Source organism: Streptomyces sp. NPDC051183, from assembly GCF_040682455.1.
Lineage (GTDB): Bacteria > Actinomycetota > Actinomycetes > Streptomycetales > Streptomycetaceae > Streptomyces.
Window position 1 is genome coordinate 168,910 of sequence record NZ_JBFBBA010000005.1, and the last position, 57,671, is coordinate 226,580.

Consider the following 57,671-nt stretch of genomic DNA (forward strand, 5'->3'; position numbering starts at 1 on the left):
AGTCCGACCCGCAGGACGTGGACACGTCCGTGGAGTCGGTCGGTCTGCACACCCGTGACGAGATCGGCCAGGTGGCCGCGGCCTTCGACGACGTGCACCGCGAGGCCGTCCGCCTCGCCGCCGAGCAGGCCCTCCTCCGGGGCAACGTCAACGCGATGTTCACCAACCTCTCGCGCCGCTCCCAGGGCCTCATCCAGCGTCAGCTCTCGCTCATCTCCGAGCTGGAGTCGCGCGAGGCCGACCCGGACCAGCTGTCCTCGCTCTTCAAGCTCGACCACCTCGCGACCCGCATGCGCCGTAACGGCGAAAACCTCCTCGTCCTCGCGGGCGAGGAGCCGGGCCGCCGTTGGACCCGCCCCGTGCCGCTCGTCGACGTGCTCCGCGCCGCCGCGTCCGAGGTGGAGCAGTACGAGCGCATCGAACTCGCGTCGGTGCCCGGCACCGACGTCGCCGGCCGCGTCGTCAACGACCTCGTGCACCTGCTCGCAGAGCTGCTGGAGAACGCCACGTCGTTCTCCTCCCCGCAGACCAAGGTCAAGGTCACCGGTCACGCGCTGCCCGACGGCCGCGTGCTCGTCGAGATCCACGACACCGGCATCGGCCTCTCCCCCGAGGACCTCGCCGCGATCAACGAGCGGCTCGCCTCGCCGCCCACCGTGGACGTCTCCGTCTCCCGCCGCATGGGCCTGTTCGTGGTCGGCCGCCTGTCCCTGCGACACGGCATCCGCATCCAGCTGCGCCCCTCCGACTCGGGCGGCACCACGGCCCTCGTCATGCTGCCGGTCGACGTCGCCCAGGGCGGCAAGAAGCCGGGTGCCCCCGGCGGTGCGCCGGGTGGCCCCGGTGCCGCGCAGGGCGGCCCCTCGGCGCAGGGTTCCGTGCCGGGTGGCGGCGCACGTCCCCCCGTGGGCGCGGCGCCGCAGCGCGGCCAGGTCTCCGCGGGCGGCCAGCGCGCCGCCCTCCCGGGGCGCGACGGTGCTCCCGGCCCGCAGCGTCCCGCCGGCCCGCAGGGCCAGCCGGGCGGCCGGCCCCCGCAGCAGGGCGGTCCCGGTGCTCCCGGCCCGCGCCCGCAGCAGGGTGCTCCCGCCGGGCAGGGCCAGAGCGCGTTCGGCGCGGGCGCCCCGCTGCCGGGCCGCGGTCCGGCCGGTGCTCCCGGTGGCCCGCAGGCGCGTCCGGTGCCCGCTCCCTCGGCGGCCGGTCCTACCGGCTTCGCCCAGGGCAGCGGCTTCGAGCGCCCCCAGGCTCCGCAGCCGCCGCAGCCCGGCGCCCCCTCGGGTCCCGCCGGTCCCGCGGCCTACCCGGGCCAGGCTCCGGCCGCCCCGGCAGGACGCGGCCAGCGGCCCCAGCTGCCGCCGCGCGGTGGCGCTCCCCGTCCGGAACTCCCGGGCGCGGGCGGCTCCCCGGCCGGGGTCCCGCAGACCACCAGCTGGGGCGCGGACCAGCGCGGGCACGACGTCCCGCGCGGGCACGACGAGCTGTCGGGCCCCGGCTCGACCTCGGAGTTCGCCCGCCCGGACTTCAACGCCCCGTACCCGCAGCAGGCGGGCGGCGCCGGCAACGGCAACCCGGGCAACAGCACCACCGGGCAGTTCGAGCGCCCGGAGCTGCGCGGCCCCGCCGGCTACGCCGACCCGTCCTCCACGGGCCAGTTCGCCCGCCCGGACTTCCAGGCCCAGCGGCCCGGCGGCCCCGGTGTCGGCGGCTACGCGCCCGTACCCCCGGCCCGTGCGGAAGCTCCGCGACTGCCTCAGGGGCACCAGCCGGAGGCGCTGCCGCCGGCCGCCCCGAGCACGGATCCGGGCCGCAGCCCGATCTTCGACACGCTGGAGTCGAACTGGTTCCGCCAGGAGGGCGAGCAGCCCCCCGCGCAGGGACAGTCCGTACCCCAGCAGCCGCAGCAGCACCAGCAGTCCGCCCCGGCGGCGCCGGCACCGGCTCCCCAGCAGCGCCCGCAGCCCCAGCTGCCGCAGCGCGGCCAGGAGCAGGCGGCCGAGCCCGCCCAGGCGGCGACCGGCGCCACGCCGACCGTCAGCTGGCGCTCCTCCCCCAACGACGAGCTGATGCGGCAGGCCGAACGCGTGCGCCAGCCCGCCGCCGGCGGCATCACCACCTCGGGGCTGCCCCGCCGGGTACCGCGGGCGAACCTCGTGGCCGGCACCGCGCAGCAGCAGGCCGAGGCGCAGGCCGGTCCGCAGGTCTCGCGTTCCCCGGACGACGTCCGCGGGCGTCTGACCAACCTCCGACGCGGTATCCAGCAGGGACGTCAGGCTGGCAACAACGGCCCGGCAACCGGCAGTTACCACGTCGACCCCACTTACCAGCAGGAGCGATAGTTGAGTTCGATGAGCCAGGCGGCACAGAACCTGAACTGGTTGATCACCAACTTCGTGGACAACACCCCAGGGGTGTCCCACACCGTGGTGGTCTCCGCCGACGGACTCCTTCTGGCCATGTCCGAGGGGTTCCCGCGCGACCGCGCCGATCAGCTGGCGGCGGTGGCCTCCGGGCTGACGTCGCTGACCGCCGGTGCCTCCCGCATCTTCGAGGGCGGCGCCGTCAACCAGACGGTGGTCGAGATGGACCGGGGGTTCCTCTTCCTCATGTCCGTCTCCGACGGCTCCTCGCTGGCCGTACTCGCGCACCCCGAGTGCGACATCGGCCTCGTGGGCTACGAGATGGCCCTCCTCGTGGACCGCGCCGGCAGCGTCCTCACCCCGGACCTGCGCGCGGAGCTCCAGGGAAGCCTGCTCATCTGACTCCCACTCTCCCGGCCGGACGGTACTTCCGGCCGGGAGACCGGGGCCCCCGCCCCGGAACCCAGTACCACCGCCAGGCCGTCATACCGTCCCCCCCACCGGCCGCCCCGTCAGACGGCACGCTGACCACTGCTGTCCAGCCCGGAGGATCAATGACCCCGCCCCCCGCCTACTCCGATTCGTACGGCGATTCGTCGTATTCGGAAGGCGACCAGCCGCTGGTGCGTCCTTACGCGATGACCGGCGGCCGGACCCGGCCGCGCTACCAGCTCGCCATCGAGGCGCTGGTCAGCACCACGGCCGATCCGATGCACCTGTCCGGCCTGCTGCCGGAGCACCAGCGGATCTGCACCCTCTGCCGCGAGGTCAAGTCGGTCGCCGAGGTCTCCGCACTGCTGTCGATGCCGCTCGGTGTCGCCCGGATCCTCGTGGCCGACCTGGCCGAGGCCGGAATGGTGGCCATCCACCAGCCGGGCAATGGAGAGGCCGGCGGCACGCCGGACGTAACGCTGCTCGAGAGGGTGCTCAGTGGACTTCGCAAGCTCTAACGGCGGAGCGGCTCCTCGCTCCACCACCTCCGCGAAGATCGTGGTGGCGGGCGGCTTCGGCGTGGGCAAGACCACGTTCGTCGGCGCGGTCTCCGAGATCAACCCGCTGCGCACCGAGGCCGTGATGACCTCCGCGAGCGCGGGCATCGACGATCTGACGCACACCGGGGACAAGACGACCACCACGGTCGCCATGGACTTCGGCCGCATCACCCTGGACCAGGACCTGATCCTGTACCTGTTCGGTACGCCGGGTCAGGACCGCTTCTGGTTCATGTGGGACGACCTGGTCCGCGGTGCCATCGGCGCCGTCGTCCTCGTCGACACCCGCCGTCTCGCCGACTGCTTCCCCGCCGTCGACTACTTCGAGAACAGCGGCCTGCCCTTCGTGGTGGCGCTCAACGGCTTCGAGGGGCACCAGCCGTACACCCCCGAAGAGGTCCGCGAGGCCCTGCAGATCGGCCCGGACGCCCCCATCATCACCACCGACGCCCGCCACCGCGCGGACGCCAAGAGCGCGCTCATCACGCTCGTCGAGCACGCCCTCATGGCGCGGCTCAAGTAGGCGGTCACGAAAGCGGATCGCGAAACGGGGGCGGGCTGTGTCGTACGACACGGCCCGCCCTTCTGGTTCATAACGTTTCGACAGAGAATTGCCCGTAGCCGGACACACGGTGCGTTCGGCTGGTTTCGCTGCGCTCACAACTGGCCTCTTTTTTGCCGCAGGACGCTCTTTATGTCCGATTTATGTGGGGCATAAGGCTCTATGAATGGCTGGTTCCAACTGTTTGGAACACGGCCGTTAACCGTGCTGGAATTCAACGAACTAGCTAGTAGCACCGCCGAGAGGTTGTTGGTCGAGTGAGGCGAAGCAACTCGAGCCCCGCGGATGAACCCGCGCGCGGCAACTTCACCCCGCCGCCGCGCGCGGCCATGTCACCCGTCGACGTACCCGTGGACCCCCCGGCGAGCGGTGGCAGCACCAGCAGGTTCTCGCCCCGCAACTGGCGTGTGCCGACCCGTCTGAACGCCATCCTGCTCGTGCCCGTCCTCGTCGGACTGGTCATGGGCGGCTTCCAGGTGAAGGGCTCCATCGACACCTGGAACGAGGCCAAGGACGCCGAGAAGACGGCCCGCATCGTCCAGGCCGCCGCCGAGTACGGCCAGGCCCTGCTCAACGAGCGCGACCTGACGGCCGAGCCGCTCCTCAAGGGCGAGAAGAACAGCGAGGCCGTCGCGAAGGCGTACGCGGCCACGGACTCGGCCCAGGCCAAGTTCGCCGAGGCCTCGAAGGACCTGCCGCAGAAGCAGGGCCTGGAGCGCCGCCTCGAACTCTTCCACCGCGAGGAGCCGAAGCTGGAGCAGGTCCGCAAGACGGCCTACATAGCTCCGGAGTCGGCGAAGAAGAACCTTCCCACCACGGCGGGCCCCATCCCGACCGAAGAGGGCTATGTGCTGGTCCAGCACTACCTCATGCAGTTCTCGAACGAACTGGGCCTCGGCACCGGCAACGTGACCTCCTACGGCCGCATGGTCTACGCCCTGGAGCTGGCCAAGGCCGCGAACTCGCTCCAGCGTTCCGTGGGTACGCACCTGCTGGTCCGCCCGAACGAGAACGAGGACATCCGCAAGGCCCAGCTGGTCGCCTTCTCCTCGTACGCCTACCTCGAAGAGATCGCCATCGGCGAGTACGTCGCCGCCGGCACCGAGGAGGACACCAACCGCCTCCGCGAGATCATGGCCGCGAAGTCCCAGGACGGCGCCGCCAAGCTCACCGCCGCCAAGACGGCGGCCGAGCAGGCCGGCACGGTCTTCAAGGCTCCCCCGGTGGTCAACGGCTCCGCGCTCACCGGCATGACCGAGGCGATAGCCAGCGGCGAGAAGAACACCAAGCTGGCCCAGAACGGCACCACCGCGCCGGCCTGGCAGGCGGCCGCCACCGCGAAGTTCGACGGCTACGCCGAGATCGAGAAGGAATTCCTCGACAAGGCCCTCGCCGAGAGCATCGCGATCTCCGACAGCGCCCGCAACGACGCCATCATCAACGGCGCCATCGTGGTCGTGGCCCTCCTCGCCGCCTTCATCCTGGCCGGCATGATGGCCCGCCAGATGAGCCGCTCGATGAGCCGCCTGCGCACCGCCGCCTTCGACGTCGCCGAGCAGCGCCTGCCGATGCTCGTCGACCAGCTCTCGCGCACCGACCCGGGCAAGGTCGACACCCGCGTCACGCCGATCCCGATCGACTCCCAGGACGAGATCGGCGAGGTCGCCCGCGCCTTCGACCAGGTCCACCGGGAAGCGGTCCGGCTCGCCGCCGAGCAGGCGCTCCTGCGAGGGAACGTCAACGCGATCTTCACGAACCTCTCCATGCGCAACCAGTCGCTGATCGAGGGCCAGCTGAGCCTCATCACCGACCTGGAGAACAACGAGGCCGACCCGGACCAGCTGGAGAACCTCTTCCGCCTGGACCACCTGGCCACCCGTATGCGCCGCAACGGCGAGAACCTCCTCATCCTCGCGGGTGAGGAACCGGGCCGCCGCTGGGACCAGCCCGTGCCCCTCGTCGACGTCCTGCGCGCCGCCTCCTCCGAGGTGGAGCAGTACGAGCGCATCGAGCTCTCGGGCGTCTCCGAGGCCGAGATCCACGGCCAGGCCGTGACCGACCTCGTGCACCTGCTCGCCGAGCTGCTGGAGAACGCCACCACGTTCTCCTCCCCGCAGACCAAGGTCCGCGTCAACGCCACGCGTCTGCCCGACGGCCGCGTGATGGTCGAGATCCACGACAAGGGCATCGGCCTCACCGCCGAGGACTTCGCGGACATCAACCACAAGCTGGCGAACCCGCCGACCGTGGACGCCGCGATCTCGCAGCGCATGGGTCTGTTCGTGGTCGGCCGGCTGGCGGACCGCCACGGCGTCCGCGTCCAGCTGCGCCCCTCGGGCGAGGCGGCCGGCACCACGTCGCTGGTCATGCTCCCCGACGCCATCACCCACGGTGGCGGTGGCGAGGGCATGCCCGAGGACGACTTCACGGTCTCCTCGATGATCCCGCAGCAGCAGGCGCAGCAGGCCGCGCCGCTGCGTACGGCGGCCGAGCTCGGCTTCGACGACTCCCGCTACGAGGTCCACCGGGCCGACCAGCCGGGCCCCGACGCCCGCGACCTCGACCCCGTGGGCCGGTCCCTCGGGCGCGAGGAGCGCCGGGCCGCGCTGGAGGCCCAGGTGGGCTATCCGCAGGAGCAGGCCCCGTACGCCGACCACTCCGCCCAGGAGTATCCGGAACCGCAGCCCGAACACGGCTACCAGTCGTACCAGGGCTACGACCAGCAGCCCGAGCAGGGCTACGAGGGCGCGTACGACTCCCCGCAGGCTCAGCAGCCCCAGCAGGGCTACGACGCCTACCCCCAGCAGGGGTACACGTATCCGGAAGCCGAGTACGCGGATCAGCAGCGGGATCTCCCGGCCTACGACAACGGGTACGAAGCCCAGTCGCAGCAGGCTGAGTGGCCCGAGCAGAACTCCTACTCCGGGGCCTACCAGCAGGATTACGGGACCGAATCGGAATCCCCGGCCGCTCCCGAACCGGCCCGGGAACGCGTAGGCTTCGACCGTCCGGGCGCCGCTGCCGACACCGGTCACACGATGACCGGAGCGGGCCTGCCGCGTCGCGGCAGCCAGCAGCAGTGGCAGCCGGCACAGCAGGAAGCGGAGTCCAAGGGATCCCTCTTCGAGCAGCGGCCGCAGCGTCAGCAGCAGGCCGCCGCCCCGGAGCAGGCCCCGGAAGAGACGGAAGGCTCTGCGGCTTGGCGCTCGCGCAACGACGAGCGCTGGCAGCAGGCCGGCAAACTCCGTGAGCCGAAGGCGGGCGGGGTCACCCCGTCCGGTCTCCCTCGGCGTGTGCCCAAGGCCAACCTGGTCGAGGGTGCTGCGGAGACGACCCCGCAGGGCGGCCCACAGGTCTCCCGCGCACCGGAGGACGTCCGCGGCAGGTTGAGCAACCTGCGGCGGGGTGTCCAGCAGGGGCGCAGTGCGGGTTCCGAGCAGTCAAGTAACAGCTATGACCAGGAGCGTTAGTGTGAGCCCGATGAGCCAGGCGGCACAGAACCTGAACTGGTTGATCACCAACTTCGTGGACAACACCCCAGGGGTGTCCCACACCGTGGTGGTCTCCGCCGACGGCCTTCTTCTGGCGATGTCCGACGGATTCCCGCGCGACCGCGCCGACCAGCTGGCGGCCGTGGCCTCCGGACTGACGTCGCTGACCGCAGGAGCCTCCCGCATCTTCGAGGGTGGGGCCGTCAACCAGACCGTGGTCGAGATGGACCGGGGATTCCTCTTCCTCATGTCCGTCTCCGACGGATCGTCCCTCGCGGTGCTCGCGCACCCCGAGTGCGACATCGGCCTCGTGGGCTACGAGATGGCCCTTCTGGTGGATCGTGCGGGCACCGTACTGACGCCGGACCTGCGTGCGGAGCTGCAGGGAAGTCTTCTCAACTAGCAGACAGGCAGTGCGTTTCGCGCCATCGCACCATAGGGTGCGGTGGCGCGGTTCCACAGGGAGTACTGCGTTCTTGGAGTCGGAGGAGGAAACGTGACAACACCCGGAGGACATCCTTATGGCGGCGCGCAGCAGCCGCAGGGTGGGCACGACCAGAACCGCTTCAACTTCCCCTCCTCGCCGAGCAACCGGCCCGTGCCGGAGCACAACCCCTACCAGCAGCAGCCGTACGGCCAGCCCCAGCAGCAGCCCGGGCGTCCGTCGCAGCAGCCCTACCGGACCTCGCAGCCGCAGGCCCCGAAGGCTCACAACCCGCTGGTGCGCCCGTACGCGATGACCGGCGGCCGGACCCGGCCGCGCTACCAGCTCGCCATCGAGGCGCTGGTCAGTACCACGGCCGATCCCGCCAGGCTGCAAGGGCAGTTGCCCGAGCACCAGCGCATCTGCCGCCTGTGCCAGGAGATCAAATCCGTCGCGGAGATCTCGGCACTTCTCTCCATTCCTCTTGGTGTCGCCCGGATCCTCGTCGCCGACTTGGCGGAGGCGGGCCTCGTCGCTATTCACCAGCCCGGCGGCGATGAGTCTGCCGGCGGCCAGCCAGATGTGACACTGCTCGAAAGGGTGCTCAGTGGACTTCGCAAGCTCTAACGGCGGAGCGGCTCCTCGCTCCACCACCTCCGCGAAGATCGTGGTGGCGGGCGGCTTCGGCGTGGGCAAGACCACGTTCGTCGGCGCGGTCTCCGAGATCAACCCGCTGCGCACCGAAGCCGTGATGACGAGCGCCTCCGCCGGCATCGACGACCTCACCCACACCGGGGACAAGACGACCACCACGGTCGCCATGGACTTCGGCCGCATCACCCTGGACCAGGACCTGATCCTGTACCTCTTCGGTACGCCCGGTCAGGACCGCTTCTGGTTCATGTGGGACGACCTGGTCCGCGGCGCCATCGGCGCCGTCGTCCTCGTCGACACCCGCCGTCTCGCCGACTGCTTCCCCGCCGTCGACTACTTCGAGAACAGCGGCCTGCCCTTCGTCATCGCCCTGAACGGCTTCGACGGACACCAGCCGTACACCCCCGAAGAGGTCCGCGAGGCCCTGCAGATCGGCCCGGACGCCCCCATCATCACCACCGACGCCCGCCACCGCGCGGACGCCAAGAGCGCGCTCATCACGCTCGTCGAGCACGCCCTCATGGCCCGCCTGCGGTAGCGTCCGCCAGGTACTCGCGAAGGCCCCCGTGTCACACGACACGGGGGCCTTCGGCTCGGGCGGGGCTTCCCGCCCCGGGTACGCAGAAGGCCCCGCACCCTGATGGGGTACGGGGCCTTGCGTCGCGCTCCGGCTCAGCCCTGCCAGCTGTGCGGGGCGCGGAAGCCCGGGGTGCGCTCCAGGCGGCGCCAGCCGGCCTGGGAGCGGGGGTTGGTGCTGACGTCCTCGGGGGTGGCCGCGGCGCGGGCGAGGAGGATCGCGGTGATCGCGGCGAGCTCCTCGGGGGCGGCGTTGCCCTTTTCGACGCGCAGCAGGGTGTCGGTGGTGGTGACGCTCATGGGTGGCAGGTCTCCTTCGCTCGGTTACTGCGGCGGGTTGCCGTGCTTGCGGGACGGCAGATCGGCGTGCTTGTTGCGGAGCATCGCGAGGGCGCTGACGAGCACCTCGCGGGTCTCGGCGGGGTCGATGACGTCGTCGACGAGGCCGCGCTCGGCCGCGTAGTACGGGTGCATCAGCTCGGCCTTGTACTCCTTGACCATGCGGGCGCGCATGGCCTCGGGGTCCTCGGCGTCCGCGATCTGCTTGCGGAAGATGACGTTGGCGGCGCCCTCGGCGCCCATCACGGCGATCTCGTTGGTGGGCCAGGCGTAGGTGATGTCCGCGCCGATGGACTGGGAGTCCATGACGATGTAGGCACCGCCGTAGGCCTTGCGCAGGATCAGCGAGATCCGCGGCACCGTCGCGTTGCAGTACGCGTACAGGAGCTTGGCGCCGTGGCGGATGATGCCGCCGTGCTCCTGGTCGACGCCCGGCAGGAAGCCAGGGACGTCCAGCAGCGTGATGATCGGGATGTTGAAGGCGTCGCAGAGCTGCACGAACCGCGCGGCCTTCTCGGACGCGTGGATGTCCAGGACACCGGCGAGGTGGCCGGGCTGGTTGGCGACGATGCCGACGACCTGGCCGTCCAGCCGCGCCAGGGCGCAGATGATGTTGCGGGCCCAGCGCTCGTGGATCTCCAGGACGTCGCCCTCGTCGACGAGCTCCTCGATGACCTTGAGCATGTCGTAGGGGCGGTTGCCGTCGGCGGGGACCAGGTCCAGCAGGACGTCCGAGCGCCGGTTGGCGGGGTCGTCGGTCTGGTGGACCGGCGGGTTCTCGCGGTTGTTGGAGGGGAGCATCGAGATGAGGTAGCGGACCTCGGAGATGCAGGTCTCCTCGTCGTCGTACGCGAAGTGCGCGACGCCCGAGGTCTCGGCGTGCACGTCGGCGCCGCCGAGGCCGTTCTGGGAGATCTCCTCGCCGGTCACCGCGCGGACCACGTCCGGGCCGGTGATGAACATCTGTGAGGTGTCGCGGACCATGAAGACGAAGTCCGTGAGCGCCGGGGAGTAGGCCGCGCCGCCGGCGCAGGGGCCGAGCATGACCGAGATCTGCGGGATGACGCCCGAGGCCTTGGTGTTGCGCTGGAAGATGCCGCCGTAGCCCGCGAGGGCGGAGACGCCCTCCTGGATGCGGGCGCCCGCGCCGTCGTTGAGGGAGACCAGCGGGGCACCGGCCGCGATGGCCATGTCCATGATCTTGTGGATCTTCGTGGCGTGGGCCTCGCCCAAGGCACCGCCGAAGATCCGGAAGTCGTGCGCGTAGACGAAGACCGTGCGGCCCTCGACCGTGCCCCAGCCGGTGATGACACCGTCGGTGTAGGGCTTCTTGCCCTCCAGGCCGAAGCCGGTCGCACGGTGGCGGCGGAGCTGTTCGACCTCCTTGAAGGAACCTTCGTCGAGCAGCAGCGCGATGCGCTCACGGGCGGTCAGCTTGCCCTTGGCGTGCTGGGTCTCGGTCGCCCGGTCGCTGGGGCCGCGCCGCGCCTGCTCACGCAGGTCGTGCAGCTCGGCCACGCGGCCGCGGGCGTCCGTCGGCTCGCTCGGAGTCTGGTCCACAACGGTCATGTACCGACCTTACGAAGAGCGCCATGAAAATCCTCCGTTGAATCCACACAGTCTCGGGTGTGTTCCGCTGTGCGGGCCGGACAGAACTGCCGGGCGATGAGCCGACACCACCAGCGGGGACCTTCGTCCTTTGTGGGCATCCGACAAAACCGCGCGACACGATGCCAGGAAGTTGAAATTTGAACGGAATGGGTCTAACGTCGTTGCTGTTGAAAGTTCAACCAGAATCGATCAGCACACTACCGAGGAGGAAGCCATGGGTCTCTTCACCCGCCGCAGCCAGACCGCGCACATCCAGGAGGGCACCGCCGCCGTCGCCACGCTCGAAGTGGACCCGACCCTGGCCGCGCTCACCGGTGACTACGTCATCGACCCCAGCCACAGCAGCATCGGATTCACCGTCCGCCACGCCATGGTCACCAACGTCCGCGGCAGCTTCGCCGACCACGAGGGCACCCTGCACCTCGACGGCAGCGACCCGTCCCGGTCCACGGCCTCCATCGACGTCAAGATCGCCTCGGTCAGCACCGGCATCGCCGACCGCGACGGCCACCTCCTCAGCGGGGACTTCTTCGACGCCGAGGCCTTCCCCCTGATGAGCTTCCGCTCCACCGAGGCGGCCCAGCTCGGCGGCGACGCGTACCGCATCACCGGCGAGCTGACGATCAAGGACGTCACGCGCCCGCTCTCCATCGACCTGGAGTTCGCCGGCTCCGCCACCGACGTCTACGGCAACGAGCGCGTCGGCTTCGAGGGCTCCGCCGAGATCCTGCGCTCCGACTGGGGCCTGACCTGGAACGCCGCCCTGGAGGCCGGCGGTGTGATGGTCAGCGACAAGGTGAAGCTGACCTTCGACATCTCCGCCATCAAGCAGGCCTGACCGGGGCCGACCGGCCCCGCAGGGGGCGGCTAGTCGAAGCCGCCCCCGCCGTCGAAGCCGCCACCGCCCCCGAAGTCCCCGCCCCCGAAGCCGCCGAAGTCGGACGGGTTGAAGTCGGCTCCGGAGACGTCTCCGCCCTCGAAGCCGTCGCCCGTGCCGCCGCCGAAGTCCGAGGCGTAGGCGGGGGTGGACATCATCGATCCGAGCATCGTGCCCATGAGCAGACCGGGCAGGATGCCGCCGCCGAAGTAGCCGCCGGCCCAGGGACCGTACGCCGGGCCGGCGTCGTAGTACGGGCGCGGTCCGTGCTCGGTGTCGACCGTGCGGACCGCCGGGTCCAGACCGTCGCGCAGCCGTACGGCGTCCGCCGCGCAGACCGGCACGGTACGGGCGGCCCCGCCCGCCGGGGCCCAGGACGCGTCCTCGGTGCTCGGCCCGTGCCGCGGGTCGAAGAAGCACGGCGAACGGCGCTCGGGCAGCGGCCTGCCCTGTCGGCGCGCGTCCAGGCACGCCAGGGCGTAGCGGCCGTCCTCCAGGGCCTGGGTGACCCCCTTGACCTCCTCGGGGTGCTGGACCGAGGCCATGATCTGCTTGGCCTTCTCGTAGGAGTCCAGCCCCTGCTCGTAGTCCTTGCGCATGGCGTCGTCGGCGCCGGGTTCACCGGGGTGGAAGTCCAGCCGGTCGAGCTCCTCGCCGAAGGCCGTGATGTCCTCGTCGACGACCACGCCGAGGCGCTCGATGGCCTCGCGCCGAGCCTCTTCCTTCTTCTTGCGGTTGCGCTTGACCAGGGCGTACGCCCCGCCGCCGCCCACGGCCGCCACCGCGCCGAGCGCGATCAGGCCGCCGACCGGGGTCCCGCTGTCACTGCCGGTGGAGCCCCAGGAGGCCGGGGCCTTGCCCTTGGCCTGGGAGAGGGCCTGGTCCACGAAGTTGTTGAGCTCGGTCGCCGCGTCCACCGGGCCGCCCGCCTTCACCGCGTCGGTGAGGTTGCGTACGGCGTTCGTCGGCATGACCGACTTGTCGGCGCCGGCGTTGAAGCCGTCGCCGAGCCGGACCGCGTAGAGGCCGGTGATGCCGGTCTCGGTGCGGATCGTGCGCAGCACGCTGTCCGCGGGGAATTCGGCGGCCGCCGGCAGCACGGCGACGAACACCGGCTTCCCGGCGTCCTTGATCTTCTCCGCGAGCGCGTCGGCCTGCGCCTTCGGCAGTTGCGCCTCGGCGCGGGGGTCGACGTAGACCGGGCCCTTCTTGAGGGCCTCCGCCACGGCAGCGGGTCCGGTGGCGGCCGATGCCTGCGGGGCGGCCACGAGAGCGGTCGCCGACAGGGCCAGCAGCAGTCCGGAGAAAACGGATATAAGCCTGGTCCTCATGGCTATGACGCTACCCGAACCAGATGTTTCCTGTGTTAACCGGACATAAGCGCGTACTTCACCGCGGCCGACCTCGCCGGGCCGGAGCCGGGCGAGGTCTGCCGCGCCGACCGGGGGCTACTCGGCCGGTTCGATGCCCGCGTGCAGGAGGCCGTAGGTGAAGGCGTCCTCCAGGGCCTGCCAGGACGCGGCGATGACGTTCGGGGCCACGCCGACCGTGTTCCACTCGCGGACCCCGTCCGTCGTGGCGATCAGCACGCGGGTCGTGGACTCCGTGCCGTGCGTGCCCTCCAGGATGCGGACCTTGTAGTCGACCAGCTCGAACTTGGCCAGTTGCGGGTAGAAGCGCTCCAGCGCCACCCGCAGCGCGCGGTCGAGCGCGTTGACCGGGCCGTTGCCCTCGGCCGTCGCGACGATCCGCTCGCCCTTGGCCCGCAGCTTCACCGTGGCCTCGTTGGCGTGGGTGCCGTCCGGGCGGTCCTCGACGATCGCCCGCCAGGACTCGATGCGGAAGTACTTGCGGGCCCGCCCCTCGGCCTCGGCGCGCAGCAGCAGTTCGAAGGAGGCGTCGGCGGCCTCGTACGTGTAGCCCTGGAGCTCCCGCTCCTTGACCCGCTCGACGACCCGGGAGATCAGTGCACGGTCCCCGCCGAGGTCGACGCCGAGCTCCTTGCCCTTGAGCTCGATGGAGGCGCGGCCCGCCATGTCGGAGACCAGCATCCGCATGGTGTTGCCGACCCGCTCGGGGTCGATGTGCTGGTACAGGTCCGGGTCGACCTTGATGGCCGAGGCGTGCAGGCCCGCCTTGTGCGCGAAGGCCGAGACGCCGACGTACGGCTGGTGCGTGGAGGGGGTGAGGTTGACGACCTCGGCGATGGCGTGCGAGATCCGGGTCATCTCGGCGAGGGCGCCCTCGGGGAGCACCTGGCGCCCGTACTTGATCTCCAGCGCGGCGACGACGGGGAAGAGGTTGGCGTTGCCGACGCGCTCGCCGTAGCCGTTGGCCGTGCACTGGACGTGCGTGGCGCCCGCGTCGACGGCGGCGAGGGTGTTGGCGACTGCGCAGCCGGTGTCGTCCTGGGCGTGGATGCCCAGGCGCGCGCCGGTGTCGGCGAGGACGGTGGCGACCGTGGCGTTCACCTGCGCCGGCAGCATGCCGCCGTTGGTGTCGCAGAGGATGACGACGTCGGCGCCGGCCTCGTGGGCGGTGCGGACGACGGCCTTGGCGTACTCGGCGTTGGCCCGGTAGCCGTCGAAGAAGTGCTCGCAGTCGACGAAGACCCGGCGGCCCTGGCCGACCAGGTAGGAGACGGTGTCGCGGACCATCTCCAGGTTCTCGTCGAGGGTGGTGCGCAGGGCGAGCTCGACGTGCCGGTCGTGGGACTTGGCGACCAGCGTGATCACCGGGGCGCCGGACTCCAGCAGCGCCTTGACCTGCGGGTCCGCGGCGGCGGAGCCGCCCGCCCGGCGGGTCGCGCCGAAGGCGACGAGCTTGGCGTGCTTGAAGTCGATCTCGGCCCGGGCCCGGGAGAAGAACTCGGTGTCGCGGGGGTTGGCGCCCGGCCAGCCGCCCTCGATGAAGCCCACCCCGAAGTCGTCCAGGTGCCGCGCGATGGTCAGCTTGTCCGCGACCGTGAGGTTGATGCCCTCACGCTGGGCGCCGTCGCGCAGGGTGGTGTCGAAGACGTGGAAGCAGTCGTCCACGCCCCCTGACAGCACGGGTGCCGCCTCTGGTGTCGTCGTCATGCTGGTCTTGACTCCTGTCGGGTGAGTGGTTGCCGGATGTCCGCTCTGGGACAGGCCGCTGCCACTGCCCCCATCATCGCGCGCTGTCCGGCCCGGCATGATGTGGGCCGGAAAACGAAAAGACCCCTCGCGGGTGCGAGAGGTCTGCGCGCGGGTCTGGGGCACGATGGCCGCCTCCGCGAAGTTCTTCCACGGTTCAGCGGTCACTGCGGACCGGCGCGCTGCTGTCCATAATCATGAGCTGAGCAGGCACGCCCGCAGTGTGCCACAGCGGTCCGCCCTTGTGGACGGACGTCTCACGATACGAGCGCCTCGTCGAGGAATTCCGAGACGTGGTCGAGGATGTCGCCCCGCCCTATCCCCGGCAGCCCCACCGCGACCTGGATGCTGAAGCCGTCGAGCAGGGCCCGCAGCCGGGCCCCGAAGCGGTCGGGGTCGACCGGCCGGAACTCCCCGCGCGAGATGCCCTCGGCGAGCAGGGCCACCAGGTCGCGGTGCCAGGCGCCCTCGATGGCCTCCTGCCGCTCGCGCTCCTGCGGGCCGGCGTTCTGGGACCGGTTCCAGACCTCCAGCCACAGCGTCCAGTGCGGGTCCCGCGCGGCCTCGGGCACGTACAGGTCCACGTACGCCCGCAGGCGCTCGCGCGCCGGGCCGCGCCGGGACAGCAGGGCCCGTCTCTCGACGCCCAGGGCCGCCTCGCTCCACTCCAGGGTCTGGAGCAGGAGCTCGTCCTTGCTGCCGAAGTAGTAGAGGAGGTGGCCGCTGCTCATGCCGACCTGGCGGCCGAGGCCGGCCATGGTGAGGCCCTCCAGGCCGCGCTCGGCGATCGTGGCCATGGCGGCGACCAGTACGTCCTCGCGCGGGGGCGCGTTCTTCCGCGCCGCGCGCACCGGTACCTCGCCCGCCACCATGGGCCACTCCTTCTCGGTCTGCCGCGGTCCTGTCGGTCAGACCTTCGGCTGCTGCTGGGTGATGCAGTGGATTCCGCCGCCCCCGGCGAAAATCGTACGTGCGTCAACGAGCGTCACGGTCCGCTCGGGGAACAGACCGCGGAAGATCTCCGCCGCCTCCTCGTCGCGCGGGTCGTCGAAGGAGCACAGCACCACGCCGCCGTTGCACAGGTAGTGGTTGATGTAGGAGTAGTCCACCCACTCGCCGTCCTCCTCCAGCACGGTCGGCGCGGGGATCTCCACGACCTCCAGCTGCCGGCCCCGGGCGTCGGTGGAGGCGCGCAGGATGGCGGCGATGGTCTTGCAGCGCTCGTGGTCCGGGTGGGCCGGGTCGGGCTGGGTGTGCACCATCACCACGCCGGGGCGGGCGAAGGCGGCGACGATGTCCACGTGGCCCTGGGTGCCGTAGGTGCCGTAGTCGCCGGCCAGGCCGTAGGGCAGCCAGATCGCCTTGGTGGTGCCGAGGTGGGCGTGGATCTCGGCCTCGACCTCCTGGCGGCTCCAGCCGGGGTTGCGGCCCTCGCCCAGCTGCACGGTGTCGGTGAGGAGCACGGTGCCCTCGCCGTCGACGTGGATGGCGCCGCCCTCGTTGACCAGGCGGGTGCTGTACGTGGGGGTTCCGGCCAGGTCCGACACGTACCGGGCGACCTTCGAGTCGTGGTCCCAGCGGGCCCACTCCTGGGCGCCCCAGCCGTTGAAGGTCCAGTCCACGGCCGCCAGCTCGCCGGCGTCGTTGGTGACGAAGGTCGGGCCGATGTCGCGCATCCAGGCGTCGTCGAGCTCCTGCTCGACCAGCTGTACGTCGTCGCCGACGACGGCCCGCGCGCTCTCGGCGTCGCCCGGGGAGACGACGAGGGTCACGGGCTCGTACGTACGGACCGCGCGGGCGACGGCGCCCCAGGCCTCGCGGGCCTCGGCGAGCTCCTGCTCGTTGGTGAAGGTCGGGTTGGGGCTGGGCCAGGCCATCCAGGTGCGCTCGTGGGGGGTCCACTCGGCGGGCATCCGGAATCCGTGGTCGGCGGGCTTAGCGGTCATGGCAGGGGTCCTTAGAGGCTGTGCTGACTTACAAGCTGTGCTGGTTCACAAGAAGTACAGGCGGTTGAGGGAGACCGAATCGGCGGCTTCGGAGCGCAGCGGTTCCCCGTCGAGGGAGACGAGGCCGCTGCGCGCGTCCACATCGACCGCGCCCACCCGGGAGTTCAGCAGGAGGTTCCCGGGGCCGATCCCGCGGGTGCCGCGGACGGCGACGCGGCGCCGGCGGGTGGGCATCTCGTCGCTGCCGAGGGCCGCCGCGGCGGCCGAGACGAAGGCGACGGAGATGTCGGCGGCGGTGGCGCCGTAGGAGCCGAACTGCGGTCCGAGGACCAGCGGTTCGCAGGTGTCGGTGGCAGCGTTGGGGTCGCCGGTGACCCCGTACGCCGGGAAGCCGGACTTGAGGACCAGCTGCGGCTTGGCGCCGAAGAACTGCGGGCGCCACAGCACGATGTCGGCGAGCTTGCCGACCTCGATGGAGCCGATCTCGTGGGCCAGGCCGTGGGCGATGGCGGGGTTGATGGTCAGCTTGGCCATGTAGCGCAGGACGCGGGCGTTGTCGTCGCCCTCGCCGTCGCCTTCGAGCGGGCCCAGCTCGCCCTTCATCTTGGCGGCCATGGCGAAGGTGCGGCGGATGGTCTCGCCGGCCCGGCCCATGCCCTGGGCGTCGGATGAGGTGATGCCGATCGCGCCCAGGTCGTGCAGCACGTCCTCGGCGCCCATCGTCCCGGCGCGGATCCGGTCGCGGGCCATGGCCGCGTCGCCGGGGAGGTCCGGCTTGAGGTCGTGGACGGAGACGATCATGCCGTAGTGCTCGGCGACGGCGTCCCGGCCGAAGGGCAGGGTCGGGTTGGTGGAGGAGCCGATGACGTTCGGCACGCCGGCCATCTTGAGCACGTTGGGAACGTGCCCGCCGCCGCAGCCCTCGATGTGGAAGGCGTGGATGGTGCGGCCGTCCAGGACGCGCAGGGTGTCCTCGACGGAGAGGCACTCGTTGAGGCCGTCGCTGTGCAGGGCGACCTGTACGTCGTGCTCCTCGGCCACCCGCAGCGCGGTGTCCAGGGCGCGGGTGTGCGCGCCCATGTCCTCGTGGACCTTGAAGCCGGACGCGCCGCCCTCGGCCAGGGCCTCGACCAGCGGGGCGGCGTCGGAGGAGGAGCCGCGGGCGAGGAAGCCGATGTTGACCGGCCAGGCGTCGAAGGCGTTGAACGCGTGCTTCAGCGCCCACGGGGAGTTGACCCCGACGCCCCAGACGGGGCCGAACTCCTGGCCGATGACCGTGGTGACGCCCGCGGCGAGCGAGGCCTCCATGATGCGCGGGGAGAGCAGGTGGACGTGGGTGTCCACGGCGCCCGCGGTGGCGATCAGGCCCTCACCGGAGACGATCGAGGTGCCCGTGCCGACCACCACGTCGACGCCGTCGAGGGTATCGGGGTTGCCGGCCCGGCCGATCGCGTGGATGCGGCCCTCCCGGATGCCGATGGACACCTTGCGGATCCCGACGACGGCGTCGATGACCAGCACGTTGCTGATGACGACGTCGCAGGTCTCGCGGACGGCGGCGGCCTTCAGGTGCAGGCCGTCGCGTGCGGTCTTGCCGAAGCCGGCCAGGAACTCGTCGCCGGGCTTCTGGGCGTCGTACTCGACCCGGACGGTCAGCCCGGAGTCGCCGAGGCGGACCCGGTCCCCGGCGCGGGGGCCGAAGACGGAGGCGTACTCGTGCGGGTCGATGTGCCGGCTGCCGGGAGCGCAGTGGTCGCTGTGGGGGGTCTGGCGGCTCATGCCGGGTTCCCTTCGGTACGCGGAAGGTCGTTGCCGGTGCCGAGGTAGCCGCAGGCCGCCGCGCGGCGCAGGGCTTCGTCCTTCGCGCCGGGGGCGTCCAGGGGGCCGTCGACCAGACCCGCGAAGCCGACGGCGATGCGGTCGCCGCCGATCGGGACCAGACCGACCTCGCCCTCGCCGTGGGGGTCGAAGCGGACCGACGAGCCCGCGGGCACGCACAGCCGCATGCCGTAGGCCGCGGCCCGGTCGAAGTCGAGGCGGGGGTTCGCCTCGAAGAAGTGGAAGTGCGAGGTGACGCTCACAGGCACGGATGCGGTGTTGCGTACGTGGAGGTGGACCTCCGGCTCCGGCTGGGGGGCGCCGGGGCCGGGCAGGACCGCGCCGGGGGCGTCCTCGCCGAGGCCCACCGCGCCCCGGATCGGGGACGAGACCACCGCCAGGCGGGAGCCGTCGTCGAAGACGGCCTCCACGTGGACCTCGGCGACCACGTCCGCGACGCCGGGCAGCACGTCGTCGGGGCCCAGTACGCCGCGGGCCTCCTCGATGGCCTCCGCCAGTCGCTTGCCGTCGCGCGCGGCCTCGCAGACGGTGTCCGCGATCAGCGCGGTGGCCTCGGGGACATTGAGCCTCAGGCCCCGGGCCCGGCGGGCCCTGGCCAGTTCCGCTGCGCTGCGCAGCAGCAGCCGGTCGCGCTCCGTAGGGGTCAGCCGCACGGCGATCCACCACCTTGTGCCTCGATGGGTTAGAGCATCACTCTAACTCTTCATTTCTTCGCAAGGAATCATTGACCTGGGACCTGGGCCTAGGTCACATTGAGTGTCGCTCAAACATTCATCGCGATTGCGCAACCACCCCCCGCCCTGCCAAGGGAGTCCCCCCATGCCCATCGAACAGCGCGGAGTCGACACCATCCCCGAAGAGGAGCGAACGAGCGGTCCCCGTGACCTGATGTCGATCCTCCTCGGCTCCAACCTCTGCCTCGGTGTGATCGTCTTCGGCTGGCTGCCCCCGTCCTTCGGGCTGGGCCTGTGGCCCTCGGTCACCGCGATCGTGACCGGCACCCTCGTCGGCATCGCCTTCACCGCGCCGCTGGCGCTGGTATCGCTGCGCACCGCGACCAACCTGTCCACTTCCAGCGGCGCCCAGTTCGGCGTCCGCGGCCGGCTCGTCGGCTCGGTGGTCGGCCTGCTGCTCTCGCTCGGCTATACCGCGCTGACCCTGTGGATCGGCGGCGACGTGATGGTCGGAGTCCTGTCCCGCCTGACCGGGCTGCCCGACACCGGCGTCTCGCGGGCCGCGATGTACGGAGTGCTCGCCGCGTGCACCGTCGTGGCGGCCGTCTTCGGCTACCGCCTGCTGCTGCGGATGAGCAAGGTCCTCTCCATCGGCATGCTGGTCCTGCTGGCGGTCGGCGTCCTCGCCTACGCCCCGGACTTCACCGCGGCCGCCCCGCCGGAGACCTCGTACCTGCTCGGCTCCTTCTGGCCGACCTGGCTGCTCGCCACCGTCGCCGCCGGGCTCAGCGGGCCCGTCGCCTTCATCACCCTGCTCGGCGACTACACCCGCTACATCTCCCCCGCCCGGCACGGCTCCCGCAAGGTGCTCCGGGCCACCGGCTTCGGCCTGCTGGCCGGGCTGCTGATACCGCAGCTGTTCGGTACCTACACCGCGCTCGCCGCCAGGGCCGGCGCCGAGTACGCCGGGCCGCTCGTCGACGCCGCGCCGTTCTGGTACCTGGTCCCGCTGCTCGTCGCCGCCGCGGCCGGTTCGGTCGGCAACGCCGGGCTGATGCTCTACTCGATGGGCCTCGACCTCGACGCCATCGTCCCGAGGGCCACGCGCACCACGGCCACGGTCATCGCCGCGGCCGTCGCCACCGCCTTCGTCTTCTTCGGCTCGTTCGAGTGGAACGTGCAGGCCGCGATGACCTCGTTCGTCCTGCTGCTGACCGCGATCGGCACCCCGTGGGCCGTCGTCACCCTCATCGGCCATGTCCGCTGTCGCGGCCGGTACGACGCCGACGCCCTCCAGGTCTTCAACCGCCGCTCCGTGGGCGGGATCTACTGGTACCGCGGCGGCTGGAACATCCTGGCCACCCTCTCCTGGGCCATCGGCGCGGGTGTCGGCCTGCTCGCCGTGACCACCCCGTTCTACGAGGGCCCCCTGCTGGCCCTGACCGGCGGTGTGGATTGCTCCTTCGTCCTCTCCGGCCTGACCGGCGGCGTGGTCTACGCGGCCCTGACCGCCCGCACCGCCCCCGCCGCGGCCGCCGAGACCGCCGGGGAGCCGGCCGCAGCCTGAGCCTCCCCCGACGTGCGAAGGCCCGCGCCCCGGATCTCCCGGGGCGCGGGCCTTCGCACGGACTCACCGCTACGCGTCCACTGCCCGCGCCAGGGCGAAGCCTCCGCCCTGCATGTCGTCGCACAGCTCACGGCAGGCGCCGAAGTGCTCGGCGAACTCGGGCTTGTCCTGCCAGCCCTTCATGGCCTCCGCGTCGCTCCACGAGGCGAAGGACACGTAGTGGCCCGGGCTGCTCAGATCACGAATCAGGCGGGCGAAGAGGAACCCTTCGTTCGCTTCCCCGGTCCATGTCAGGAAGGCTTCCCACCGGGTCTCGAACTCGTCTTCCCGGCCCTCGGAAACCTGCCAGGCCCCGGAGGCCCAGAACTTGCTCGCCTCGGACATCGCACACCACCTCGGTAGGGCCCCACTCCAGGTTAGACCCGTACCGGCCGGTCGCCCCGAGCTGCCGGCCCGGCCGGGTCAACCGTTGGCGCCTCTGCGGCGTCTCCCCGTACAGCGGCGGCCGAACAGGACAGGGCCGCCGCGAACGGCACGGGGAGGCGTCGTGGAAGAGCTCGCATACGTGGCAACGAAGATCGTCAAGGGGGTCGCCGGCCTGGCCTACGCCTTCGGTGACGCCGCGGTGGGCCTCGGCCCGGACGGTACGAACGAGGAACGCAAGAAGAAGCGCGAGGACGAGGCGGACGAGGAGCGCTGACCACGCCCCCACCACCTCGCCGGAACGCCCCGAAGGCCCCCGTGCATCGCGCGGGGGCCTTCGGGGCGTGTGGGGCGGGGGCGTCTAGCCCAGCGGGTGCATCCAGCCGTGGGTGTCGGCGCTCTGCCCGGTCTGGAGCTCCAGCAGCGCCTTGCGCAGCCGCATGGTGACCTGGCCGGGCTCGCCGTCGCCCTGGGTCCAGTTGGCGCGCTCGGACTTGACCGAGCCGACCGGGGTGATCACGGCGGCGGTGCCGCAGGCGAACACCTCGGTGAGGGTGCCGTTCTCGTTGTCCCGCTTCCAGTCCTCGGTGGTGATGCGGCCCTCCTCGGCGGTGTAGCCGAGGTCGCGGGCGATGGTGAGGAGGGAGTCGCGGGTGATGCCCGGGAGCAGCGAGCCGGTGAGCTCGGGGGTGACGATGCGGTCGCCGTACACGAAGTACAGGTTCATGCCGCCCATCTCCTCGATCCAGCGGTGCTCGACGGCGTCGAGCCAGACCACCTGGTCGCAGCCGTGCGAGGCCGCCTGGGCCTGCGCGACGAGGGAGGCCGCGTAGTTGCCGCCGGTCTTGGCCGCGCCGGTGCCGCCCTTGACCGCGCGGACATAGTCCTCGGAGAGCCAGACGGAGACGGGCTTGACGCCACCGGAGAAGTACGCGCCGGCGGGCGAGGCGATGACGATGAAGAGGAACTCGTTGGCCGGGCGGACACCCAGGCCGACCTCGGAGGCGAACATGAACGGCCGCAGGTACAGCGAGGCCTCGCCGGAGTCCGGAACCCAGGCCCGGTCCTGCTGGATGAGCGCGTCGCAGGCGGAGATGAACAGCTCGGTCGGCAGCTCCGGCATGGCCATGCGGCGGGCGGAGGACTGGAAGCGCTCGGCGTTGGCCTGCGGACGGAAGGTGGCGACCGTGCCGTCGGGCTGCTTGTAGGCCTTGAGGCCCTCGAAGATCGTCTGCGCGTAGTGCAGGGTCATGTTCGCCGGGTCGATCGACAGCGGGGCGTACGGGACCAGCTCGGCGTCGTGCCAGCCGCGGCCCTCGGTCCACTTGATCGTCACCATGTGGTCGGTGAAGTGGCGGCCGAAGCCGGGGCTGGCCAGGATCGCCTCGCGCTCCGCGTCGGACAGCGGGGTCGAGGAGGGCTTGAGCTCGATCGTGGGCGTCGTCATGAGTGCTTGTCCTTCACCGTTGTGTATGGCGGACCGCGCTCATGCGTACCAGGACGTCCGAGCTTCCCCGTGATCCGCGGCCTCGCGTTCGATTATCGCGCGCGCGGGGGCTTCGGTGAAACGGGGTGATTGCGGCCCAGGGGAGATGGTGGCACCCGGGGCCGCACAGGAAAAGCCGCCGGGTCCCTGTTCGCGACCCGGCGGCTTCCTGAGGTGAGCTGCCGGGTCAGCCGGCTACTCGGGCGGCGAGGGCGTCGCCGATGGCGTCGGTGGAGCGGAAGGTGCCGTCGCGCTCGGCCAGGTCGGCGGAGACCGCGTCCTCGATGCGGACGGCCTGGGCCTCGTAGCCGAGGTGGCGCAGCAGGAGGGCGACGGAGAGGATCGTCGCGGTCGGGTCGGCCTTGCCGGTACCGGCGATGTCCGGGGCCGAGCCGTGGACGGGCTCGAACATGGACGGGAAGGCGCCGGTCGGGTTGATGTTCCCGGAGGCGGCCAGGCCGATTCCGCCGGTCACGGCGGCGGCCAGGTCGGTGAGGATGTCACCGAAGAGGTTGTCCGTGACGATGACGTCGAAGCGCTCGGGCTGGGTGACGAAGAAGATCGTCGCGGCGTCGACGTGCAGGTAGTCGGTGGTGACCTCGGGGTACTCCTGGCCGACCTTGTCGAAGATGTTCTTCCACATGTGGCCCGCGTACACGAGGACGTTGTTCTTGTGGACCAGCGTCAGCTTCTTGCGGGGGCGGGCGTTGGCCCGCTCGTACGCGTCACGCACGACGCGCTCGACGCCGTACGCGGTGTTGATGCTGACCTCGGTGGCCACCTCGGCCGGGGTACCGGTGCGCAGGCTGCCGCCGTTGCCGGTGTACGGGCCTTCGGTGCCCTCGCGGACCACGACGAAGTCGATCTCCGGACGGCCGGCCAGCGGGGTGGCCGTGTTCGGGAAGAGCTTCGACGGGCGCAGGTTGATGAAGTGGTCGAAGGCGAAGCGGAGCTTCAGCAGCAGACCGCGCTCCAGCACGCCGGACGGGACCGAGGGGTCGCCGATGGCGCCCAGCAGGATCGCGTCGTGGTGCTTGAGGGATTCGAGCTCCGCGTCGGGGAGGGTGTCACCGGTGCGGTGCCAGCGCTGGGCGCCGAGGTCGTATTCCTTGGTCTCCAGCTTCACATCCAGGGGCAGGACCGCGGTAAGGACCTTGAGGCCCTGAGCCACGACTTCCTGGCCGATGCCATCACCGGGGATCACTGCGAGATTGATGCTGGTCGACATGGTGGAACCGTACTCCTTGTCCCACCCCTCAGACATATTGCGTCCAGGATGTGGACCTGTGTCATCCGGACGCAATATGCCCGCCGGGGTCAGTGACCGGTCGAGCCGCCGTTGTCGCGGCGGTCGAGGGCGCGCTGGAGGGCTGCGGCGGCGTTCTTGCGGTCGGCGTCGGCGCTGGAGGCGTGGCGGACGCGGCGGACTGCGGTGGTGGGCGTCATGGTGATCGACTCCTTGAGATCACGGCGTGGCGGGGCCACGGATGAGGGGTTCCTTCAAGGCGCCGGAAGAGGCGGGGAGCGGTGCGCCGCAGGGGTTGCCTGCCAAGGGGCGCGCGCTCTCGACCGCCATTCGCTGGATCAGCGAGACGTTCGGCTCCTACAAAGCTAGGGCAGCTCCCGCTGTATGTCTCCGCAATTACTCGGACTTCCTACTATCTGAGACGCGGAACCCCCCGGAAGGGCCTGCTCCGAGGCTCCGTTTCAGAGCGATACCGAGCGAAGTTCCCTGATCAGAGCCCTTACCGCGAGAGTCGAGGCAGATTCCGGTGTGGTGACGTATCCCACGCGTCTCACCGGCCGCTCCGGCCCCAGTCCGGTGATCTCCACGGTCTCGGCCGCCTCCCGGAGGGACAGCTCGGGCATGATCGCCATGCCGAGCCCGCGGCCGACCATGGTCAGCACCATCGCGTCGTCCTCCGCCTTGACGGTCGCCCGCGGGATCCAGTCCTGCGCCAGCCACCAGGCGCGCGTGTAGGAGCCGCAGTTCTCGTCCCAGTCCAGCAGGGGCAGCTTCCTCGGGTCGGGGTGCCCGGCCGGATGGACCAGGGCGTACGCCTCCTCCAGGAGCACCCCGCTCAGCAGGCCGGGCGCCGCGTCCTGCGGGACGCCCAGGGTCGCGATGCCGAGGTCCGCCCGGCCGGCGGCCACCTCCCCGGCGGTGCCGGCGCCGAGCTCGCGCACCACCCGGACCTCGGGCCGGATGCCGGGGTGCCGGGCGGTGAGCCGCTCCAGCGCGGGCGGCAGCAGGTGCAGGGCCGCGCTGCGGAACGCGGCGATGCGCAGCACCCCCTCCACCGCCGCCGGCCCGGCCGCGGCCCGCCCGGCGGCGCGGGCCTCCGCGCCGAGGACCTCGTACAGCCGCAGGATCCGCCGGGCGTGGGAGACCGCCCGCTCCCCCGCCGGGGTGGGCGAGGCGCCGCCGCGGCCGCGCTCGAAGAGGACCGCGCCGATCTTGGCTTCGCTGCCGCGGACCGCGTGCGATACGGCCGACTGGGTGATCCCGAGGGCCGCGCCCGCGGCGGAGAAGCCGCCGGACTCGGCGACGGCCACCAGGATGCGCAGTTCCTGCGGAGCAAGCTCGGTCACGGTGGCCCCCACCTCGTTCCATGAGCCGCGCTCATGGGTCTGCGGCTTCCATGAGCCCAACCCTCTGACCGGCCGGGTGATTCCTTCCTAGTGTCGCCGCCATGACCACGCAGACCGGCCACGCCGTCCACCAGATCGCCCGCCCGACCGGCTTCCCCGCCGCCTCCGACTTCGCCTACGTCGAGGTCCCCGTCCCCTCCCCCGCTCCCGGCACCGCCCTTGTGGAGAACCTGCTGCTGTCCGTGGACCCGTACCACCGCGGAATGATGGACGGCGGCGAGGGCGGCTTCGAGCTGGGCACCCCCCTCGAAGGGCGGTCGGTGGGCCGGGTGCTCGCCTCCCGCGACCCGGGACTCGCCGAGGGCGACCTCGTCTTCCACCGCGCGGGATGGCGCACGCACGCGCTGGTCACCCTCGGCACGGACGGCACCCGCAAGCTGAAGGGGTACGAGGGCGTCCCGCTGGAGGCGTACCTCTCCATCCTCGGAGGCACCGGCCTTACCGCGTACGCCGCCCTGACCCGGACCGCGGCGCTGCGCGAGGGCGAGGACCTGTTCGTGTCCGCCGCCGCGGGCGGGGTCGGCACGGCGACCGGCCACATCGCCCGGCTGCTCGGCGCCCGCCGCGTCATCGGCAGTGCGGGCTCGCCGGCGAAGGTCCGCCACCTCACCGAGCGGCTCGGCTTCGACGCGGCCTTCGACTACCACGACGGGCCGGTCGGCGAGCAGCTCGCGAAGGCGGCCCCGGAGGGCATCGACGTCTACGTGGACAACGTCGGAGGCGACCACCTGGAGGGCGCGATCGACGTACTGCGCGAGTACGGGCGGATCGCCTGGGTCGGCGGGATCTCGATGTACAACGGCGACCGCTCCCCCGCCGCGCCCCGCAACCTCTTCGAGGTCGTACACAAGTCGCTCCGCCTGGAAGGGGTATTGGTTCGAAATCACACCAATTTGCAGGACGAGCTGGAGGATTTCCTCGTCCCCCATCTGCGCAGTGGCTGCATCGGCACCGACACCACCGTTGTGCAGGGGTTCGATCACACGGTGGAGGCCTTCCAGGGCGTACTCCGAGGGGACAACCTGGGCAAGATGCTCGTCCGTCTCACGGGCTGATCCCGGCCACCCCGAAGTTCACTGAACTCTTACTGCACGGATGTAGACCTTTGGCGACCGTCCCGCCACCCTTGCCGTCGATGTGCCAGCGGGGCACTTGAGTTGGAGGCGAGCAGCCAGTGACACCGATCAGCCGCAGGGGTTTCGTGGGAATCGGCGCCGGACTGGTGGCGGGGGCGGCCCTGCCCGGGATCGCGCCGTCGACGGCCGCCGCGGCAGCGGCCACCGGCACGATCACCGACGTGAAGCACGTGGTGATCCTGATGCAGGAGAACCGCAGCTTCGACCACTACTTCGGCAGGCTCAAGGGTGTCCGCGGCTTCGGCGACCGCGCCGCCGGCAACATCCCGGGCGGCTGGGGCACCTTCAACCAGCCGAACTGGGGCGGCCGCCAGTACCCCTGGAAGCTGAGCGCCACCCCGCCCGCGGGCGGGGCCGACAGCGAGACCCTCGCCCAGTGCACCGGCGACCTCCCGCACAGCTGGACCTCGCAGCACGCGGCCTGGAGCCAGGGCCGCATGGACAACTTCGTCACCGGCGTCGGCAACACCCGCACCCTCGGCTACCTGGACCGCGGGGACATCCCCTTCCACTACGGGCTCGCCGACAACTACACGATCTGCGACGCGTACTTCTGCTCCGCCCTCAGCGCGACCGGCCCGAACCGCACCTTCCTGTGGAGCGGCAAGATCGACGCGGGCAGCAAGGACGGCGGCGAGGAGTCGGGGCTGACCTGGGAGTCGTACGCGGAGGCCCTCCAGCGGGCCGGCATGAGCTGGAAGGTGTACCAGAACGCCCAGGACAACTACGGCGACAACGGTCTGGCCTACTTCAAGAAGTTCACGGACGCGGCCCCCGGCAACCCCCTGTGGGACCGGGGCATGGCCTCCGTCCCCAGGATCACCGGCTCCACCCCGGACGACATCGCGGCCGCCATCCGGGCGGACGTGATCGCCGGGACCCTGCCGCAGGTCTCCTGGGTCGTGGCGAGCGAGGCCTTCTCCGAGCACCCCTACGCCCCGCCCGGCGACGGCGCGCACTTCGTGGACCTGGTCTACCGGGCGCTCGCCGCGAACCCGGAGGTCTTCGACTCCACCGTCCTGTTCCTCAACTACGACGAGAACGACGGCTTCTTCGACCACGTCCCGCCGCCCGTCGCCCCGCCCGGCACCCCCGGCGAGTACATCGACGGCGTCCCGATCGGGCTCGGCTTCCGCGTCCCGATGATCGTGATGTCCCCGTGGACCCGCGGCGGCTGGGTGAGCTCGGAGGTCTTCGACCACACCTCGGTCCTGCGGTTCATGGAGAAGTGGACGGCCGCGCTCGGCACTCCGGCCGAGTGTCCGAACATCAGCGCCTGGCGCCGCAAGGTGACCGGCGACCTGACCGGCGTCTTCGACTTCGCGCACCCGGTCTACGGGGTCCCCGCGGGCCTGCCGTCCACCGCGAAGGTCATCGGCCAGTCGACCTGCGCCCCGCTCCCCAACCCGGCGCCGCAGGACAACGCGCTCCCGGCCCAGGAACCCGGCACGCGCCCGGCGCGGGCCCTCCCCTACCAGGTGAACGGCAACCTGGACCGCTTCGAGTTCGGGCCCGCCGGCAAGATCCTGGCCTGGTTCTCGATGACCAACCAGGGCGCGCAGGCCAAGCGGGCCGCGCACTTCTCGATCCACCCGCACCAGCACCGGGACACGGCGGCCTGGCAGTACACGGTGGACCCGAACAGCACCTCGACGGACTACTTCAGCATCGGCCTGGGCGCCGGTTCCGGCAAGTACGACATCTCGATGTACGGCCCGAACCGCTTCCTGCGGCGCTTCCTCGGCGACGCCACGAAGGCGGGCAAGGACCTGGAGGTCGCGGCCCGCTTCGCGGTCGAGCCGGGCACGGGCAAGACGGCCGTCTACTTCAAGATGACCAACTCCTCGGCGTCACCGGTCACCTTCACGATCCGCTCGAACGCCTACCGCAAGGACGGCCCGTGGACCTACACGGTCCCGGCGAACTCCTCGCGGGAGGACTTCTTCAACGCGGTGGCGTACAGCAAGGGCTGGTACGACTTCACGATCCTCGCCGACGCCGACGGCACCTGGTCGCGCCGCTACACCGGCCACATAGAGACGGGCGCGCCGAGCATCTCGGGCTCGTAGCCCCCGCGGCCGCCTACAGCACGTCCCCGTCCCGCCAGTCGAAGTCGAGCCGCCCGGCGAGGTCCAGCCGGCCCCCGCCGGGCGGCAGCCACACGTAGGTCGACCCCTCCTCCTCGGGGAGCCGTACGGGCCCCTCGGGCGAGAGCGCCCCGATCCGCCCGCCCCACGCCAGCCAACCGCGCCCGCGGTACAGCGCGGCCCCTGCCTCGGACGCCGAGAGCGCCCCGAGCACGTACGCCCCGGCGATGATCCGCTCCAGCCCGCCCATGACCCGCCCGCCGAGCCCCCGCCGCCGGTGGTCCGCCCGTACCGCGACGGCCTCGACGTACCCGGTCCGCAGGGCCCGCCCCCCGTGCAGGACCCGCCGCTGCACGACGCTGCCGTGCGCGACGAGTTCGCCGCCCTCGCGCACCAGCAGGTGCATCCCTCCGAGCGCGTGCTCGAAGTCCTCCTCGCCGAAGTCCCCGTCGAAGGCCGCGCCGAGCAGCCCCCGGATCTCCGCCAGTGCGCCGGAGCCCAACTGCGAGGTGTGCACGAGCTCTGTCCGTGTATCGGTCATGGAACCAGTGTCCTCCCGCCACCGAACGGCCTGCACGTTCCTGGCCGTCCCCCGGACCGCCCGGCACACTCGCCTCATGTCGCCTGATACCCAGCAATGGACCCCCACCCACGGCCAGCCGTACCGCGGCGTCGCCTACCGGCCCGAGCGGATGCCGAGCGCGGAATCGCTCGCGCGTGCGGCCGAGTTGCGCGTGCGGATGGACGAGCGGCGGACCGTGCGCAGCTTCTCCGCCGACCCGGTGCCCGAGCAGGTCGTCCGGGACGCCGTCGCGTGCGCCGCGACCGCGCCGTCCGGGGCGCACCAGCAGCCGTGGACGTTCGTCCTGGTCAAGGACCCGGACGTCCGGCAGCGGATCCGCGCCGCCGCCGAACAGGAGGAGCAGTTGTCGTACGACGGCCGGCTCGGCGACGAGTGGCTCGCCGCGCTGCGCCCCATCGGCACGGACGCCGTGAAGACCCACCTCACGGACGCCCCGGCCCTGCTCGTGGTCTTCCAGCAGCGCCACTGGCTCGGCCCGGACGGCACGAAGCGCAAGCACTACTACGTCGACGAGTCGGTCGGCATCGCGGTGGGCATGCTGCTGTCCGCCCTCCACCAGTCCGGGCTCGCGGCGCTGATCCACACCCCGAGCCCGATGCGCTTCCTCTCGCACGTCCTGAACCGCCCGGCCAACGAGAAGGCCTTCGCGGTCATCCCGATCGGCTACCCCGCCGACGACTGCGAGGTCCCGGACCTCCGGCGCAAGTCCCTCGACCAGGTCCTGGTCGAGGTCTAGGGGGTGTCTGGCGGATCAGGGCCGGGCCCGGCCGTGATCCGCCAGACACCCCTTAGGGGGCCGGTTCGGCGGGCGGCGTCTCCTCGGCGGGCCGCCCGCCGAGCGCCCCGGCCAGCCGCATCCCGATCCGCACCCGGTCCTCGGGCGAGCACGCGTCCATCGCCGCCCGGACCTGCCGCAGGATCAGCCAGTCCCGCACCACCTTGGCCACCCCGAGCACGGCGGCCGTCACCAGCGCCGCGGTCAGCACCGGGCATCCCCGCACGGTCCCCGCCGTACGGTGAGGGAGGCGCCGCCCAGCGAGATCCTCCCCGGGGGATCCGCCCGGCCGTCGCCGGCCTCGGGGGACGTGCGCGGCACCGGTTCGGCGAGCCCGCTGCGGCGCAGCCGGCTCTCCAGCTCCGGGGCATCCATCGCACAGCACCATTCGATGACCAGGCTCCGCCGGCCGTGGTGGTAGGTGTTGGCCCAGCCGTGCGCCGTACCGGCCGCGTTGACCAGCAGCGGCCTGCGCAGAACCCGGCTGAGCAGGGCTCCGCCGCTGTCCGGGACCCAGCGGCGCTCCTCCGCCTCCTCCGCCGGGTGCACGCCGTGCCGGTGGCTGCGCCACAGCTGGGTCAGCCCGTCACCGTGGCCGGGGAGCCGCGGAGCCCAGTCCGCCCGCGGATGCACCAGGCGGACGAGCGCCTCGCCCCGGGCACGGGTAAGCACCCACTCGCCGCCCTGGGGGCTCAGTCGCAGGCCGGGCACACCGCGGAGGCCTCCGTAGTGTTCGTCGAGCCTCGGCAGCACCGCGGCCACCACTGCGTCCGCCGTGGCCGGGTGCAGGCCGAGCACCAGGCCGGACCGGGTGGGCCGGGCGTGGGTGAAACCGAGGACGGCGCCGTCCACCTGCTCGTGGCGCAGCCGGTCGGCCAGTTCGAGCACCAGTTGCGATTCGAAGGTCCGCTGCTCCGCGCCGACGGCATCGGGCACCGGTTGTTGCCGGGTGATCAGGCCGGCCGCGGCCCACTTCAGGCAGGTGTGGTGCGCGAGGCCCGTGGCCTCGCGGCAGAGGGTCGCCACGCGGTGGCGGTTGTCTGTGCGCCTGGACATACGTCTCCCCGGGCGCCGTCCCGGCACGGGCGCGTAGAGGTGTCGTAATGCCTGGCTGTGCCCACCCCGCACGGGAACTCGCAAGAGCCCTGAGCTCCCTCGGGTTGCCGGGCCCGAGTGCATGGAGCGTGTCGCCGTACACGACAACTACGGCCAGGCTAGCACCGGTTGCCCCGCCGGGAAATGGAAACCGCCCCCGCTCCGGACTTGGGGGTACCGGAGCGGGGGCGGGGTTCTGCGGGGCCGGGGAGGTCAGCCCATGTGGGGGTACGAGTAGTCCGTCGGCGCGACCAGGGTCTCCTTGATGGAGCGGGTCGAGGTCCAGCGCTGCAGGTTCGTCGCGGCGCCGGCCTTGTCGTTGGTGCCCGAGGCACGGCCGCCGCCGAAGGGCTGCTGGCCGACGACGGCGCCGGTCGACTTGTCGTTGATGTAGAAGTTGCCCGCCGCGAAGCGGAGCTTCTCCATCGCGTCCGCGGCCGCGTAGCGGTCGGCGGCGATGATCGAGCCGGTCAGGGCGTACGCCGAGACGGACTCCATCTGCGCGAGCATGGCGTCGAAATCGGCGTCCTCGTAGACGTGCACGGCGAGGATCGGGCCGAAGTACTCGGTCGTGAAGACCTCGTTCTCCGGGTCGGTGCACGCGATGACGGTCGGGCGGACGAAGAAGCCCTTCGAGTCGTCGTACGTGCCGCCCGCGACGATCTCGCAGGTCGGGTCGGCGATGGCGCGGTCGATCGCGGCCTTGTTCTTGGCGAACGAGCGCTCGTCGATGACGGCGCCGATGAAGTTCGACAGGTCGCGGACGTCACCCATGGCGATGCCGTCGACCTCGGCCGCGAAGGCCTCCTTGAAGCCGTCGTTCCAGATCGAGGCCGGGACGTAGGCGCGCGAGGACGCCGAGCACTTCTGGCCCTGGAACTCGAAGGAGCCGCGGGTCAGCGCGGTCTTCAGGATCGCGCGGTCCGCGGACGGGTGCGCGACGACGAAGTCCTTGCCGCCGGTCTCGCCGACCAGGCGAGGGTAGGACTTGTACTTCTCGATGTTGTTGCCGACCGTCTTCCACAGGTACTGGAAGGTCTTGGTCGAGCCGGTGAAGTGGATGCCGGCGAGCTCCGGGTGCTCCAGGGCCACCTCGGAGACGGCGATGCCGTCGCCGGTCACCAGGTTGATGACGCCCTTCGGGAGACCGGCCTCCTCCAGCAGCTCCATGAGGAGGACCGCGGAGTGGGTCTGCGTCGGGGACGGCTTCCACAGGACCACGTTGCCCATCAGGGCGGGGGCGGTCGGCAGGTTGCCCGCGATGGCCGTGAAGTTGAACGGCGTGATCGCGTACACGAAGCCTTCGAGCGGGCGGTGGTCGCTGCGGTTCCACACGCCGGCGGAGTTCGCGACCGGCTGCTCGGCCAGGATCTGGCGGGCGAAGTGGACGTTGAAGCGCCAGAAGTCGACGAGCTCGCACGGGGTGTCGATCTCGGCCTGCTGCGCGGTCTTCGACTGGCCCAGCATGGTCGAAGCGGCCAGCTTCTCGCGCCACGGGCCGGACAGCAGCTCGGCGGCGCGCAGGATGATCGCGGCGCGGTCGTCGAAGGACATCGCGCGCCAGGCCGGGGCGGCGGCCAGGGCGGCGTCGATGGCCTCCTGGGCATCGGCCTGCGTGGCGTTGGCGTAGGTGCCGAGGACCGACGCGCGGTCGTGCGGCTGCACCACGTCGAAGCGCTCGCCGGCGCCCATCCGCTTGACGCCGTTGATCGTCATCGGGAGGTCGATCGGGTTCTCGGACAGCTGCTTGAGCTGCGCTTCGAGGCGTGCGCGCTCCGGGGTGCCGGGGGCGTACGAGTGGACCGGCTCGTTGACCGGAGCGGGGACCTGGGTCACAGCGTCCATGAGGTGATAACTCCTTGACCTAGTTCTTGGTGATCATCGAGCGGAGGAAGAAGAGCAGGTTGGCCGGCTTCTCCGCGAGGCGGCGCATGAAGTAGCCGTACCAGTCGGTCCCGTACGCGGTGTAGACGCGCATCCGGTGTCCTTCGGCTGCCAGGCGCAGGTGCTCCTCGCTGCGGATGCCGTACAGCATCTGGAACTCGTACTCGTCCAGCTTGCGCCCTGCCGTGCGGGCGAGCTCCTGGCCGATGGCGATGAGGCGCGGGTCGTGCGACCCGATCATCGGGTAGCCCTCGCCCTCCATCAGGATCTTCAGGATGCGGACGTAGGCCTTGTCGATCTCCGCCTTGTCCTGGTACGCGACCTCGGCGGGCTCCTTGTAGGCGCCCTTCACGATCCGGACGCGGCTGCCGGCGGCGGCCAGGCGCCGGGCATCGGCCTCGGTGCGGAAGAGGTACGCCTGGATCACGCAGCCGGTCTGCGGGAAGTCCCGGCGCAGCTCCTCGTGGATGGCGAACATCGAGTCGAGGGTGGTGTGGTCCTCGGCGTCCAGGGTGACGGTGGTGCCGATGGCCGCGGCGGCCTCGACGACCGGGCGGACGTTGGCGAGCGCCAGCTCGTGCCCGCCCTCCAGCGCCTGGCCGAACATCGACAGCTTGACCGACATCTCGACCGTCTCGCCGAGGCCGAGGACGCTCAGGCGGTCGACCAGCTCCAGGTAGGCGTCACGGGCGGCGTAGGACTGCTCCACCGTGGTGATGTCCTCGCCGACGACGTCGAGGGTGACCTCCAGCCCGTTGGCCGTGAGCTCCTCGACGATCGGGATGACCTGGTCGACCGTCTCACCGGGGATGAACCGGTTCACCACGGGCTTGGTCACCGGGGCGGCAGAGACGATTCGGCGCATCTTGTCGCTGCGCGAAGCGGCGAGGATCGCGGGACCCAGCACGGGCACCTCCAACGGGTGGCAGAAGCAGACGTACGGCTACCACCGGTGCGGCGGAGACCATAGGGAAAACGCAAGTAAAACCACCGTGAAACCTAAGGATCTCCACGATCCTCTGCCATCGACAGCTGTCACGCATCCGTGTCCCGGATCTCATACATCTGTCTGAAGACCGGGTGCGACAGTGGGAGAATGTCCGGGTGAAGGGCGATTACCAGGACCTGGTGGACGAGATCTCGGCGCTGCTCGGCGCCCCGGCGACCCTGGAGAACCGGGACTTCCGCCTCATCGCCTTCGGCGCCCACGACAGCGACGACGACCTCGCCATGGACCCGGTCCGCACCCGCTCGATCCTCACCCGGCAGTCCACGGCCGCCGTGCGCGCCTGGTTCGAGGCCTTCGGCATCACCCGCGCCACCGGGCCGGTACGGATCCCCGCGGCGCCGGACGCCGGGGTCTTCCGGGGGCGGATCTGCCTGCCGGTACGGCACCGCGGGATCGTGCAGGGCTACGTGTGGCTGCTGGACCAGGAGTCCGGCCCCGGGACGGGACCCGGCCCGGCCGCGCTGGACGCGGCGATGGAGGTGGCGCAGCGGATCGGGGTCCTGCTCGCGGAGGAGGCCCGGGCGGGCGCCGACCTCTCGCGCGAGTTCCGGGCGGTCCTGACCGCGGGGCGCGGCTGGCAGCGGGACATGGCGGTGGCCGCGCTGCGGGTGGCACTGGGGCCGGGAGCCGACGGGCTGCACGCGGCCGTCTGCGTGGCGCCGTGGTCCGGGGAGGCTCCGGCGTCGGTACCGGGCGCGGCCGCGGTGTGCCTCGTACCGAAGCCCGGCGGCGGGGACGGCGACGGGGACGCCGCCCCCGGCGAGCAGGCGCTGGCGGTGCTGGTGCGGCTGCGCTCGGCGGACGCTCTGGCTCCGGCGCTGACGGCGGTGTCCCGGCTGCTGCCGCGGGCCGCGGGGGGCACGGGCGCGAGCGCCGGGGTCTCCGACCTCGTGCGGGCCCTGGCGGAACTGCCCGGCGCCTGGCAGCAGGCCGTCGCCGCGGCGCGGGCCGGGGCCGCGCAGCCGCGGTTCGGCCCCGTCGCGCAATGGTCGGCGATCGGCCCGTACCGGATGCTGGCGGCCGTCGCCGCGGACCCGGTGGACGACCCGGCGACGCGCACGCTGCTCGGCCCGGGCAACCGGGAACTCGCCCGTACCGCCGAGGTGTTCCTCGACTGCGCCGGCCAGGCGGGCCGCGCGGCGGCGGCCCTGGGCATCCACCGGCAGACCTTGTACTACCGCCTGTCCCGGGTGGAGCAGCTGACTGGGCTCGACCTGGACGAGGGCGAGGACCGGCTGCTGCTCCACATGGCCCTCAAAGCCGCCCGCCTCACCTAGACCGTCTCCTGACGCGGGCTCAGCCCTGCGCCCCGGGCCCGGACTCGGGCTCGGTTCCGGGCCGGGGCTGGGGCTGGGGCTCGGTTCCAGGCCGGGGCTGGGGCTCGGTTCCAGGCTGGGGCTCGGGCGCAGCCACCCGTACCTTCGCCATCGCCTCCACCGCCCGCCGCATCCCCTCCGTCAGCTCCGCGGGGGTCGCGGCCGTCGCCGGGTCGAAGAGCCACTGGAGCATGAAGCCGTTCAGCAGGGCCTGGTAGAAGGCGCCGGTCGTCCGCGTCTCGTCCTCGGTCACCTGCTCCTCCGGCGTGCCGGTGAACATCGAGACCATGCCCCTGCGGCCCTCCCCCTGCGAGGCGGCGAGCAGTTCGCGCAGCTCGGGCAGCCGCTCCCGGGAGAGCGCGACCTCCATGCTGGCCGCCCAGATCGGACCCGAGGCCTCGTGCCCGGAGTGCACCCCGTCCCACACCGAGCGGAACCGCTCCAGCGAGCCGCCCTCCCCCTCGATGCCGGCCGTGAACTTGTCGCCCCAGTCCTCGATGAGGGAGATGAACGCCTGTGTGAGCAGTGCGTCCTTGGAGCCGTAGTGGTACCCGATCGACGCCAGGTTCGCGCCCGAGGCCTTGACGATGTCCCGCGCGGTGGTCCGCACGAAACCCTTCTCGACCAGGCACTCCTTGGCGCCTTCCAGTAGATCTTCGCGATGTCCCATGGCGCCACCGTAGCAAGACAACCGTCATAGACAGAAGTTCCATACAACCGTTCTAGACAAACGTTTATGACGCTTGTACATTGCTTCTCATGACGAACCCCGCAGCACGTCCCGCCGGTCGCCGGGAATGGACCGCGTTCACCGTCCTCCTCCTGCCGCTCCTCCTGGTCTCGATGGACGTCTCCGTCCTCTACTTCGCCATCCCGGCCATCACCCGGGAACTCGACCCGAGCGCCACCCAGCAGCTCTGGATCTTCGACAGCTACGCCTTCGCCCTCTCCGGCCTGCTGATCACGATGGGCTCGCTCGGGGACCGGATCGGCCGCCGCAAACTGCTGCTCATCGGCGCCACCGCCTTCGGCCTCGCCTCCATCGGCGCCGGCTACGCCAACAGCGCCGAGATGCTGATCGCCTGCCGCGTCCTGCTCGGCATCGGCGGAGCGACGCTGATGCCGTCCACGCTGGCCCTCGTACGGAACCTCTTCACCGACGCCGCTCAGCGCGGCAAGGCCATCGCCATCTGGTCCGGCGCCATGACCGGCGGCATCGCCCTCGGCTCGGTGATGAGCGGAGTGATGCTGAACCACTTCTGGTGGGGTTCGGTCTTCCTGATCAACGTCCCCGCGATGCTGCTCCTGCTGGTCCTGGTCCCCGTACTGGTACCGGAGTTCAAGGACCCGGCCCCCGGCCGCTTCGACCTGGTGAGCGTGCCGCTGTCGATGGCCGCCGTCCTGCCGGTCGTCTACGGCCTCAAGGAGATCGCCGCCGAGGGCTTCTCCGGCGTCCGCCTGGCCTGCGTCGCGGTGGGCCTGGCCTTCGGGTACGTCTTCGTCCGCCGCCAGCGCACCCGTGACGACGCCATGGTCGCCCGGACGCTGTTCGCGGGCCGCGGGTTCGGGGCGGGCATCGGCCTGAACACGATCTCCGCCTTCGCCATGATGGGCTCGGCCTACTTCACCACCCAGTACCTCCAGTCGGTGCTCGGCATGGGCACCCTCGAAGCCGCCCTGTGGAGCCTCGCCCCCTCGGTCGTCATCGGCGCCGCCGCACCGCTCTCCGCCGCCCTGGCCCAGAAGGTGGACCGGGCGTACGTCATCGCCGGCGGGTTCTGCCTGGCCGCCGCCGGGTTCGCCCTGATCGGCCTGGTCGGCACCGACTCCCTGTGGCTGCTGCTGACCGGCGCCGGCGTGCTGGCCTCGGGCATCGTGACCGTCATGTCCCTGGTCTCCGACATGGCCCTGGGCGCGGCTCCCGCCGAGAAGGCCGGTTCGGCGGCCTCCTTGCTGGAGACGGGCCAGGAGTTCGGCGGCGCCCTGGGCATGGCCGTCCTGGGCAGCCTCGGCACCGCCGTCTACCGGGGCGACCTGGCCGGCCAGGAGCCCGCGGTACGCGAAACCCTCGGCGGAGCCGTCGCCACCGCCCGGCAGCTCGGCGGCCCGGCGGGCGAGCAGGTGCTGACCCTGGCCCGCGAGGCCTTCGTGCACGGCATGCAGTACGCCGCCTGGGGCGGTACGGCCCTGCTGCTCGCGGCGGCGGTCCTCGCGCTGTCCCTGCTCCGGGGGATCCCGGCCCCGGCCGGCGCCCCGGCGCAGCGGCCCGAGGGTGCCGAAGCCCTCGCGGGCTGACCGGCGTACGGGTGATCGGGCGATCCGATCGGCGTACGAGAAAGGGCCCGGGGTCTCCCCCGGGCCCTTCTTGCTGCGACTGCGAGCGTCAGCCGAGGCTGACCGTGCGCGCCGACACGGCGCCGATCTCGGCGGAGATGTCGGCGAGGACGTTCACCGGGACCTCGGCGTCGACCGTGAGGATGACGAGCGCCTCGCCGCCCTCCTCGGCGCGGGCCACCTGCATGCCCGCGATGTTCAGGCCGGCCTCGCCGAGGATGCGGCCGACGGTGCCGACCACGCCCGGGCGGTCGGTGTAGCGCAGCACGACCATGTGGTCGGCGAGCGCCAGGTCCACGTCGTACTCGCCGACGCCGACGATCTTCTGCAGGTGCTTCGGGCCCGCGAGCGTGCCGGAGACCGAGACCTCCTGGCCGTCGGACAGGGTGCCGCGGACGGTCACCACGTTGCGGTGGTCCGGGGACTCCGAGCTCGTCGTCAGGCGCACCTCGACACCGCGCTCCTGCGCGAACAGCGGGGCGTTGACGTAGGAGACCGTCTCGTCGACGACGTCCTCGAAGACACCCTTGAGCGCGGAGAGTTCGAGCACCTTCACATCGTGCTGGGTGATCTCGCCGCAGACCTCGACGTCGAGGCGGACCGCGACCTCGCCCGCGAGGGCGGTGAAGATGCGGCCGAGCTTCTCGGCGAGCGGCAGGCCCGGACGGACGTCCTCGGCGATGACGCCGCCCTGGACGTTGACCGCGTCCGGCACCAGCTCGCCGGCGAGGGCGAGGCGCACCGACTTGGCGACCGAGACACCGGCCTTCTCCTGGGCCTCGTCCGTGGACGCGCCGAGGTGCGGGGTGCAGACGACCTGGTCGAGCTCGAACAGCGGGGAGTCCGTGCAGGGCTCCTTCGCGTACACGTCGAGACCGGCGCCGGCGACGCGGCCCTCCTTGATGGCCGAGTACAGCGCGGCCTCGTCCACGATCCCGCCGCGGGCGGCGTTGACGATGCGGACGGAGGGCTTGACCTTGTGCAGGGCCTCGTCCCCGATGAGACCGAGGGTCTCGGGGGTCTTGGGCAGGTGCACGGTGATGAAGTCGGCGACCTCGAGCAGCTCGTCCAGCGTCAGCATCTTGACGCCCATCTGGGCGGCGCGCGCGGGCTGTACGTACGGGTCGTAGGCGACGACCTTCATGCCGAAGGCCGACATCCGCTGGGCGACCAGGACGCCGATGCGGCCGAGGCCGACGACGCCGAGGGTCTTCTCGCTGAGTTCGACACCCGTGTACTTGTTCCGCTTCCACTCGCCGTTCTTCAGGGCGGTGTTGGCCTGCGGGATGTTGCGGGCCGTGGCGACGAGCAGGCCGCAGGCGAGCTCGGCGGCGGTCACGATGTTGGAGGTCGGGGCGTTCACGACCATCACGCCGGCCTTGGTGGCGGCGGACACGTCGACGTTGTCCAGGCCGACACCGGCGCGGGCGACGACCCGCAGCTTCTTGGCGGCGGCGATGGCCTCGGCGTCGACCTTGGTCGCGGAGCGCACCAGGATCGCGTCGACGTCCTCGATCGCGGGCAGCAGCTCGGCGCGGTCGGCACCGTTGCAGTGCCGGATCTCGAAGTCCGGGCCGAGCGCCTCGACGGTGGCGGGCGACAGCTCTTCGGCGATGAGTACGACAGGTTTCGAGCTCACGTGGGTCCTCACAAGTCCAGTGCGGACGGCCGTCCCGACGGCCGCAGGCGGTGGAGGGGGTAGCCGCGTGGAAGACGCACGACACTGTGGGCCTGACGCGTTGTGTTGAGCAGTGTAGTGGCGGATCCCGAGTGGAATTCCGCCTGTACGGAAGGATCACCCTTCCGGGGTTGGCCAGGGTGGACAAGCCGAACCATCGGAGGTCTACATTCCGAACCGCCTTCGAAGTCGGGCGGCGGCGGGGCGGTTGTCCTGGTGATGCGAAGCGGGGCCGGGACGCCACGTCCCGGCCCCGCCCCATGGGGATCAGCTCTCGTCGCTGTCGACCCAGCTCATCAGCTTGCGCAGCTTCTTGCCGGTCGTCTCCAGGAGGTGCGCCTCGTCGGCCTTCTTGTACTCGTTGTACTTCGGCAGGCCGGCCTTGTACTCGGCCATCCAGGTGTTGGCGAACTCGCCGTCCTGGATCTCGGCCAGAACCTTCTTCATCTCGGCCTTGGTGGCGTCCGTGATGATGCGGGGACCGGTGATGTAGTCGCCCCACTCGGCGGTCTCGGAGACCGACCAGCGCATCTTCTCCAGGCCGCCCTCGTACATGAGGTCCACGATGAGCTTCAGCTCGTGCAGGCACTCGAAGTACGCGATCTCCGGCTGGTAGCCGGCCTCGGTCAGGGTCTCGAAACCGGCCTTGACCAGGGCCGAAGCGCCACCGCAGAGGACGGCCTGCTCACCGAACAGGTCGGTCTCGGTCTCCTCGGTGAAGGTGGTCTTGATGACGCCGGCGCGGGTGCCGCCGATGCCGGCCGCGTACGAGAGGGCCAGGTCGAAGGCGCTGCCCGAGAAGTCCTGCTCGACGGCGGCGATGCAGGGCACGCCGCGGCCTTCCTCGTACTGGCGGCGGACCAGGTGGCCCGGGCCCTTCGGGGCGACGAGGGCGACGTCCACGTTGGCCGGGGGCTTGATGAAGCCGTAGCGGACGTTGAAGCCGTGACCGAAGAAGAGCGCGTCGCCCTCCTCGAGGTGGTCCTTGATGGACTCCTCGTAGATCTCGGCCTGCAGCGGGTCCGGGGTCAGGATCATGATGACGTTCGCCCAGGCCGCGGCCTCGGACACCGAGACGACCTTCAGACCCTGCTCCTCGGCCTTGGCCTTGGACTTCGAGCCCTCCTTCAGGCCGACGACGACGTCGACGCCGGAGTCACGGAGCGACAGCGCGTGGGCGTGGCCCTGGCTGCCGTATCCGATGACCGCGACCTTGCGGCCCTGGATGATGGACAGGTCGGCGTCGTTCTCGTAGAACAGCTCGGCCACTGGGATATCTCCTTGGTGCGCTGGTGTTGCTCCCACCGTACGGCGGGGAACGGAGTGAGAGGTTCTTGGTCTCGCCATACGAGCGGACCAGCTTCGGTCAAGTGCTGTGATCAGGCATTCCTGATCGGGCCCTGCGATCAGGCGGTGCGGTCGAGCGCCCGCAGGCTGCGGTCCGTGATGGACCGGCCGCCGCGCCCTATGGCGATCGTGCCGGACTGGACGAGCTCCTTGATGCCGAAGGGCTCCAGCATCTTGAGCATCGCGCCGAGCTTGTCGGCGCCGCCGGTGGCCTCGATGGTGACGGCCTCCGGGGAGACGTCGACCGTCTTGGCGCGGAACAGCTGGACGATCTCGACGATCTGCGAGCGGGTCTCGTTGTCGGCGCGGACCTTCACCAGAACGAGTTCACGCTCGATGGCGTTGTGCTGCTCCAGCTCGACGATCTTGAGCACGTTGACCAGCTTGTTGAGCTGCTTGGTCACCTGCTCCAGCGGGAGGTCCTCGACGTTCACGACGATGGTGATGCGCGAGATGTCGGGGTGCTCCGTGACCCCGACCGCGAGGGAGTCGATGTTGAACCCGCGGCGGGAGAACAGCGCGGCGATCCGGGCGAGGATGCCGGGCGTGTTCTCGACCAGGACGGAGAGCGTGTGCTTGGACATGTGAGGCGTTCTCTCTCTCGGCTCTCTCGGCTCAGTCGTCTTCGTTGTCGCCGAAGTCGGGACGGACGCCCCTGGCTGCCATGACCTCGTCGTTGGAGGTGCCGGCGGCGACCATCGGCCACACCATGGCGTCCTCGTGGACGATGAAGTCGATGACGACCGTACGGTCGTTGATCGCGTTGGCCTCGGCGATGACCTTGTCCAGGTCGGCCGGGTCCTCGCAGCGCAGCGCCACGCAGCCCATGGCCTCGGACAGCTTGACGAAGTCCGGGACGCGGGTGCCCTTGCGGGGGGCGACGGACTCGCCGAGCTGGGAGCCGACCGTGTCGTGGCCCGTCTCGTCCGCGTGCAGCACGGTGTTGGAGTACCGCTGGTTGTAGAACAGGGTCTGCCACTGGCGGACCATGCCCAGCGCACCGTTGTTGATGATCGCGACCTTGATCGGGATGTTGTTCAGCGCGCAGGTGACCAGTTCCTGATTGGTCATCTGGAAGCAGCCGTCGCCGTCGATCGCCCAGACCGTGCGCTCGGGCATGCCGACCTTGGCGCCCATCGCGGCGGGGACCGCGTAGCCCATGGTTCCGGCGCCGCCGGAGTTCAGCCAGGTGCGCGGCTCCTCGTACTTGACGAAGTGCGAGGCCCACATCTGGTGCTGGCCGACGCCGGCCGCGTAGATGGTGCCCTGCGGCGCGAGCGCGCCGATCCGCTCGATGACCTGCTGGGGCGACAGCATGCCGTCCTCGGGCAGGTCGTAGCCCAGCGGGTACGTGTCGCGCCAGCGGCTGAGGTCCTTCCACCAGGCGCTGTAGTCGCCGGCGTTGCCCTCGGTGTGCTCCGCCTGGACGGCCTGGATCAGGTCGGCGATGACCTCGCGGGCGTCACCGACGATCGGGACGTCGACCGCGCGGTTCTTGCCGATCTCGGCCGGGTCGATGTCCGCGTGGATGATCTTGGCGAACGGGGCGAAGCTGTCCAGCTTGCCGGTGACGCGGTCGTCGAAGCGGGTTCCGAGCGCGATCAGCAGGTCCGACTTCTGCAGGGCGGTGACCGCAGTGACCGCGCCGTGCATGCCGGGCATGCCGACGTGCAGCGGGTGGCTGTCGGGGAAGGAGCCCAGCGCCATCAGCGTGGTGGCGACCGGGGCGCCCGTCAGCTCGGCCAGGACCTTCAGTTCGGCGGTCGCGCCGGACTTCATGACGCCGCCGCCGACGTACAGGACCGGGCGCTTGGCCTGGCAGATGAGCTTGGCGGCCTCGCGGATCTGCTTGGCGTGCGGCTTGGTGACCGGCCGGTAGCCGGGGAGGTCCATGGTGGGCGGCCACGAGAAGGTGGTCTTCGCCTGCAGGGCGTCCTTGGCGATGTCGACCAGGACCGGGCCGGGGCGGCCGGTAGAGGCGATGTGGAAGGCCTGGGCGATCGTCCGCGGGATGTCCTCGGCCTTGGTCACCAGGAAGTTGTGCTTGGTGATCGGCATCGTGATGCCGACGATGTCCGCCTCCTGGAAGGCGTCGGTGCCGATCGCCTTGGAGGAGACCTGGCCGGTGATCGCGACGAGCGGGACGGAGTCCATGTGCGCGTCGGCGATCGGCGTGACCAGGTTCGTCGCGCCCGGACCGGAGGTCGCCATACAGACGCCGACCTTGCCCGTGGCCTGCGCGTAGCCGGTGGCGGCGTGGCCGGCCCCCTGCTCGTGGCGGACCAGGATGTGACGGACCTTCGTCGAGTCCATCATCGGGTCGTACGCGGGGAGGATGGCGCCGCCCGGGATGCCGAAGACGGTGTCGCACCCCACCTCTTCGAGAGAGCGGATGAGGGACTGCGCACCCGTGACGTGCTCAATGGCGGCGGACTGCTGTCCGCCGTTACGGGCCCGCGGCTGCGGATGGTGGGCCCCGGTGGCCTGCTCGGTCATCGGCATTCTCTTCTCGAAGCTGAGGGTTTTACGAGGAGGGTTTTACGAGATTCGACGTTGCCAGTGCAACAAAAAACCCCTCGTGCCGGGAGGCAAGCGAGGGGAGCGCGTCGGGTGCGTTGAGCGGGGACATGCTGGCCCCAGCTTCAGCCGACGCGCTTTCCAAGTACGAGAATTCGGGTGCGCATGGCATTGACCCTCCCTCCGGCGGGAGGTGGATGTCAAGTGGGTGGGACGGGCGTCTCATTATGTGAGCCTCTACGGATGACCATCGAGCCCCCGGCGGAACCACCGGCCAAGGCGGGTTGAGCCGCCCCGCCCGGTACTGGGAACGTACCTCGCACGAGCGCACGCCGCAGCCTGTACTCGTCGAGAGGGCCGGAAAACGCCATTCCCTGGCCATGCGTGCAGCCCATCGCCCGCAGTGCCATCACCTGCTCGGGGAGGTCCACCCCGTCGGCCACCGACTGCATGCCGAGGTCGTTTGCGATCCGCAACAGGCCGGCGGTGATCTTGTGCAGGCGGGCGGACTCGACCACGCCCTCCACCAGGCCCCGGTCCAGCTTGAGCATGTCCACCGGCAGCCGCCGCAGGGCGCTGATGGCCGCGTAGCCGCTGCCGAAGCCGTCCAGGGCGATTCCCACGCCGACCCGGTGCAGGGCCGTCAGCCGGCGCTCCAGGTCGTCGAAGGGCACTCTGGGGTCCGATACGGCGAGCTCCAGGATCAGCGCCCCGGAGGGCAGCCCGTGCCGCGCCAGCAGGGCCTCCATGGAGCCCAGCGGTACGGCGCGGTCGAGGAGCCGCTGGGCCGTCATCCGGACGGCCACGGGTACGTCGTGCCCGGCCCGGTGCCGCTCGGCGGCCTGCTCGACGGCCGCCTCCAGGAGCCATCGCCCCAGCTCGGCGGTACGGGAGGCGTCCGGACCGGTGGTGTGCGCGCCTTCGCCGCACTCGGCGACCCGGAGGAACTCGGCCGGGGTGAACAGGATCCCCTGGGCGGACCGCCAGCGGGCCTGCGCGGCCACCGCCGACACCTCGCCGGTGGCCAGCGAGACCACGGGCTGATGCAGCAGGGCGAACTCTCCCTCGTGCAGCGCGCTGCGCAGCCGGCCGGCCAGCTCGGCCTTGCGTACGACCTCGGCCTGCATCTGGGGCGCGTACAGCTCGACCCGGTCCTTGCCGCCCGCCTTGGCCCGGTACATCGCGAGATCCGCGTTGCGCATCAGGTCCGAAGGGGTGATGCCGGGATCGGCGAAGGCCACGCCGATGCTGGCGGCGACCCGGACCTCGTTGCCCGAGATCCGGTACGGGCGGCCGAGCGTGGTGCGCAGCCGGTCGGCGATCTCGTGCACCTGGTACTCGCGGGCGCTGCGGTCCCGGCCGCCGTCGCCGACGATCAGCGCGGCGAACTCGTCCCCGCCGAGCCGCGCGGCAGTGTCCCCGGCGCGGACCGAGTCCTGGAGCCTGCGCGCGGCCTCGATGAGGAGCTCGTCGCCCGCCTGGTGGCCGATGGTGTCGTTGACGGCCTTGAACCCGTCGAGGTCGATGAAGAGCACGGCGGTGCTGTGGTCACCCGATCGCCGGCCGGCCAGTGCCTGGCGGACCCGGCGGGTGAACAGCGCCCGGTTGGGCAGGTCGGTGAGCGGATCGTGCTCGGCGCTGTGCTGGAGCTGCGCCTGGAGCCGGACCCGCTCGGTGACGTCCCGGCTGTTGAGGATCAGGCCGCCCTGGTGGCGGTTGACGGTGGACTCGACGTTGAGCCATTCACCGGCGCCGGACTTGAACCGGCACTCGATGCGGGTCGTGGGCTCCTCGGCGGGCGGGGCGGCGAGGAAGCGGCGTACCTCGTGGACGACGCGGCCGAGGTCGTCGGGGTGGATCAGGGTGGCCAGCTCGGTGCCGACCAGCTCCTCCGCCTCGCGGCCGTAGACCCCGGCCGCGGCGGGGCTCACGTACCGCAGCATCCCGGTGGGCGCGGCGATCATGATGACGTCGCTGGAGCCCTGGACCAGGGACCGGAAGTGGTTCTCCTTCTGGGCCAGTTCCTGGGTGAGCGCGATGTTGTCGAGGAGCATGATGCCCTGCCGGATGACCAGGGCGAGGACGACGGTGCAGCCGGCGACGACGACGACCTTGTCGACGCTGCGGCTCTCGATCACGTTGTAGAGGATGCCGAGGGTGCAGACGGCCGCGGCGAGGTACGGCGTGAGCGCGGGCAGCGACCGCGCGATCGGGCGGCTGACCGGGCGCAGGCCGCGGGCCGGCTCGGCGAGGTCCTGGGTGGAGCCGGCCCGGCGGGCGCCCCAGGGCGCGTAGGCGAGCAGCAGGGATCCCGCGAACCAGCCGGCGTCGAGGAGCTGGCCGGAGCGGTAGCTCTCCTTGAGCAGCGGTGACGTGAAGATGGCGTCGCAGAGCACGGTGAGCGCGAGCGCGGCGATGGCCGTGTTGACGGCGGAGCGGTTGTTCGCGGACCGCCTGAAGTGGAGGACCAGCACCATGGAGACGAGCGCGATGTCTAACAGCGGGTAGGCGAGCTCCAGGGCCGCTCCGGCGACGCTGCCGGCGCTGTGCGACCGGGCGACCTTGGCGAGGGCCAGGCTCCACGAGAGGGTGAGCAGCGATCCCGCGATGAGCCACGAGTCGAGGGCGAGGCAGACCCAGCCGGCCCGGGTGATCGGGCGTTTGGCGAGGACGAGCAGGCCCACGATGGCGGGCGGGGCGAAGCAGAGGAAGAAGAACTGGGCCGGAGACGGGTTCGGCATCTCCTTGTGGACGACGACCTCGTACCAGCCCCAGACCGCGTTCCCGCAGGCGGACATCAGGGACGAGAGGGCGAAGAGCAGCCAGGCGAGCCGGTCTCGGTTCGCATGCGTGCGCGCGTACCGGTAGCAGGACACGGCGGCGAGGAGGGCGGCCGCACTGAGGCCGAAGTCTCCCATGATGTCGGCGAGTTGGCTGGTGCCCCAGCCGATTCCGGCGCCGACCGCGTATCCGCCCCACACCACGGCCAGGAGTGCCTGGACGGCGACCCCCCGGCCTCCGCCAGGGGCGGGCCCCCGGGTCAGGAGCGCCGCCCCCGGGGCACTCACCGGTCCCCCTCGCTGGCTGGTTCCGGCGCACCCCATCGTCGTCGCCTCCGGCGGCCTTGCCGCGTCGGATCCTTCGTCCATTGGCCGTACATCGCCCGTCGCCCCCCAAAGTGTCCGATCACTCCCCAGCGCCAGACGTTCGTGGCGCAGCCCCTTGTTCCGGACGATACACCACTTTCGTCACTCAGGGACATAGATTCTCTACGCTCCGTCACCAACCGGGGAGTTGTGCCCACTGAGCGCATCCGGGTGACTCCGGAGCGTGCGCATCACACGTCACTCGGTGATGAACACCGTGTTCTCCACGGGGTCTCCGACGGCGAAGCGATTCAGCTGGCGCGCCACGAGCCGCTTCGCCCGTGGCTCGAACGCCGAGCTGCTGCCGCCGACATGGGGCGTGATCAGGACATGGGGAGCATGCCAGAGCGGGTGGCCTGGAGGCAGCGGTTCCGGATCGGTCACGTCCAGCGCGGCGCGCAGCCGCCCGGACTCCAGTTCCGCGAGCAGGGACTTGGTGTCGACGACGGGGCCGCGGGCGACGTTGACCAGCAGCGCTCCGTCCTTCATGCGGCCGAGGAACTCGGCGCCCGCCAGGCCGCGGGTCTGCTCGGTGAGGGGCGCGGAGAGGATCACCACGTCGGCCTGCGGGAGCAGTCGGGGCAGTTCGGCGAGTGCGCGCACCGGCCCGCGGTCGGTGGTGCGGGCCGAGCGGGCGACCCGCTCGATCCGCCCGCACTCGAACGACGCCAGCCGGTCCTCGATGGCCGCGCCGATGGACCCGTACCCGACGATCAGTACGGACTTGTCGGCCAGCGCCTCGTAGAAGCCCCCGTGCCACTCCTCGCGGTCCTGGCCGCGGACCATGCCCGGGATGCCCCGCAGGGAGGCCAGGACCAGGGTGAGCGCGAGCTCGGCGGTGCTCGCCTCGTGGACGCCACGCGCGTTGCACAGCCGTACGCCGGGGTGCAGGTCGGCGAGGCCGCCGAGCACGTGGTCGATGCCGGCGGTCAGGGTCTGCACGACCCGCAGGTCCGCCATGGCCGCCAGCGGGCGCAGGGTGACCTCGGCGGACTTCATGTACGGGGTGACGTAGAAGACGCAGTCGGCCGGGTCGGCCGGGAAGGTCTCCTCACCGTCCCAGTGTCGGTATCGGAAGGAGTCGGGCAGGCCCTGGAACTCCTCGGCGGGGAAGGGGAGCCAGACGTCCCCGGTCTTTGCGGTCATGATCCCGAGGCTATGCCAAGGCATTCTGATCAAGCCGTTAGTTTGTTCGCCGGAGCGGGAGAGAGGGCGGGGGGACGCACGGGTGGAGCGCAGGTCGATCGGGGCGGGTGCATTGGCGGTGGGCGCCGTCGGGCTCGGGTGCATGCCGATGAGCTGGGCGTACGGGCCTTCGCGCCGGCAGCGGGAGGACGCGGGCGCCCGGTCGCTGGCCGCGGTGCACATGGCGCTCGACCTGGGGGCCAACCTGCTGGACACCGCCGACCTGTACGGCCCGTACACCAACGAGCTGCTGCTCGGGCGGGTGCTCCGGGAGCGCCGGTCCGAGGCGTTCGTGTCGGCCAAGGTGGGGCTGCGGGCGGGCGAGCAGCACGTGGTGGCCGACGGGCGGCCGGGCTACCTGCGGCGGGCCTGCGACGCCTCGCTGCGCAGGCTGCGGACCGACGTCATAGACCTGTACCAGCTGCACCGGGTGGATCCGGACGTCCCGGTGGAGGAGACCTGGGGCGCCATGGCGGAGCTGGTGGGCGCGGGGAAGGTGCGGGCCCTCGGGTTCTGCGCGCTGGGCGCCGGTGCGGGGCCCGGGGCGGGGCGGCGCGGGGACCCTGCGTACGCGGCGACCCTGCGGCACCTGGAGCGGGCGCAGCAGGTGTTCCCGGTGAGCGCGGTGCAGGCGGAGCTGTCGTTGTGGTCGCCGGAGGCGGCGTGGCAGCTGCTGCCGTGGTGCGCGGCGCGCGGGGTCGGGTTCCTGGCGGCGATGCCGCTGGGGAGCGGGTTCCTGACCGGGACGCTCACCCCGGGCGAGGGCTTCGAGTCGCAGGACGTGCGGGCCCGGCATCCACGGTTCACGGCGTACGCCATGGCGGCGAACCAGGTGCTGGTGGCGGGGCTGCGGGAGGTGGCGCGGCGGCACGGGCCCGAGGTCACGGCGGCGCAGGTGGCGCTGGCGTGGGTGCTGGCCCAGGGGCCGCAGGTGGTGCCGGTGCCGGGGGCCGAGCGGGCGCGCTGGGCGGCGGAGAACGCGCGCGCGGCGCAGGTGCGGCTGACGCCCGCGGACCTGGCGGACCTGGCGGCGCTCCCGCCGGCGGTCGGGGCCTGGGACTGAGCAGGGCCGATCGCGGCTGCCCCACAACCACTCGATCGGGTGTACGAGGGGTGGAACTTCGGGACCGGCCGAGGCTGTTGAGTCATGTGTAAGGGCGCGATCGGCGGACCGGAGGGGAGCAGGACCATGCGATACGGACTGGGTTCCGGGCGGGCAGTGGCGGCGGCGGGGCGTGCGGGGGCAGGCGCCCGGCCCGGGAGGGCAGTGGCGGCGCTCGCGCTGGCCGGGTGCGGGGCCCTGCTGGCCGGCGGGTGCTCGCCTGCGGGCGGGCCGGGGGCGCGAACAGGCGGCTCGCCACCGGGTTCGGGGGCCACTGCCTCGCCGTCGGCGGCGTCGGGCGGGCCGTCGGCGTCCTCCCAGGCCTCGGGGCCGCCGGCCAAGGGCGCGGTGACGGTGACCGGCGAGGTGGCCAAGGGCCTGGAGTCGCCGTGGGGCGTGGCCGCCCTGCCCGACGGGAATCTCCTGGTCGCCTCCCGGGACAAGGGCACGGTCAGCCGGGTGGATGTGGCCACGGGCGCGGTGACGCCGATCGGGAAGGTTCCCGGCGTGGCACCGGGCGGCGAGGGCGGTCTGCTGGGGCTGGCCCTGTCCCCCTCCTTCGCCTCGGACCACATGGTGTACGTCTACTTCACGACCGAGTCCGACAATCGGATCGCCCGGCTGCGCTATGACGATCAGCGGCCGGCCGGGCAGCAACTGGGCGCCCCCGACACGGTGTTCCGGGGCATTCCCAAGGGCCTGATCCACAACGGCGGCCGGATCGCCTTCGGCCCGGACAAGATGCTCTATGCAGGGACGGGCGAGACCGGTGAGACCGGGCTGGCGCAGGACAAGAAGTCGCTGGGCGGCAAGATCCTGCGGATGACCCCGGACGGGGATCCGGTGCACGGCAACCCCGAGGCCGACTCCGTCATCTATTCGTACGGGCACCGCAATGTCCAGGGCCTCGCCTGGGACAAGGACAAACGGCTGTGGGCGGCGGAGTTCGGCCAGAACACCTGGGACGAGCTGAATCTGATCGAGCCCGGCGGCAATTACGGCTGGCCGATGGCGGAGGGCAGGGCCGGCAAGCCGGGCCTGCGCGATCCGGTGGCGGTGTGGAAGACCGACGAAGCCTCGCCGAGCGGGATCGCCTGGGCGGAGGGGTCGATCTGGATGGCCGGGCTGAAGGGGAACCGGCTGTGGCGCATCCCCCTGGCCGGGACGGGTCTGGCGGCGGAGCCCGAGGCCTTCCTCGAAGGCAAGTACGGACGGCTGCGCACGGTGGTGCCCCTTGGCGGGGACAGATTGCTGCTGGTCACGAGCGAGACGGACGGGCGCGGGTCGCCGGAAGCGGGCGACGACAGGATCCTGACACTGACGGTGCGGTAGCCGGCATGGCCCCGGCAGGGGACGAGAGGTGCGGTGTGCGTGGTGTTCAACATGATCGAGGAACTGTTCAACCCGGGTCGCAAGCACACGAACGACGAGAAGAAGCGGCTGGAGCTGTCCCGGACCGACGTGGGTGACGGCGACCCGGGACGCGGACCGATAGACCTGGAGTCCGGCAGGGTGCTCATACGCCCGGCCGATCCGGAGGCCCCCGAGTCCTAGGCCGTCCGGTCGGCTTCGGGGATCACCGGACGGCCGGTGCCGCGGGGGCGAAGAGCCGCAGCCGGTGGGCGAGGGCGGCCGCCTCGCCCCGGCCGGCGACGCCCAGCTTCGCCAGGATGTTCGAGACGTGCACACTGGCCGTCTTCGGGGAGATGAAGAGCTCCTCGGCGATCTGGCGGTTGGTGTGCCCCGCCGCCACCAGACGCAGTACGTCCTTCTCGCGACTGGTCAGGCCCAGGGCCTCGGCCGGGTCGGTGTCCGGCTCGGGCAGGGCCCGGGGGGTGTCCACAGCTGTGAGCGGGAGCCTGGCGCGCTGCGCGAGCAGGGCCAGGTCCTCGCGGAGCCGGCGGGCGCCGAGGTGCTCGGCCGTGGCGTAGGCATCGCGGAGCAGCTCCGCCGCGGGGTCGCGGTGGCCGCACATCAGCAGGGCCTCGGCGCGCCGGTGGCGGGCCCTGGCCAGCAGGTACGGGCGGTCCAGCGGGCGTACGGCCGCCTCGACGGCGGTCCAGTCGGCCGCGGTGTCCTGGGCTTCGGCCCGGAGCAGCTCGGCGCGGAGGTACTCGGCGTGGGCGGCCCACACCGGCGCCGGGGTGGCGAGGGTGCGGGCGGCGCTGCGCAGTACGGCCACGGCCGCGTCCCGGCCGGCGTCGGCGACCGGGAGGCCGCGGGCGTCCGCCTCCGCCGAGGCCGAGGCGAGGAGCAGCGGCCAGGCGTAGCGGTGGTGGCCGAGCGGGAAGCCGTAGTCGACGGCCGCGGCCGTCTCGGTGCGGACGTCGGCTATGCGGCCCTCCCCCGCGGCCACGCCGATGGCGAGGCGGTAGAGCGGCAGCCGGTGCTGGGGCTGGGCGTCGTGGGTGCCGAAGTAGGCGTGGGCCTCGGCGAGCTTGGCGGCCGCCTCGGTCAACTCGCCGCGGGCCAGGGCCAGATAGGCCAGCCGGGCGCAGGCCGAGGCGCGCGGTGCGGCGCTGGAGCCGACGTGCAGGGTGCGCCGGGCCTCCTCGGCGGCCTCGTCCCAGCGGCCGAGGCTGTACAGGCTCTCCGCCATGTTCCCGCGGACCCAGGCCTCGGTGTCCAGCAGCTGTGATTTGTGAACGAGCCGGGCTCCCTGCAAGGCCACCTCCACGGCCTCCTGGGACCGCCCCAGTCCTTCCAACTGAGAGGTGATGTTGATATGTGCACGTCCCGCCAGCATGACGAGCCCGAGTTCGGTGGCCCGTTCCTTGACGTCGTGCATCTCGGCGAGGCCGCGCTCGGGCTCGCCGGCATCGGTGAGCAGGCTGCCGATCGTGATCCGGGCGTTGAGTTCGGTGTCCTCGGCGCCAACCATCCGCGCGTACTCCACGGCGCGTTCGGCGGCCGCGAGGTTGTCGGGGCCGGGGTTGTGGAGCATGCCCCAGCTCGCGGCCCGGACCAGGACGTCGGCGTGCACCTGGGACGGGGGCAGCCCCCGGACGAGCTCCTGCGCCTTGGCGAGTTCCGCCCAGCCGTCGCCGCGGGCCAGGCCGGCGACGAGCCGGGAGCGCTCGGTCCAGAACCAGGCGGCGCGCAGCGGGTCCTGGCCGTCGTCCAGCATCCGCAGGGCGGTCTTGGTGAACTTCAGGGCGCGTTCGCGCTCACCTCCGAAGCGGGCCGCGACCGTCGCCTCGGCCAGCAGGTCCAGCCGTTGGAGCGGGGTGGTCGCCGGGTCGCAGCCGCAGGGCGGGTACACCTCGGTGTAGTCCGCCGGGCGCAGTTGTTCGCGTACCTCGTGCGGGGCGCTCTCCCACAGCTCCATGGCCCGCTCCAGCAGCCGCAGCTGCTCGGAGTAGGCGTGCCGGCGGCGGGCGGCCACGGAGGCGGCGAGCACGGCGGGCAGGGCCTTGGCGGTGTCGTTGGCGCAGTACCAGTAGCTCGCGAGCCGGATGACCCGCTCCTCGGCGCGGACCAGCGAGTCGTCGGCCTCCATCGCCTCGGCGTAGCGGCGGTTGACGCGGGCGCGCTCGCCGGGCAGCAGGTCGTCGCTGACGGCCTCGCGGACCAGCGAGTGGCGGAAGCGGTAGCCGTCCCCGTCGGGGGTGGCGAGCAGGATGTTGGCGCCGACGGCGGCCCGCAGGGCCTCGATCAGCTCGTCCTCAGTGAGCCGGGTGACGGCGCGCAGCAGCGGGTACTCGACGGTGGAGCCGCCCTCGGCGACGATGCGGACCACGCGCTGGGTGGCGTCCGGGAGCACCTCGACGCGGACGAGCAGGAGGTCGCGCAGGGATTCGGTGAGCCCGGTGCGGCAGCCGCTCGCCCGGGAGGCGACGAGTTCCTCGACGAAGAAGGCGTTGCCGTCGGAGCGTTCGAAGACCGAGTCGACGAAGTCCTCGGCGGGCTGCGAGGCCAGGATGCCGGCGAGCTGGCGGCGCACCTCGGCCCGGTTGAAGCGGGGCAGTTCGATGCGGTGGACGGTGCGCAGCCGGTCCAGCTCGGCCAGGAGCGGGCGCAGCGGGTGGCGGCGGTGGACGTCGTCGGCGCGGTAGGTGGCGACCACGACGAGCCGGCCGGTGTTGAGGGTGCGGAAGAGGTAGGCCAGCAGGTGCCGGGTGGAGCTGTCCGCCCAGTGCAGGTCCTCCAGGACGAGGACGACGGTGCGGTCGGCGGCGAGCCGCTCCAGCATCCGGGCCGTCAGCTCGAAGAGCCGGGCCGTGCTCTCCTCGTCGTGCGGGCCGCGCGGGGTCTCGCCGAGTTCGGGGAGGATCCGGGCGAGTTCGTCCTCCTGGCCGGCGGCCGCCGCGGACAACTCCTCGGGCAGTTGCCGGTGCAGGGTGCGCAGGGCCGTCGAGAACGGGGCGAAGGGAAGTCCCTCCGCCCCGATCTCCACACAGCCTCCGACTGCGACCACCGCGCCGCGGCGGGTCGCCTCGCCGATGAACTCCTCGGTGAGGCGGGTCTTGCCGACGCCCGCCTCGCCCCCGACGAGCAGCGCCTGCGGCTCCTGGCCGGCGGCTCGCGTCAGGGTGTCGGTGAGTATGGCCAGTTCGTCGGCTCGGCCGACGAACACCGGGCTGACAGATCTGGTCTCCACGCCGCCGAGCATGGCACAGGCTTCCTGCCCGGCGGCAGTCGATATCCGTGCGCTTCCCATCACGTGCCGGTCCACACGCTTCGCGACGCGGGTTACGCGGCGCGGGTGAAGCGGCTGCGGTGTCCTCTCACCGACCCCTCGGGTTCCTGGCTTCGCGAGGAGCGGCGGGCGCGCTTGGCGTCCTTGACGAGGCGGTACTCGTCGGCCTCGCGGATCAGGTCGGCGCGGCGGGCGTTGGCGATCTCGTACTCGAACATCTCGTACTCCCTGGTCGGGTTTCTCGGGCACCTCGTTCGGTGTGATCCAAGAATCTCGTCCCAGGGGGTACCGCCACATCGGGCGCATGCCTCATCTGTACGGCCTGGGGGGCCTTAGTCCCGGGCCGCGGGTCCCTGAGGGGGACCAAGGCAGTACTTAGCCCGCAGCCGGAGCGGTCGGGAGGGGGACGAGGATGTCGAAGTACATGAGGCCGAAGAGCAGTACGCCGAGGGCGCCGAGGGCGACGCCGGCCCAGGCCACGGAGCGGACCCAGGTCGGGAGGGTGCGGCCGGGGGCGCCGAAGGCGGGGCGGGCCAGCACGAAGACGGCGATGAGCAGGGCCAGGGTGGACACGACGCCGTTGACCAGCGCGGTGAGGTGCCAGGCGTCGCCGTACAGGGCCTCGATCTTGGCCTCGGTGGTGGTGGCGTTGGCCGACTCGATCTGGCCGATGAGGGTCTGGCGCTCGGCTATGACGCGCGAGACCCAGCTGCCGCTGAGGGCGACGAGGCCGAGACCGGCGGCGACGACGGCGGAGGCCGCGGCGGCCACGCCGCTGGGCTGCTCGTCGAGTTCGTCGAGCTCGTCGTCGTCCGTGGCCGCGAGACCGTCTTCGAGGTCCTCGGCGGACTCGGCGTCCTCGGTGGTGCCGGCCGGCTCGGCGGCGTCGGCCTTCTTCAGGTCGGCCGGGGTGTTCGTACCGGCCTCGGCCGCTTCCGCGGCGGCCTTGGGCTCGGCGGAGTCCGCCTCGGGAGCGGTCGGGGCGGGGGTCTTCGTGGTGTCCATGCGGGGCACGGTAGGCGGCTTGTCTGAGAGGTTTCTTAAAATCCGCCGAATCGCGGGACGCCGCCCGGCCGGACCGGCCGCGGGCCCTTCGCGGGACCCGCGGCGCGTGGTCTCAGGCAGGGGTGACCGGGGGCCATTCGTCGGCGAGGACCGCCCAGATCTCGGTGTCCTGGCGGACGCCGTGGTGGAGGTCGTTCTGCCGCATGACGCCCTCGCGGGTCATGCCGAGCCGCGCGGCGACGGCGAGGCTCTTCTTGTTCTCGCTCGCGGCGTGCCACTCCACGCGGTGCATGCCGCGGTCCCGGAAGGCCCAGTCGATCAGGATGCGGCAGGCTTTGGTCACCAGGCCCCGGCCGGCCGCGGTCGGCTCCAGCCAGCAGCCGGCCTCACAGGTGCCGGAGCCGGCGTCGAAGGTCCGGAAGAGGACTCCGCCGACGAGGGTGCCGTCGACGCGGATGCCGTAGAGGCGCCCGGTGTCGGTGGCGGCCTTCTGCGCGTAGTTGGCGAGGTAGGTCCGCGTCGAGTCGAGGTCGGCGGTGACGTCGGGGAGGCCCACGTAGCGGCCGATGTACTCCCGGCCGCGGTTCATGTGGGCCAGGAACTCCTCGGCGTGCCGGACCTCCAGCGGGAAGAGCTGAGCGTCGTCGGCGAGGTCTATCGAGAACATGCGGGCTCGTCCTTGGGTCTCGTCCGGCCGGCGGCCGGGTCACCGGGTTGCGGTCGCGCGGTCGGCGCCGTCCTCGCTTCTGGCGTCGTCCGTGCCGGGCCGCTGCGCGGGCAGTGTCGCATGCGGACGGCGCTCCGGGGGCTCGATGCTGATCTTGGGCAGTCGGCGGTCGAGCCAGGCCGGCAGCCACCAGTTGGCACCGCCCAGCATGTGCATCAGGGCCGGCACCAGGAGGGTGCGCAGGACGAAGGCGTCGAGCGCCACGGCCGCGGCCAGCGCGATGCCGAACATCGCGATGATCCGGTCGCCGCTGAGCACGAAGGCCAGGAAGACGGAGATCATGATGACGGCGGCCGAGTTGATCACCCGGCTGGTCTCGGCGAGGCCGACGCGGACGGCCCGCTTGTTGTCACCGGTCTCCAGCCACTCCTCGTACATCCGGCTGACCAGGAAGACCTGGTAGTCCATGGACAGCCCGAAGAGGACCGAGACCATGATCACCGGCAGGAAGGGCTCGATCGGGCCGGCGCTGCCCAGGCCCAGCGGCTCACTGCCCCAGCCCCACTGGAAGATCGCGACGACGACCCCGAAGGAGGAGGCGACGGCGGCGACGTTCATGGCCGCCGCCTTGACGGGGATGCCTATGGAGCGGAAGGCCAGCAGCAGGAGCACACAGCCGAGGGCGATGACCACGCCGACGAAGAGCGGCAGTTTGCCGATGATGACCTCGGCGAAGTCGTCGTAGCCGGCGGTCACACCGCCGACGTGGACGTCCATGGAGCTGCCGTGCGCGGCGCGCGGGATGACCTCCGAGCGCAGCGTGTCGACCAGGTCGCTCGTGGCCCGGGACTGCGGGGCGGAGTCCGGTACGACGGTCAGGACCGCGGTGTCGCCGCTGCGGTTGAGGACGGCCGGCCCCGCGGAGGCGACGCCCTCGGTCGTACGGAGCGACTCGGCCAGCCGCTCGACGGCGAGCCGGTCGCCGGCGCCGTCGAGGCGGGCGACCACGCTCAGCGGGCCGTTCACGCCGGGGCCGAAGCCCTCCGCGAGCAGGTCATAGGCCTTGCGCGTGGTGGAGCCGGCCGGGTTGTTGCCCTGGTCGGAGGTGCCCAGGTGCAGGGAGAGCGTGGGCAGCGCCAGCACCACCATGACCAGCGTGGCGACGATCCCGAGCAGCTTGGGGTGGCGCTCCACGAAGGCCGACCAGCGGGCGGCGAAGCCGGTGACCGACTCGGGCCGCGGACCCTCGGCGGCCAGCTTGCGGCGCTCGCGGCGCGAGAGGGCGCGCGTGCCGATGTACGAGAGCAGGGCGGGCAGCAGCGTCACCGAGGCGGCGACGGTGAGGACCACGGTGAGGGAGGCGGCGATGGCGACGCCGTTGAGGAAGTTCAGCCTCAGCACGAGCATGCCGAGCAGTGCGATGCAGACGGTGGCCCCGGCGAAGACGACGGCCCGGCCGGTGGTGGCGACGGCGCTCTCGGCCGCCTCCTCGACGGCGAGGCCGCGCCCCAGGCCCTTGCGGTGCCGGGTGACGATGAACAGCGCGTAGTCGATGCCGACACCGAGGCCGACGAGGGTACCGAGCATCGGGGCGAAGTCGGCGACCGGCATGGCGTGCCCGAGGAGGGTGATGCCGAAGTACGCCGTGCCCACGCTGACCAGTGCGGTCGCGATGGGCAGCAGGCTCGCGGCGAGCGAGCCGAAGGCGAGGAAGAGGACCAGGGCGGCGATGGCGACGCCGATGACCTCGGCGAGGTGCGCGCTGGGGGCTTCGGTGAGGCCGATGGCGCGGCCGCCGAGTTCGACCTGGAGCCCGTCGGCCTCGGTGGCCGGGTTCTTCGCGGCGGCGACGACGGCCTTGGCCTCGGACTTGGGCACCGAGTCGGCGTTGCGGTCGAAGGTGACCACGGCGTAGGCGGTGCGCCCGTCGCGGCTGATCTGGGCGGCGCTCTCGGGGGCCGGGCCGTAAGGGCCGGCGACCGATCCGACGCCCGGGAGCTTCGCGATGGTGTCGAGCGCGCGCGTCATCCGCTGCTCGACGTCGGGCGTCGTCACGCGCTGATGGTCCGGGGCCCGCCACACGATGGTGTCGGTGTCCCCGCCCTGGCCTTGGAACCCCTCGCGCAGCAGGGCGTGCGCCTTGCTGGACTCGGTGCCGGGGACCTCGTAGTCGTTGGAGAAGGCACTTCCCGCGGTGGCCGCGGCCGCGGCGGTCCCGCCGAGTGCGAGCAGCCAGAGCAGGACGACGACGAGTCGGTGCCGCATGCACCACCGCGCGATTGCTGCCAACGGACGAGCTCCCTGGTGGTTCGGATCTTTACCGGGGAACGGCCCGTCGCAAAGAACGCATGAACACTGAACGCTTGTGTGTGTGAAGGTCCGGCCGGTGTTCCGGGGGATCGCCCCGGAGGCATGGCCCAGGCTGGTCTACACCTTCACGATCGCAGCGTTTCGTGATCGTTGGCCCCATTCGTGGGGATCGTCACAGGGCGTTCGGGAAGGTGCGGGACCTAGGACTCTCGGGGCGGCGGGTCCGTCGGCGCCGCCGTGGGCTGGTCCGTGGGAGGGTCGGTGGGCGGATCG

At 71.5% G+C, this 57,671-nt stretch carries 50 protein-coding genes (2 of these 50 only partly in view); 19 read left to right on the plus strand and 31 right to left on the minus strand.

What is annotated here, in order from left to right; translation table 11 throughout:
* The 8 genes from AB0M99_RS06465 to AB0M99_RS06500 form a co-directional block, all read left to right on the plus strand.
* Positions 1–2,333, plus strand: the 3' portion of a protein-coding gene (locus tag AB0M99_RS06465; protein WP_365917520.1) for a nitrate- and nitrite sensing domain-containing protein. It extends 1,369 nt beyond the left edge of the window; only the last 2,333 of its 3,702 coding nucleotides appear in the window; the start codon falls outside the window, past its left edge; the stop codon is at positions 2,331–2,333.
* A gap of 9 nt (positions 2,334–2,342) precedes the next feature.
* Complete coding sequence (locus tag AB0M99_RS06470) at positions 2,343–2,756, plus strand: roadblock/LC7 domain-containing protein (protein WP_008739864.1); 414 nt, start codon at positions 2,343–2,345, stop codon at positions 2,754–2,756.
* A 152-nt stretch (positions 2,757–2,908) separates the two neighbouring features.
* A complete protein-coding gene (locus tag AB0M99_RS06475) occupies positions 2,909–3,304 on the plus strand; it encodes a DUF742 domain-containing protein (RefSeq protein ID WP_048475965.1) in 396 nt (131 codons plus the stop codon).
* Positions 3,285–3,869 carry an ATP/GTP-binding protein gene (locus AB0M99_RS06480; RefSeq protein WP_365917521.1) on the plus strand — a complete coding sequence of 195 codons (585 nt, stop codon included), beginning with the start codon at positions 3,285–3,287 and terminating at the stop codon, positions 3,867–3,869. The genes AB0M99_RS06475 and AB0M99_RS06480 overlap by 20 nt, the downstream gene beginning before the upstream one ends.
* A gap of 296 nt (positions 3,870–4,165) precedes the next feature.
* Positions 4,166–7,378, plus strand: a complete 3,213-nt coding sequence (locus AB0M99_RS06485) for a nitrate- and nitrite sensing domain-containing protein (RefSeq protein WP_365917522.1) — start codon at positions 4,166–4,168, stop codon at positions 7,376–7,378.
* Between the two features lie 10 nt (positions 7,379–7,388).
* Positions 7,389–7,802, plus strand: coding sequence for a roadblock/LC7 domain-containing protein (locus AB0M99_RS06490; protein ID WP_007266772.1), 414 nt, complete (start codon positions 7,389–7,391; stop codon positions 7,800–7,802).
* 93 nt (positions 7,803–7,895) lie between these two features.
* On the plus strand, positions 7,896–8,450 hold the full coding sequence (locus tag AB0M99_RS06495) for a DUF742 domain-containing protein (protein ID WP_365917523.1): 555 nt from the start codon (positions 7,896–7,898) through the stop codon (positions 8,448–8,450).
* Complete coding sequence (locus tag AB0M99_RS06500) at positions 8,431–9,015, plus strand: ATP/GTP-binding protein (RefSeq protein ID WP_007266770.1); 585 nt, start codon at positions 8,431–8,433, stop codon at positions 9,013–9,015. Before AB0M99_RS06495 ends, AB0M99_RS06500 begins: the two co-directional genes overlap by 20 nt.
* A gap of 134 nt (positions 9,016–9,149) precedes the next feature.
* Here the strand turns inward: AB0M99_RS06500 and AB0M99_RS06505 are convergent, their stop codons facing one another.
* The gene (locus AB0M99_RS06505) at positions 9,150–9,353 is read right to left on the minus strand and encodes an acyl-CoA carboxylase subunit epsilon (protein ID WP_365917524.1); all 204 of its coding nucleotides are present in this window, start codon (positions 9,351–9,353) and stop codon (positions 9,150–9,152) included.
* A 24-nt stretch (positions 9,354–9,377) separates the two neighbouring features.
* Positions 9,378–10,961 (minus strand): acyl-CoA carboxylase subunit beta, encoded by a 1,584-nt coding sequence (locus AB0M99_RS06510; protein ID WP_365917525.1) that lies wholly within the window; start codon positions 10,959–10,961, stop codon positions 9,378–9,380.
* 256 nt (positions 10,962–11,217) lie between these two features.
* Between AB0M99_RS06510 and AB0M99_RS06515 the strand changes: the two genes are divergently transcribed.
* A complete protein-coding gene (locus tag AB0M99_RS06515; RefSeq protein ID WP_365917526.1) occupies positions 11,218–11,841 on the plus strand; it encodes a YceI family protein in 624 nt (207 codons plus the stop codon).
* Positions 11,842–11,870: 29 nt separating this feature from the next.
* Here the strand turns inward: AB0M99_RS06515 and AB0M99_RS06520 are convergent, their stop codons facing one another.
* The 6 genes from AB0M99_RS06520 to ureA all read right to left on the minus strand — a co-directional run bounded on the left by AB0M99_RS06520 (position 11,871) and on the right by ureA (position 19,434).
* A complete protein-coding gene (locus tag AB0M99_RS06520) occupies positions 11,871–13,211 on the minus strand; it encodes a hypothetical protein (protein WP_365917527.1) in 1,341 nt (446 codons plus the stop codon).
* 117 nt (positions 13,212–13,328) lie between these two features.
* A complete protein-coding gene (gene cimA / locus AB0M99_RS06525) occupies positions 13,329–14,957 on the minus strand; it encodes a citramalate synthase (RefSeq protein ID WP_365917528.1) in 1,629 nt (542 codons plus the stop codon).
* Positions 14,958–15,253: 296 nt separating this feature from the next.
* Positions 15,254–15,868, minus strand: a complete 615-nt coding sequence (locus tag AB0M99_RS06530) for a TetR/AcrR family transcriptional regulator (protein ID WP_365917529.1) — start codon at positions 15,866–15,868, stop codon at positions 15,254–15,256.
* A 36-nt stretch (positions 15,869–15,904) separates the two neighbouring features.
* Positions 15,905–16,942: an agmatine deiminase family protein gene (locus AB0M99_RS06535; RefSeq protein ID WP_365917530.1), complete on the minus strand. Its 1,038-nt coding sequence runs from the start codon at positions 16,940–16,942 to the stop codon at positions 15,905–15,907.
* A gap of 45 nt (positions 16,943–16,987) precedes the next feature.
* Positions 16,988–18,721, minus strand: a complete 1,734-nt coding sequence (locus tag AB0M99_RS06540; RefSeq protein ID WP_365917531.1) for an urease subunit alpha — start codon at positions 18,719–18,721, stop codon at positions 16,988–16,990.
* Entirely contained in the window at positions 18,718–19,434 is a 717-nt protein-coding gene (gene ureA, locus AB0M99_RS06545; RefSeq protein ID WP_365917532.1) for an urease subunit gamma, read from the minus strand. Before ureA ends, AB0M99_RS06540 begins: the two co-directional genes overlap by 4 nt.
* A gap of 166 nt (positions 19,435–19,600) precedes the next feature.
* Between ureA and AB0M99_RS06550 the strand changes: the two genes are divergently transcribed.
* On the plus strand, positions 19,601–21,022 hold the full coding sequence (locus AB0M99_RS06550) for a cytosine permease (protein WP_365917533.1): 1,422 nt from the start codon (positions 19,601–19,603) through the stop codon (positions 21,020–21,022).
* Positions 21,023–21,091: 69 nt separating this feature from the next.
* On the opposite strand, the gene AB0M99_RS06555 is transcribed toward AB0M99_RS06550, so the two are convergent.
* Positions 21,092–21,406: an antibiotic biosynthesis monooxygenase family protein gene (locus tag AB0M99_RS06555; protein WP_365917534.1), complete on the minus strand. Its 315-nt coding sequence runs from the start codon at positions 21,404–21,406 to the stop codon at positions 21,092–21,094.
* Between the two features lie 163 nt (positions 21,407–21,569).
* Between AB0M99_RS06555 and AB0M99_RS06560 the strand changes: the two genes are divergently transcribed.
* Positions 21,570–21,722, plus strand: coding sequence for a hypothetical protein (locus AB0M99_RS06560; RefSeq protein WP_365917535.1), 153 nt, complete (start codon positions 21,570–21,572; stop codon positions 21,720–21,722).
* Between the two features lie 84 nt (positions 21,723–21,806).
* Here AB0M99_RS06560 and AB0M99_RS06565 read toward each other — a convergent pair whose 3' ends face one another.
* The 4 genes from AB0M99_RS06565 to AB0M99_RS06580 form a co-directional block, all read right to left on the minus strand.
* Positions 21,807–22,892, minus strand: coding sequence for a branched-chain amino acid aminotransferase (locus AB0M99_RS06565; RefSeq protein WP_365917536.1), 1,086 nt, complete (start codon positions 22,890–22,892; stop codon positions 21,807–21,809).
* Between the two features lie 226 nt (positions 22,893–23,118).
* A complete protein-coding gene (locus tag AB0M99_RS06570) occupies positions 23,119–24,159 on the minus strand; it encodes a 3-isopropylmalate dehydrogenase (protein ID WP_365917537.1) in 1,041 nt (346 codons plus the stop codon).
* An 89-nt stretch (positions 24,160–24,248) separates the two neighbouring features.
* A complete protein-coding gene (locus tag AB0M99_RS06575) occupies positions 24,249–24,377 on the minus strand; it encodes a hypothetical protein (protein ID WP_365917538.1) in 129 nt (42 codons plus the stop codon).
* 261 nt (positions 24,378–24,638) lie between these two features.
* Positions 24,639–25,523, minus strand: a complete 885-nt coding sequence (locus tag AB0M99_RS06580; protein ID WP_365917539.1) for a LysR family transcriptional regulator — start codon at positions 25,521–25,523, stop codon at positions 24,639–24,641.
* Positions 25,524–25,624: 101 nt separating this feature from the next.
* Here AB0M99_RS06580 and AB0M99_RS06585 point away from each other — a divergent pair, with 101 nt between their 5' ends.
* Together AB0M99_RS06585 and AB0M99_RS06590 are read left to right on the plus strand one after the other, a co-directional pair.
* Positions 25,625–26,638 (plus strand): NADP-dependent oxidoreductase, encoded by a 1,014-nt coding sequence (locus AB0M99_RS06585; RefSeq protein ID WP_365917540.1) that lies wholly within the window; start codon positions 25,625–25,627, stop codon positions 26,636–26,638.
* A 119-nt stretch (positions 26,639–26,757) separates the two neighbouring features.
* A complete protein-coding gene (locus AB0M99_RS06590; RefSeq protein ID WP_365917541.1) occupies positions 26,758–28,788 on the plus strand; it encodes a phosphocholine-specific phospholipase C in 2,031 nt (676 codons plus the stop codon).
* 13 nt (positions 28,789–28,801) lie between these two features.
* Here the strand turns inward: AB0M99_RS06590 and AB0M99_RS06595 are convergent, their stop codons facing one another.
* Positions 28,802–29,347, minus strand: a complete 546-nt coding sequence (locus tag AB0M99_RS06595; protein WP_365917542.1) for a GNAT family N-acetyltransferase — start codon at positions 29,345–29,347, stop codon at positions 28,802–28,804.
* A 76-nt stretch (positions 29,348–29,423) separates the two neighbouring features.
* On the opposite strand from AB0M99_RS06595, the gene AB0M99_RS06600 reads away from it, so the two are divergent.
* Positions 29,424–30,125, plus strand: a complete 702-nt coding sequence (locus tag AB0M99_RS06600; RefSeq protein ID WP_365917543.1) for a nitroreductase family protein — start codon at positions 29,424–29,426, stop codon at positions 30,123–30,125.
* 52 nt (positions 30,126–30,177) lie between these two features.
* Here AB0M99_RS06600 and AB0M99_RS06605 read toward each other — a convergent pair whose 3' ends face one another.
* From AB0M99_RS06605 to AB0M99_RS06620, 4 genes are all read right to left on the minus strand, one after another.
* Positions 30,178–30,375, minus strand: coding sequence for a hypothetical protein (locus AB0M99_RS06605; protein ID WP_365917544.1), 198 nt, complete (start codon positions 30,373–30,375; stop codon positions 30,178–30,180).
* Complete coding sequence (locus AB0M99_RS06610) at positions 30,369–31,220, minus strand: hypothetical protein (RefSeq protein WP_365917545.1); 852 nt, start codon at positions 31,218–31,220, stop codon at positions 30,369–30,371. Before AB0M99_RS06610 ends, AB0M99_RS06605 begins: the two co-directional genes overlap by 7 nt.
* 252 nt (positions 31,221–31,472) lie before the next feature.
* Positions 31,473–33,104 (minus strand): L-glutamate gamma-semialdehyde dehydrogenase, encoded by a 1,632-nt coding sequence (pruA, locus tag AB0M99_RS06615; RefSeq protein ID WP_365917546.1) that lies wholly within the window; start codon positions 33,102–33,104, stop codon positions 31,473–31,475.
* 19 nt (positions 33,105–33,123) lie between these two features.
* Positions 33,124–34,050: a proline dehydrogenase family protein gene (locus AB0M99_RS06620; RefSeq protein WP_365917547.1), complete on the minus strand. Its 927-nt coding sequence runs from the start codon at positions 34,048–34,050 to the stop codon at positions 33,124–33,126.
* 197 nt (positions 34,051–34,247) lie between these two features.
* On the opposite strand from AB0M99_RS06620, the gene AB0M99_RS06625 reads away from it, so the two are divergent.
* A complete protein-coding gene (locus tag AB0M99_RS06625) occupies positions 34,248–35,429 on the plus strand; it encodes a helix-turn-helix domain-containing protein (protein WP_365917548.1) in 1,182 nt (393 codons plus the stop codon).
* Positions 35,430–35,448: 19 nt separating this feature from the next.
* Here AB0M99_RS06625 and AB0M99_RS06630 read toward each other — a convergent pair whose 3' ends face one another.
* Positions 35,449–36,138, minus strand: coding sequence for a TetR family transcriptional regulator (locus tag AB0M99_RS06630; RefSeq protein WP_365917549.1), 690 nt, complete (start codon positions 36,136–36,138; stop codon positions 35,449–35,451).
* An 89-nt stretch (positions 36,139–36,227) separates the two neighbouring features.
* Here AB0M99_RS06630 and AB0M99_RS06635 point away from each other — a divergent pair, with 89 nt between their 5' ends.
* The gene (locus AB0M99_RS06635; RefSeq protein ID WP_365917550.1) at positions 36,228–37,763 is read left to right on the plus strand and encodes an MFS transporter; all 1,536 of its coding nucleotides are present in this window, start codon (positions 36,228–36,230) and stop codon (positions 37,761–37,763) included.
* Between the two features lie 88 nt (positions 37,764–37,851).
* Here AB0M99_RS06635 and serA read toward each other — a convergent pair whose 3' ends face one another.
* The 6 genes from serA to AB0M99_RS06665 all read right to left on the minus strand — a co-directional run bounded on the left by serA (position 37,852) and on the right by AB0M99_RS06665 (position 47,636).
* Positions 37,852–39,441, minus strand: a complete 1,590-nt coding sequence (gene serA / locus AB0M99_RS06640) for a phosphoglycerate dehydrogenase (RefSeq protein WP_365917551.1) — start codon at positions 39,439–39,441, stop codon at positions 37,852–37,854.
* A gap of 306 nt (positions 39,442–39,747) precedes the next feature.
* A complete protein-coding gene (gene ilvC, locus AB0M99_RS06645) occupies positions 39,748–40,749 on the minus strand; it encodes a ketol-acid reductoisomerase (protein ID WP_365917552.1) in 1,002 nt (333 codons plus the stop codon).
* A 137-nt stretch (positions 40,750–40,886) separates the two neighbouring features.
* Positions 40,887–41,411, minus strand: a complete 525-nt coding sequence (gene ilvN, locus AB0M99_RS06650; protein WP_365917553.1) for an acetolactate synthase small subunit — start codon at positions 41,409–41,411, stop codon at positions 40,887–40,889.
* A gap of 31 nt (positions 41,412–41,442) precedes the next feature.
* Positions 41,443–43,329, minus strand: coding sequence for an acetolactate synthase large subunit (locus AB0M99_RS06655; RefSeq protein ID WP_365917554.1), 1,887 nt, complete (start codon positions 43,327–43,329; stop codon positions 41,443–41,445).
* Between the two features lie 215 nt (positions 43,330–43,544).
* Positions 43,545–46,448 (minus strand): EAL domain-containing protein, encoded by a 2,904-nt coding sequence (locus AB0M99_RS06660; protein WP_365917597.1) that lies wholly within the window; start codon positions 46,446–46,448, stop codon positions 43,545–43,547.
* Positions 46,449–46,688: 240 nt separating this feature from the next.
* Entirely contained in the window at positions 46,689–47,636 is a 948-nt protein-coding gene (locus tag AB0M99_RS06665; protein ID WP_365917555.1) for a 2-hydroxyacid dehydrogenase, read from the minus strand.
* An 82-nt stretch (positions 47,637–47,718) separates the two neighbouring features.
* On the opposite strand from AB0M99_RS06665, the gene AB0M99_RS06670 reads away from it, so the two are divergent.
* From AB0M99_RS06670 to AB0M99_RS06680, 3 genes are all read left to right on the plus strand, one after another.
* On the plus strand, positions 47,719–48,738 hold the full coding sequence (locus AB0M99_RS06670) for an aldo/keto reductase (protein WP_365917556.1): 1,020 nt from the start codon (positions 47,719–47,721) through the stop codon (positions 48,736–48,738).
* 204 nt (positions 48,739–48,942) lie between these two features.
* A complete protein-coding gene (locus AB0M99_RS06675) occupies positions 48,943–50,109 on the plus strand; it encodes a PQQ-dependent sugar dehydrogenase (RefSeq protein ID WP_365917557.1) in 1,167 nt (388 codons plus the stop codon).
* A gap of 39 nt (positions 50,110–50,148) precedes the next feature.
* Positions 50,149–50,331, plus strand: coding sequence for a DUF6191 domain-containing protein (locus tag AB0M99_RS06680; RefSeq protein ID WP_365917558.1), 183 nt, complete (start codon positions 50,149–50,151; stop codon positions 50,329–50,331).
* Positions 50,332–50,353: 22 nt separating this feature from the next.
* On the opposite strand, the gene AB0M99_RS06685 is transcribed toward AB0M99_RS06680, so the two are convergent.
* From AB0M99_RS06685 to AB0M99_RS06710, 6 genes are all read right to left on the minus strand, one after another.
* Positions 50,354–53,437, minus strand: a complete 3,084-nt coding sequence (locus AB0M99_RS06685) for an AAA family ATPase (RefSeq protein ID WP_365917559.1) — start codon at positions 53,435–53,437, stop codon at positions 50,354–50,356.
* Between the two features lie 32 nt (positions 53,438–53,469).
* Positions 53,470–53,634: a hypothetical protein gene (locus AB0M99_RS06690; protein WP_365917560.1), complete on the minus strand. Its 165-nt coding sequence runs from the start codon at positions 53,632–53,634 to the stop codon at positions 53,470–53,472.
* A gap of 157 nt (positions 53,635–53,791) precedes the next feature.
* Complete coding sequence (locus AB0M99_RS06695; protein ID WP_365917561.1) at positions 53,792–54,421, minus strand: hypothetical protein; 630 nt, start codon at positions 54,419–54,421, stop codon at positions 53,792–53,794.
* 112 nt (positions 54,422–54,533) lie between these two features.
* Positions 54,534–55,088 (minus strand): GNAT family protein, encoded by a 555-nt coding sequence (locus AB0M99_RS06700; protein WP_365917562.1) that lies wholly within the window; start codon positions 55,086–55,088, stop codon positions 54,534–54,536.
* Positions 55,089–55,127: 39 nt separating this feature from the next.
* On the minus strand, positions 55,128–57,377 hold the full coding sequence (locus tag AB0M99_RS06705; RefSeq protein ID WP_365917563.1) for an MMPL family transporter: 2,250 nt from the start codon (positions 57,375–57,377) through the stop codon (positions 55,128–55,130).
* 221 nt (positions 57,378–57,598) lie between these two features.
* On the minus strand, positions 57,599–57,671 hold the 3' end of the coding sequence (locus AB0M99_RS06710; protein WP_365917564.1) for a signal peptidase I. The gene runs 374 nt beyond the window's last position; only the last 73 of its 447 coding nucleotides appear in the window; the start codon falls outside the window, past its right edge; its stop codon occupies positions 57,599–57,601.

Bases quoted from the DNA above. Each gene is read 5' to 3' on its own strand.
- AB0M99_RS06470 (WP_008739864.1), top strand. From the start codon at position 2,343: ATGAGCCAGGCGGCACAGAACCTGAACTGGTTGATCACCAACTTCGTG.
- AB0M99_RS06475 (WP_048475965.1), top strand. From the start codon at position 2,909: ATGACCCCGCCCCCCGCCTACTCCGATTCGTACGGCGATTCGTCGTAT.
- AB0M99_RS06490 (WP_007266772.1), top strand. From the start codon at position 7,389: ATGAGCCAGGCGGCACAGAACCTGAACTGGTTGATCACCAACTTCGTG.
- AB0M99_RS06505 (WP_365917524.1), bottom strand. From the start codon at position 9,353: ATGAGCGTCACCACCACCGACACCCTGCTGCGCGTCGAAAAGGGCAAC.
- AB0M99_RS06510 (WP_365917525.1), bottom strand. From the start codon at position 10,961: ATGACCGTTGTGGACCAGACTCCGAGCGAGCCGACGGACGCCCGCGGC.
- AB0M99_RS06515 (WP_365917526.1), top strand. From the start codon at position 11,218: ATGGGTCTCTTCACCCGCCGCAGCCAGACCGCGCACATCCAGGAGGGC.
- AB0M99_RS06520 (WP_365917527.1), bottom strand. From the start codon at position 13,211: ATGAGGACCAGGCTTATATCCGTTTTCTCCGGACTGCTGCTGGCCCTG.
- cimA (WP_365917528.1), bottom strand. From the start codon at position 14,957: ATGACGACGACACCAGAGGCGGCACCCGTGCTGTCAGGGGGCGTGGAC.
- AB0M99_RS06530 (WP_365917529.1), bottom strand. From the start codon at position 15,868: ATGGTGGCGGGCGAGGTACCGGTGCGCGCGGCGCGGAAGAACGCGCCC.
- AB0M99_RS06535 (WP_365917530.1), bottom strand. From the start codon at position 16,942: ATGACCGCTAAGCCCGCCGACCACGGATTCCGGATGCCCGCCGAGTGG.
- AB0M99_RS06540 (WP_365917531.1), bottom strand. From the start codon at position 18,721: ATGAGCCGCCAGACCCCCCACAGCGACCACTGCGCTCCCGGCAGCCGG.
- AB0M99_RS06550 (WP_365917533.1), top strand. From the start codon at position 19,601: ATGCCCATCGAACAGCGCGGAGTCGACACCATCCCCGAAGAGGAGCGA.
- AB0M99_RS06555 (WP_365917534.1), bottom strand. From the start codon at position 21,406: ATGTCCGAGGCGAGCAAGTTCTGGGCCTCCGGGGCCTGGCAGGTTTCC.
- AB0M99_RS06565 (WP_365917536.1), bottom strand. From the start codon at position 22,892: ATGACGACGCCCACGATCGAGCTCAAGCCCTCCTCGACCCCGCTGTCC.
- AB0M99_RS06570 (WP_365917537.1), bottom strand. From the start codon at position 24,159: ATGTCGACCAGCATCAATCTCGCAGTGATCCCCGGTGATGGCATCGGC.
- AB0M99_RS06575 (WP_365917538.1), bottom strand. From the start codon at position 24,377: ATGACGCCCACCACCGCAGTCCGCCGCGTCCGCCACGCCTCCAGCGCC.
- AB0M99_RS06585 (WP_365917540.1), top strand. From the start codon at position 25,625: ATGACCACGCAGACCGGCCACGCCGTCCACCAGATCGCCCGCCCGACC.
- AB0M99_RS06595 (WP_365917542.1), bottom strand. From the start codon at position 29,347: ATGACCGATACACGGACAGAGCTCGTGCACACCTCGCAGTTGGGCTCC.
- AB0M99_RS06600 (WP_365917543.1), top strand. From the start codon at position 29,424: ATGTCGCCTGATACCCAGCAATGGACCCCCACCCACGGCCAGCCGTAC.
- AB0M99_RS06610 (WP_365917545.1), bottom strand. From the start codon at position 31,220: ATGTCCAGGCGCACAGACAACCGCCACCGCGTGGCGACCCTCTGCCGC.
- pruA (WP_365917546.1), bottom strand. From the start codon at position 33,104: ATGGACGCTGTGACCCAGGTCCCCGCTCCGGTCAACGAGCCGGTCCAC.
- AB0M99_RS06630 (WP_365917549.1), bottom strand. From the start codon at position 36,138: ATGGGACATCGCGAAGATCTACTGGAAGGCGCCAAGGAGTGCCTGGTC.
- AB0M99_RS06635 (WP_365917550.1), top strand. From the start codon at position 36,228: ATGACGAACCCCGCAGCACGTCCCGCCGGTCGCCGGGAATGGACCGCG.
- ilvN (WP_365917553.1), bottom strand. From the start codon at position 41,411: ATGTCCAAGCACACGCTCTCCGTCCTGGTCGAGAACACGCCCGGCATC.
- AB0M99_RS06655 (WP_365917554.1), bottom strand. From the start codon at position 43,329: ATGCCGATGACCGAGCAGGCCACCGGGGCCCACCATCCGCAGCCGCGG.
- AB0M99_RS06660 (WP_365917597.1), bottom strand. From the start codon at position 46,448: ATGGGGTGCGCCGGAACCAGCCAGCGAGGGGGACCGGTGAGTGCCCCG.
- AB0M99_RS06665 (WP_365917555.1), bottom strand. From the start codon at position 47,636: ATGACCGCAAAGACCGGGGACGTCTGGCTCCCCTTCCCCGCCGAGGAG.
- AB0M99_RS06685 (WP_365917559.1), bottom strand. From the start codon at position 53,437: ATGGGAAGCGCACGGATATCGACTGCCGCCGGGCAGGAAGCCTGTGCC.
- AB0M99_RS06690 (WP_365917560.1), bottom strand. From the start codon at position 53,634: ATGTTCGAGTACGAGATCGCCAACGCCCGCCGCGCCGACCTGATCCGC.
- AB0M99_RS06695 (WP_365917561.1), bottom strand. From the start codon at position 54,421: ATGGACACCACGAAGACCCCCGCCCCGACCGCTCCCGAGGCGGACTCC.
- AB0M99_RS06700 (WP_365917562.1), bottom strand. From the start codon at position 55,088: ATGTTCTCGATAGACCTCGCCGACGACGCTCAGCTCTTCCCGCTGGAG.